Here is a 57,671-nt window from a genome sequence, read left to right as displayed (position 1 = left end):
CCGAGCCTGCGCCGCCACACCGACGCGGCGTCGACGGTCTCCCGGTCGCCCGCGAGGACGGCGCCACGGACGCCTTCGAGACCCTTGTAGAGCGACACGTAGACGGTGTCGAACAGACCGGCGATCTCGACGAACGGCCGTTCGTAGTAGGTCTGCGCCTCCCACAGGCGGGCGCCGTCCATGTGCGTGGCGGCGCCGCGCCCGCGGGCCCACCCGGTCTGCGCGACCAGGTCGTCCCACTCGGGCAGCAGGCCGCCGATCTCGCGTTGCGGCAGTTCCAGCAGCAGCGCGGCGATCGGCTCGCGGACCTCGGCGAGGTGGTCGAGGATGATCAGGCCGTGGTGGTCGCCTACGGTCTTGTGCCGCAGGCCGTGCACCGCGTTGTAGCCGCCGTCCTCCCACAGCGCGAGGTGGCACTGGGCGTGCGCGGCGAACGTGCGGCGGCCGGTGCGTTCGGCGTGCACGCGCAGCGCGGCCTGCTGCGCCATCGTGCCGGAGGGGAAGAACAGGGCGGCCGGTTTGCCGAGCAGGTCGGCGATCCGCTGTTCGAGTTCCTTCGTCGGGTCGTCCAGGAGGGCGCCCGGCCGGACGCGGTCGAGCATGCGGCGCAGCACCGCGTGCGGGTCGCGGCGCAGCCGGGAGTGCTGGACCAGGGAACGGCGGGTCTCGGAGGCCATCGCCGGAGTCTGGCGTCGCCGCCGGACGGTGTGCAACGGTGTTCCGCCAGTCATGCGACGGATTCCCGGTCCGGCCGCCGCGCCTAGCGTCGGAGTCATGGATCTGACCCGTGCTGATGCCGAACTCGTGCTCGTCGACCACGGCCGCGTGCCGTTCGAACCACGCCCCGCCGGTCTGCTGGACGTGCGGTGGCTGGAGCCGTTGGACGGGGGTGACGCGGTCACGTACTCGCAGTGGTCCGGCCCCGCGGAGGGTGTCGCCGCAACGGGCGGGGCGGTGGCCTACCGCCGCCACCGGTCCGGCGGCCTGACCTCACCGGACCGGCCGGTGGGGTGCGTGGTCCTGGTGTCGGTGGAGTTCGACCGGACCGGTGTCGCCGAGGAGTGGATCGACCTGGTGTTCTCCGCGCTGGCGGCCGAGGACGAGCCGGCGCCGGGCGGCATTTCCGGGCACTTCCACGTGAGCGCGGACGGGTTGCGGGTGCTGAACTACGCGGAGTGGACGTCGGCCCAGGCCCACCGGGACGCGATGGCCCGCGGCGACGGCGCGGTCGGGGTGGGCGACCTGTGGCGACGTGTGCGGTCGTTCACCGGTCTCAAGGGCAGTGACGTTCGGCGTTACAGGGTCGTCGGCGGCTGATCCGGCGTTGATACTGCGTCCATGGGGAAGACCTACGAACGGATCGACGGGCGTCTGCGCGAGTTCATCGAGGCGCAGCCGGTGTTCTTCACTGCCTCCGCGCCGCTGTCGGCCGACGGGCACCTGAACCTGTCGCCGAAGGGCCGCAAGGGCACCTGGCGGGTGCTGGACGACCGGCGGGTGGCGTACCTGGACTTCGGCGGCAGCCACGCGGAGACCATCGCCCACCTGCGGGAGAACGGCCGCATCACGCTGATGTGGTGCGCGTTCGACGGCCCGCCGAACATCGTCCGGGTGCACGGCACGGGCGAGCCCGTGTTCCGGGACGACCCGAGGTTCGCCGAGTTGGCGGCCGGGTTCGGCGACGCGGACGGGCCGGCGTTGCGGGCGATCGTGGTGGTCACCGCGAAGCTGATCAGCGACACGTGCGGGTTCGCCGTGCCGTTCATGGACTACCGGGGCGAGCGGACGCTGCACGAGGACTACTTCGCGCGCAGGTCCGACGACGAGTTCGCCGCGTACTGCGACAACAAGGAGCACGTCGCGGTGAGCCTGGACGGGTTGCCCGCGCTCCCGCTGCCCCTGCCGCCGCGCTGAGGCCCGCCCGGCACCGAAATCCCGTCGGTGGGGCACGCGCCGTGTGACATCGTCTGCGCCGTGGCGAAATATGTGTTCTTCTGGGGGAACGAGGCGAGGCCGGGCGCGCCCGTCGGCAAGCAGTGCCTGAGCCAGTGGTGGGAGTCGCCGTTCACGGTGGACGGGCGGACGTTCCGGACGGCCGAGCACTTCATGATGTGGGGCAAGGCGCAGATGTTCGGCGACGAGCACACCTCCGCCCGGGTCCTCGCGGCCCGCACGCCCCGTGAGGCGAAGTCCCTCGGCCGCCAGGTCCGGGGGTTCGACGACGACGCGTGGGTGGCCGGGCGGCTGGACGTCGTGGTGCGGGGGAACCTGGCGAAGTTCCGCGCGCACGACGACCTGCGCGAGTACCTGCTGGGCACCGGTGACCAGGTGCTGGTCGAGGCGAGCCCGGTGGACCGGATCTGGGGCATCGGGCTGGCTGCGGACGACGAGCGCGCGGCCGATCCGGCCACGTGGCGCGGCCTGAACCTGCTGGGTGAGGCGCTGATGGAGGTGCGCGGCCTGCTCCGGCAGGGCTGAGCGTCGACCGACCGGGGTCGGCGCCGGCAGTGCGCCCGGGCGTGCCGCGCCGGTTGAGGTCAATCGCGTTCCGATCGGCGTACTTCGATCTACGCTAACGGAGTGGCGAGTGGCGCCGATCACCTCGGGAAGGGGGCGGTCGTGCTGGTCGAGGCTCAGCGGAACCGCGGTCCCGTGCGACGGGTGACCGGCCTGGCCCGCAGCACGCCGGGTCGGCTGAGCCTGCTCGCCCTGCTGCTGATCGCGGTGAGCCTGCTGGCCGGTGCGGCGACCGCGGTGTCGGTGCAGCGCCGGTCGGACGCGTTGGAGGCGTTGGCCGACCGCAACGAGCCGCTCGCGTTCGCCGCCCAGGAGGTCTACCGGGCGATGGCCGACGCGGACGCCGCGGCGGCGAGCGCGTTCCTGTCCGGCGGGGTGGAGTCGACGGCGTTGCGGCGGCGGTACGAGGCGGACGTGGCGAAGGCCGCCGCCGCGTTGTCCGCCGCGACCAGCGGGATCACCCGCTCCCCCGAGCTGGTCGAGGCGCTGGCCACGCTGTCCGGTCAGCTGCCGGTGTACACGGGCCTGGTCGAGACCGCCCGCGCGCACAACCGGCAGGGCAACCCCGTGGGCGCCGCGTACCTGCGTGAGGCGTCCACGTTGATGCGGACCCAGCTGCTGCCCGCCGCGCGGGAGCTGTACGAGGTCGAGACGCGGAACGTGGTGCGCGACCTGGAGGACGCCGGGTCGCTGCCGTGGCTGGAGCTGCTGCTGGGCGCGCTGGTGCTGTTCGTGCTGGTGCTGACCCAGCGGTACCTGACCCGCCGGACGAACCGGGTGTTCAACCTCGGCCTGGTGGTGGCGACCGCGTTGACGGTGATCTCGTTGCTGTGGGTGCTGGCGGCGAGCCTGCTGGTCGTCCACCAGGCGTCGCAGAGCAAGAACGAGGCGACGTTGGTGGACCTGCTGGCGCGGGCGCGGATCGCGACGCTCACCGCGCGGGGCGACGAGACGTTGACGCTGGTCGCGCGGGGCAGCGGCGCGGAGTACGAGCAGAACTACGTGGACGCGGACCGGAACCTGGCGGACCTGCTGGGGCGGGCGCGGGCGTTGAACGGGACGCCGCCGGTGGTGGGGGCGATGGACCACCACCGGCGGTGGCAGGAGGCGCACCGCCGCATCCGGGCGGCCGACGACGAGGGCGACTTCACCGCGGCGGTGGACCTGGCGCTGGGGCCCGCCGGTGCGGGCGCGACCACGGCGTTCGACGCGTTGGACTCGGACCTGGTGGACGCCATCGGCGCGGCGCGGGCGGAGCTGACCGAGGCGATCGGACGGGCGCGGGCCGCGCTGGGTGGCACGGTGCCCTTGGTGGTGGTGCTGGCGTTGCTGGCGCCGGCGGCCGGGGCGTACGGGCTGTGGCAGCGGCTCAAGGAGTACTGGTGAAGGCCGGGGTGGTGGCGTTGCTCGCCGCAGTGCTCGCGGCGTGCGCTCCGGTGCCCAGTGCCGCGCCACCGATCGGTGGCGGCTCGGCGGTGCTGCCGCGACCGGCGGACGTGGTGGAGCTGACCACCCCGTTCAGCCCGCCGGCGGTGGCGCCCGCGTCGTGCGACCCGAGGGCGAGCCTGCGTCCGACGGGGCCGCTGCCCGCGCCGGGCATGATGCCGGCGGGGTCGACGATGGCGCGGATCCAGCAGCGGGGGCGGCTGATCGCGGGCGTCGACCAGAACTCGTTCCAGATGGGGTTCCGCAACCCGTTCTCCGGTGAGCTGGAGGGCTTCGACGTCGACATGGTGCGGGAGGTCGCGCGGGCGGTGTTCGGCGATCCGAACGCGATCCAGTACAAGGTGCTGACCTCCGAGCAGCGCATCCCGGCGCTGGAGGACCGGGAGGTCGACATCGTGGTGCGGACCATGACCGTGACCTGCGAACGGTGGCAGCGGGTCAACTTCTCCACCATCTACTACCAGGCCGGGCAGCGGGTGCTGGTGCGATCGAACTCGGACGTGACGGGCATCGAGTCGCTGGGCGGCAAGCGGGTGTGCGCGACGAAGGGGTCCAGTTCGCTGGCCAACGTCGCCGCCGCGCCGGTGCGGCCGGTGGCGGTGTCCGTGTCGCACTGGACGGACTGCCTGGTGCTGCTCCAGCAGGGCCAGGTCGACGCGATCTCCACCGACGACACGATCCTGGCCGGGTTCGCGGCGCAGGACCCGTACACGAAGATCGTCGGCCCGAAGTTCACCGACGAGCCGTACGGGATGGCGATCCCGAAGGCGGACGAGGACTTCGTGCGGTTCGTCAACGCGCTGCTGGAGCGGTTGCGCGCGGACGGCACGTGGACGCGGCTCCACCAGCGGTGGCTCGGCCCTCCTCCCGTGCCGCCCGTCGCGGTGTACCGGGACTGACATGGGACTGACATGGGAGGACTCCACGAGGACGAGGACGGAGGCCCGGAGATGAGCTCCACGAGCCCGATGCGGACGTGTCCACGAGCCGGGTGCGGCGGGCTGGTCGGCGCCGACGGGCTCTGCGAGGTGTGCGGACTCGAGGCGCCGGTCCTCGCCGCCACCGCCCCGACTCCCGCTCCCGGTGCCACCCGCGCTCCCGGGCCTGCTCCCGGTGCCAGGCCTGGCACCGGTCCGGTTACCGGCGCCGACGATCTTTCGGAGGCCGGGCGGGACAGCGGCCCCGCCACCAGCGCCTACAGCAGCCCCGCGACCAGGCCCGCGACCGGCCCGGACACCGGCCCTGACACTGGGCCTGCGACCGACTCCGCAACCAGCCCGACGGCGGGTCCAGCAACCGAGTCTGCAACTGGCCCCGCGACCGGTCCTGCGACTGGGCCGGGCACGGCACCGTGGCCCGCTGCGGCTGCGGCGGCTTCGGGCAGTCCGCGCGGGTCGGGGGGTTCGGGCGGGTCCGGTGGGTCGGGGGGCTCGACCGGGTCGGGTGGTCGGGCGCGGCGGTCGTCGGGGGCGACTCGGTCGTCGGCGCGCGGTCGGCTGGGGGCGGGGTTGGTGGAGGTGCCGCCGGTTCCGTACCGGGACCCCAAGACGGCCGTGCTGACCGACCCGGAGGTACCCGAGGCGAAGCGGTTCTGCTCCAGCTGCGGCAAGGCCGTCGGCCGTGGCCGGGAGGGCAGGCCCGGCCGGGTGGAGGGGTTCTGCGCGCACTGCGGCCACCACTACTCGTTCACGCCGAAGCTGGTGCCCGGCGAGGTGCTGCACGAGCAGTACGAAGTGCTCGGCTGCCTGGCGCACGGCGGCCTCGGCTGGATCTACCTGGCCCTCGACCACGCCGTCAGCGACCGGTGGGTGGTGCTGAAGGGCCTGCTGGACTCCGGTGACGCGGACGCGATGGCCGCGGCGATGGCGGAGCGGCGGTTCCTGGCCGAGGTGGAGCACCCTAATATCGTCAAGATCCACAACTTCGTGCGGCACGAGGACCGGTCCAGCGGCGAGCTGGTCGACTACATCGTGATGGAGTACGTCGGCGGCACCTCGGTCAAGGACATGATCAAGCAGTTGCGGGCGGACGGCACGGGTGCCGGGTCGTTGCCGCTGGCACAGGCGATCGCCTACGCGCTGGAGGTGCTGCCCGCGTTGGGCTACCTGCACGGCGTGGGCCTGCTGTACTGCGATTTCAAGCCGGACAACGTGATCCAGACCGAGGAGCAGTTGAAGTTGATCGACCTGGGGGCGGTGCGGCGCATCGACGACCGGCACTCCCCCATCTACGGAACCGTCGGCTACCAGGCGCCGGAGATCGGCCGGGTCGGGCCGTCGGTGGCGTCCGACCTGTACACGGTGGGCCGGGCGTTGGCGGTGATGAGCTTCGAGTTCGACTTCCGCGGCAAGTGCAAGGAGTCGCTGCCAGGCCCGGACGAGCAGCCCTTGTTGCGCCGGCACGACTCGTTCCGCCGGTTCCTGCGGCGCGCGACGCACCCCGATCCGGAGCAGCGGTTCGCCGCGGCCGACGAGATGGCCGAGCAGCTGACGGGTGTGCTGCGGGAGGTGCTGGCGCAGCAGGACGGCGTGCCACGGCCGGGCGTGTCACGGCAGTTCACGCCGGAGCGGCGGGCGTTCGGCACGGAGGGCGGGCTGGACGCGCGGGCCGTGGCGATGGGCCTGCCCGTGCCGCACGTGGACGCGTCCGACGCGGCGGCCGGTTTCCTGGCCACCGCGGCGACCACGGGTGACCCGGACCAGGTGGTGGCGGCGTTGCGGGCGGCACCGGTGCAGACGGTCGAGGTGCGGTTGCAGGTGGTGCGGGCGGTGATCGAGGCGGGTCGGGTGGACGAGGCGGTCGCCGAGCTGGCAAACCTGACGTCACCGCGGGACGCGGACGACCCGGACGATCCGCTGACGCCCGCGCCGGACGACTGGCGGCCCGGCTGGTACGGGGGCGTGGCGGCGCTGGTGGCCGGCCGGGCGGACGACGCGCGGGCCGCGTTCGAGCAGGTGTGCGACGCGCTGCCCGGTGAGGCGGCGCCGAAGCTGGCGGCGGCGGTGTGCGCGGAGGAGCAGGGCGACCGGGACGCGGCGGCCGGCTACTACGAGGTGGTGTGGCGGACGGACCACGCGTACGTGTCGGCGGCGTGCGGGCTGGCCAGGGTGTTGTCGGCGAGGGGTGACCGGGAGGCGGCGGTGGACGTGCTGCACTCGGTGCCGGACACGTCGATCCACCACGTGGCCGCGCAGGTCGCCGCAGTGCGGACGCAGATGGCCAGTGGGGTGTTGTCGGATGTGATGGCGGCCGGTGCGCGGCTGTCGGGGTTGGAGTTGGACGTGGCGAGGCGGGCCGGGTTGACGGCGGAGTTGCTCCGCGTGGCGTTGGAGTCGTTGCCGGGCAACGGGTCGCCGCCGGCGGGGAGGTTGGTGGGCTGCGAGTGGGACGAGCCGGGTCTGAGGTCGGGCCTGGAACGCTGCTATCGGCAGTTGGCACGGTTGGCGGACACCCCGGAGGAGCGCTTCGCGCTCGTCGACCGCGCGAACGCGGTCCGGCCCAGGACGTTGGTGTGACGATGGAGTCTTGTCCCGAGTGCGCGTCACCGGTGACGTCGCAGGACCGCTTCTGCGAGGCGTGCGGGCGGAACCTGCGCGTGCAGCGGACGCCGGTCGACGGTCCCGGCGCACAGTGGCCGCCGATGTGCCCGTGCGGCGGTGAGGAGTTCGACGCGGAGGGGTTCTGCGAGGCGTGCGGTCGGGCGCGGCCGTCGGCGCGGGACCGGGTGGAGTTCGTGCTGCCCGGTGTGGCCGGGGTGAGCGACCGGGGCAAGCGGCGGCGGCGCAACGAGGACTCGATGGCGTTCGGGCGGGTCCGGGGGCGGGGTGTCGCGGTGGTGGTGTGCGACGGGGTGGCGTCGTCGGAGCGGGCCGAGCGGGCGTCGCAGACGGCGGTGGACACGGCGGCGGACGTGCTGCTGACCGGGTTGCAGTCCGGCACGGACGCCGAGAAGTCCACAGGTGACGCGGTGGTCGCCGCGAACGACGCGGTGAGCCGGTTGGCGCGGCCGGAGGCGGCCGAGGTCGCGCCGTCCTGCACGTTCGTGTCGGCGGTGGTGACGGACGAGTCGGCGACGGTGGGCTGGGTCGGCGACAGCCGTGCCTACCTGGTGGCCGGTGGTGGTGCGGCGCGGTTGACCACGGACGACACGTGGGCGGCGCAGCTCGTGGCGGAGGGCGTGCTGACCGAGGAGGAGGCGCTGACCGACCGGCGGGCGCACGTGCTGTCGCGGTGGCTGGGCGCGGACTCGGGGATCGAGGCGCCGCAGACGGTGACGTTCCGGGTGGAGACGCCGGGGCTGCTGGTGCTGTGCAGCGACGGGCTGTGGAACTACATGCCCGAGCCGGAGGACCTGCTGGCCGTCCTGCCGCGTGGTGTGCCGCCGGTGGAGGTGGCGCGGGAGCTGGTGGACGTGGCGTTGAAGGCGGGCGGGCACGACAACATCACGGTGGTCGTCGTCCAGCTGCGGGGCGGGCACGGCGCTTGAGCCCGCGGTCGGGGTGCTCGCAACGGCCACCAGTGCGGGGGCAACGCGCTGCTGCCGAGCGCATCGGCGTCACCGACTCCGACGATCCACCCGCCTGACATGCCGCTCAGGCGCCGTGTACCTCCGGTTCCTCGTGGAATTCCGCAGCTCGTGCCGGGCACGACAGTTACTCGGCAGCCCCGACAGCAGGGTGGCGGCCACGGCCGTCGCCATGATCAGCGCCACCGCGACGGTCGGAATCCGGGAGAACAGGTCGGGCCGCGTGACGGCGGTGACACCGAGGACGGAGGTCACGGTCGGTGCGATCATCAGCACGAGGCGGCGGGGGTCATGCGTGGCCGCGGCGGTTTCGTGTGGATGTGGACGTCGGCAAGTTCGCCCTGGATGGCGAGGTTCGGCTCGCCGTCGACCAGCACGGTGTAGCGCAGTTCGTGGCTGCGGGTCAGCAGCGCCGGACCGATGGTCAGGGCGGTCGCGGTCACCGTGACCGACGGTTTGCAGACCGCCGCGCGTCCGGGGTCGGACCACTGCTCCAGCAGGCCGATCACAGGCACTCCGAAGTCGAGGGTGAGCGGGGTGCCGTCGAACGCCGCGCGGGGGATGTCCCGGGCGCTACGGCTGACCAGGCTCACCGTGATCACGTGCGGGTTGGACAGCACCTTGCCCCGACGGTGCACTTCGACGTCGTCACCCAGCCCCAGGCCCGAGGGCAGCAGCGATACCAAGGAGTCCTCGGTGATGTGCAGGTGGCGGCGGGGATTGGCCGAGCGGAACGCCGACCACGTGCCCACGGCGATGGCGATTACCGCCACGGCTACCGCGGCGATCGCCCAGAAGGTACCCGACGCGTACCAGTCCACAGGCGGGGCCTGCGACAGCGGCGTTCGTACGGCGGCGCGGGTCGCCGCTGTCGCGGCCACCTGATCGGAGGGTGAACTGCGGTTGATCACCAATTGATACACGTGGTCGGTAGTGCGGGCTGAATCTAGGGTAGGCACTGGTGCGGGTCCTTGGTCTGGATGGTCTCAACCGGGCGTCCAAGCGGACTCGCACACGACGGGCGGTCAGGTTGCACCCTGGCCGCCCGTCCCGCTCTCCGGATCAAGTCCGGATGGTCAGGCGTGGCGTTGGCCGCTACATCAAATAGAACCACGACCAGCGACACACCGAGTAATCGGATCGCCCGCTTTTATAGGTTTTCGGGTTAACCTCTACGAACCCCAAAGCGTGATGGAGCACTTCTTATGCACGCAGCGTGGGGTTTTGGTCTCCCGCACTCTCCCTGCGTCACCCGCGTAGCGCATCCTGGCCTGCTATACGCAGAGTAACGGCCGAGGAGAGAGCGGATATCGGTTCGTGCCGGGTTTTGCCTGGCCGTGAAGTGTCAGGAGACGGACACGGATGTCACCGGACGGTGCCCCCTCGGGATCTCTCCCCAGGTCCGTACCCACGTTCGACGCCGAGGAGGGATCAGAGGAGAGAACGCCCGACTGTCCTGAGCGCGCTGACCAGCTACGAGGAGCGATCATGCAGCGTGATCACCGACACAGTGTCACAGCGGTCGGGCTGCCCTTCCAGCGTCGAAGGCGCCGAGGCGGTGCTGTTGTGGACACCTTCAGGACGACCGAGGGCATGACGCACGCGGCACGACTCAACCGCGCCGAGACCGCGTTGTCGATGCTGTTGATGACCGCTGCGGTGGACGACTACGGCCAGTTGAGCACCGTTGCGGACGCCATCCTGGCCCGTTGGGGAAAGAAGGCGGGGCACTGGGCGGTGGGGCGCAAGAGATCGGCCATCCAGAGCTGCCTCGGCAAGTTCGTGGGCAAGGGTGCCGAACCCGGGAAACTACGGTGGGAGAGAGTGCGCGATCTGCTCGTCGCCGCGGACGCCGAACGTCTGATCTCCGAGGCCGCGTACCTGTTCTGCGAGGCCACCGGAGTCAGGATCCCCGAGGAGAGTTGGTCGGGAGAGAAGCGCAGACCGACGTGGTTCGACGAGGACACCACCGTGTTCACCTCGATCACGGTCGGCGGACGGGAGTGGGCACTGCGCTTCTGGGACCAGGCGCAGGTCGACGAGATGGACCCGGCACCGGGCACTCCGGTCACGCGACTCGACGCCCACGCTGCCGCTGAGCTCATCCGACTGCGCACCGAGGTCGCCGAGCTGCGCGAACGAACCAACGCACTCCAAGACGACGTACGGGACCGTGAACACATCGCCATCGGTATCGCGCTGGAGTTCAACAAGAGCATCGAGTCCAACTACGAGTTGACGGAACAGCTTCGCATCGCCGTACACGCGGCGATCACCAGAGAAGCCGACTTGGCACGCCGGGAACAAGCAGTACGCGATGGCGAGGCTGCCGTGGAGCGCGCCCGAAAGGGGCAGGAAGAGTTCCGGCGAAGCATCGAGCGGCAGGCCGAAGAACGGGTCCTCCGGGTAGAGGGGGACGCCCAGAGCCAGGTGTGGGCCAGCCGGAGGGACCGCCAGTCGGTGATCAGGGAACGCAACGCCCTGCTCGACGAGAACCTCATCCTGCGGCGGAGCGTCTGGGCACTGCGCGACGACGTGCTGATGTCGCTCAAGCGCCGCAACCCGCAGGCCAGCAGGGAGACTCTCCACATGCTGTTGGACGACGTCCTGCCCTCCGGTATCTCGACCAAGGACCTCGAACGCCCCTCCGACGTGCCCGCGAGCGAAGTCCTCCAACTGCCCTCGATCATCGATCAGCAGGACATCGACGAGACCGCCGCCGGACTGAACGACACCTCGTGAGCTTCGAGGAGACCAAGACGCCGTGGAAACCAGCCATGGCGCCGACGTGCGCTTGAGCTTCCGAGGGAGGGCGGAGAGGCCCCACCGGGCCGCTGTTCCGCTCCGGCGTCAACGGCCGCGGCGGTCTTTGCGCTGGCCGTGCTCGCCGGCGCTGACGTATCCACGGCACTGTCCGAAGCCATCCCGCCCAGACGATCCCCGCTCAAGGCGCCACGACGTGGCGGCCTTTCTCCAAATCCGCTCCCGGTGGGAGAAAGGCCGCCGAGTCATGACTGGGGGAATGGTCACACCCATGGTCGTCACGCCGACCCCGGCTGCCGGCTGCACTGCGTCACCCATCTCCCGGAACTGGCTTCTCATCCGTGTGGCTACCGCCACTACGGGACGTGACCGGGTGCACGACCGGCGGGTGGTGCGGATAAGGCTGACCGACCGGGACCGACGGCTCGTGGACGGCATGCCAGCCGAGTACGTGGAACTGCACGCGCAGCTGCTGGAGCCCTCGGAGGACCACACGAAGACCGTCGTCGCCGACGCGCTGCGGCTCCTGCTGGACAAGTCCGAGCAGTCCCGGCGCCACCCACCCGATCGGATCCGGCGGTTCTCAGCGGGGGACGGCGTCGAGGGCTTTGAAGATCCGCTTGTCGGAGACGGTGTAGCGGGTGCCGATGGTCTGGGCGAAGTAGCTCAGGCGTAGTTCCTCGATCATCCACCGCACCTCGTCCAGCTCGTCGTGCGGTTCGTCGGCGGGCAGGGCGGCGCGCAGGTCGCGGTACTCGGCGTGCACGGCGTGGACGCGGTCCATCCACTCCTGGTCGCGCTTCACGTTCTCGGTCAGCTTCTCCAGCCTCCGCGAGATCCCCTGCAGGTAGCGGTGCACGTCGGCGAGCCGGTCGGCGCCCGCCGACGTGGCGAAACCCTTGTGCACCAGCCCGGCGAGCTGGGCGCGGACGTCGGCCAGCGATTCCTCGAACACCGGGCCGCGCACGCCGTTGACGCGCAGTTCGACGTCCTGCGCGGCTTCGAGCACCTTGCGGACCTTGTGCACCACGTCGAACGTGGCCTCGCCCAGGCCCCGCCGCACGGTGTCGGTGAGCTTGGTGAACGCCGACTCGTCCCACACCGGTCCGCCGGCGTCACGCAGGAGCTTGTCGACGGCGGCGGAGATGCAGTCGGCGAGCAGCGGTGCGACGCCGCCGTGCGGGTTGCGGGTCAGGGCGAGCTTCTCGGCGTTGTTCAGGCCGCGTTGCAGGGTCTTGACCGGTGACGGCACGTTGAGCAGCAGCAGCCGGCGGGTGCCCCGCCACATGGCCTGCCGCTGCCGTCCCGGCGTGTCGAGGATTTCCACTGCGACCGTGTCGCCCTTGTCGACGAGCGCGGGGTACGCGGTGACGACGATGCCGGACTGGCGGCGCTGCACGGTGCGCGGCAGGTCGCCGATGGTCCACGTGGTGAGGCCGGTGCGGGCGAGGTTGCTCGCGGCGGCGGCCAGTGTTTCCCGCAGCTGCCCCTGGAGCTTGGCCTTCAACGCGGCGAGGTCCTTGCCGCGGGCCAGTTCGCGGTCGTCCTCGCCGACGATCCGGAACGTCAGCTTGAGGTGCTCGGGGACCTGGTCGAGCTGCCACTCTTCGCGGGGCACGACGACACCGGTCAGCCGGCGCAGTTCGCGTTCCAGCGCGGGCAGCAGGGGTTCGTCGGGGTCGATGCCGGTGAGGGCGGCGGCGGCGACGTCGGGCACGGGCACGAAGTTGCGGCGGACCGGTTTGGGCAGCGACCGGATGAGCGCGACGACGAGTTCCGTGCGCAGACCCGGCACCTGCCACGACAGCGAGTCGCCGGGCAGGGTGGTGAGCGCGGGCAGCGGCAGGTCGACGGTCACGCCGTCGACGGCCGTGCCGGGTTCGAACCGGTAGGTCAGCGGCAGGGTGAGGCCGCCGCGGCGCAGTTCGTCGGGGTAGGCGTCGGGGGTGACCGCGGCCCGGTCGTTGACCAGCATCGCCTTGTCGAACGTCAGCAGCTCCGGCTCGGTGTGGCGGGTCTTCTTCCACCACGTGTCGAAGTGCCGGACGGACACGACGTCGGCGGGCACGCGCTGGTCGTAGAAGTCGTAGACGGTCTCCTCGTCCACCACGATGTCGCGGCGGCGGGCCCGGTTCTCCAGCTCCTCGACCTCGGCGAGCAGTTCCCGGTTGCGGTGGAAGAATTTGTGGTGGGTGGTCCACTCCCCCTGCACCAGGGCGTGCCGGATGAACAGCTCGCGGGACAGCTCGGGGTCGATGCGCCCGTAGTTGACCTTGCGGGCGGCCACGATCGGCACCCCGTACAGCGTGACCTTCTCCATCGCGACGACGGAGCCGCGCTTGGCTTCCCAGTGGGGTTCGCTGTAGGTGCGCTTGACGAGGTGCCCGGCGAGGTTCTCGGCCCACTCGGGTTCGATCCGGGCGACGGTGCGGCCCCACAGCCGCGAGGTCTCCACGAGTTCGGCGGCCATGACCCACTGGGGTGGTTTGCGGAACAGCGCGGAGCCGGGGAAGATCGCGAACTTCGCGCTGCGGGCGCCCAGGTACTCGGTCGAGACCCGCTTGCCCGGATCGCGCTTCTTCGGCACGTCCTTGACACCGATGTGGGACAGCAGCCCGGACAGCAGCGAGATGTGCACGTTGCGCGGGTCGGCGGGCTCGTCGTTGACGTGCACGCCGAGGGTCTTCGCGACCTGCCGCAGCTGCTGGTAGATGTCCTGCCACTCGCGCACCCGCAGGTAGTTCAGGAACTCGGTGCGACACAGCCGGCGGAACTGGTTGGACGACAGCGCCTTCTGCTGCTCCCGCACGTGCTGCCACAGGTTGAGGAACGCGGTGAAGTCCGAGTCGGGGTCCTTGAACCGGCCGTGGAACTCGTCGGCGGCCTGCTGCTTGTCCGACGGGCGTTCGCGCGGGTCCTGGATGGACAGCGCGGCGGCGATGACCATGACCTCGCGGACGCAGCCGTTGCGGTCGGCCTCGATGACCATGCGCGCCAGGCGCGGGTCGACGGGCAGCTGGGCGAGCTTGCGGCCCAACGGCGTCAGCTGCTTCTCGGCGGGCAGCAACGCGCCCAGCTCCTGGAGCAGCTGCACGCCGTCGTTGATGTTGCGCGCCTCGGGCGGGTCGATGAACGGGAACGCGGCGATGTCGCCCAGCCCGATGGACGTCATCTGGAGGATCACGGAGGCGAGGTTGGTGCGCAGGATCTCCGGGTCGGTGAACTCGGGGCGAGCGTCGAAGTCGTCCTCGGCGTACAGGCGGATGCAGATGCCCTCGGACACCCGGCCGCAGCGGCCCTTGCGCTGGTTGGCCGACGCCTGCGAGACCGGTTCGATGGGCAGCCGCTGCACCTTGAGGCGGTGGCTGTAGCGGGAGATCCGGGCGGTGCCGGGGTCGACCACGTACTTGATGCCGGGCACGGTCAGCGACGTCTCGGCGACGTTCGTGGCGAGCACGACGCGGCGGGCGGTGTGCGGCTGGAACACGCGGTGCTGCTCGCCGAACGACAGCCGCGCGTACAGCGGCAGGATCTCGGTGTTGCGCAGGTCCAGGGCGGCGAGGGCGTCGGCGGTGTCGCGGATCTCCCGTTCGCCGGACAGGAACACCAGCACGTCGCCGGGCCCTTCGGCCTGCAGTTCGCGCACGGCGTCGCAGACGGCCTGGGTCTGGTCGCGGTCCGGGTCGGCGTCCGGGTCGTCGGGGTCGACGACGGGCCGGTAGCGGACCTCGACGGGGTAGGTGCGGCCGGAGACCTCGATGATCGGGGCGTCGCCGAAGTGGCGGGAGAACCGCTGCGGGTCGATGGTCGCCGAGGTGATGACGACCTTGAGGTCGGGCCGCTTCGGCAGGAGCTGCTTGAGGTAGCCGAGCAGGAAGTCGACGTTGAGGCTGCGCTCGTGCGCCTCGTCGATGATGATCGTGTCGTAGCGGGACAGCAGCCGGTCGGTCTGCAGCTCGGCCAGCAGGATGCCGTCGGTCATGAGCTTGACCAGGGTCTCGTCGCCGGACTGGTCGGAGAACCGGACCTTGTAGCCGATGGCGCTGCCCAGCTCGGTGCCCAGTTCGTGCGCGACGCGCTCGGCGACGGTGCGGGCGGCGAGGCGCCGGGGCTGGGTGTGGCCGATCTGGCCGAGCACGCCGCGACCGAGTTCGAGGCAGATCTTGGGCAGCTGGGTGGTCTTGCCGGAGCCGGTCTCGCCGGCCACGATCACGACCTGGTGGTCGCGGATGAGCGCGGCGATGTCGTCCTTGCGGGCGCTGACGGGCAGCTCGGCCGGATAGGTGATCTTCGGCACGGCCTCGCGGCGCAGCGCGACCCGCAGGCCGGCGGCCTCGACCTCGTCCTCGATCTCGGCGAGGACGGCCGCGCGGGCCTTGTCGTCGCGGACCTTGCGGGCACCGTCGAGCCGACGACTGAGCCTCCGCTGGTCCCGCGGCATCAGTTCGGACAGGCGTTCGCGCAGGTCAGCGTGCGACATCGGGTTCATTTGGGGTAAAGGATATCCGGGCGGGACGGGTGGGGCCGCCGATTATCCGGCGGGCAGGAGGGCGAGCTGGCGTGACTGGGCGACGAGCTGCCCGGTCGCGTCCCACAGTTCGACGTCCTCCTCGTGGTGGCCGCCCACGAGGTAGCGGGTCGTGACGCGGGCCGCCAGCCAGCCCGGAGCGGGCCGGGCGCGCACGTGGACGGTCAGCTCGACGGTGGTGGAGTCGGTCTCGCCGAGTTCGAGGACGGCGGGCGCGGCGGAGTCCACGAGCGACGCGAGGCTCGCGGTGTCGGCGGGGCGGCCGTCGGCGAACCGGATCCAGAACTCGGTGTGCGGGGTGCCCGTCGGGCGGCCCTGCGCCCAGCCGTGCGGCTTGGGCGCCCGCAGGTCGACGCGGTCGGCAACGGTGATGTCGGACCGGCTCAGGCCGCCGTGGACGTCGACGCACTCGTCGGGCGGCGGCAGGTCGGGCGCCTCGCCGAGCACGAGGGTGCGGCCGGTCGCGGCGCCGAGGTCGGCGTAGGACGCGACGACGCGCAGCACCTCGCGGTCGCCGCAGCTCAGGCGCGCTTCGCCGGTGGACAGCCTGCGGCCGGTGCGCACCACCTCGGTGTCGACGCGGACGGGGCCGACGACACCGGGCCGCAGGTAGTGCGCGCTGACCACGAGCGGGTCGGGGTGCGGCAGCACCTCGCCGAGCGCCCGCAGGCAGAACGCGACGAGGTAGCCGCCGTTGGGACGTCCGCCGGGGCCGCTCCACCGGTCGGTGAGGTGGGCGGCGAACCGCCCGTCCCCGGTCGGGTCGACCCGCGTGTCGAGGTCCCACTCATGCATGGGCATCACCCTAATGGGCGTTACCCGCCAGTAGCTCACGTGCCCCGTGCGGAGACTCACGTGCCCGTGCGGAGATCCGTCACCACCGTCTTCAGCTCGGCCATCAGCTGCCGGTGCAGACGCGGCCCGAAGCTGACCCGCGCCACACCCAGCTCGGCCGCGGTCGGCGGACCGGGGTCGTGGCCCACGTTCACCGGCCTGCCGCCGACGGCGCGCACGAACCGCGCGACGTCGGCGGCGGGCAGGGCGATCGGGAACACGCAGTCCGCACCGGCCTCGAAGTAGGCCAGCGCGCGCCGCACGCACTCGTCGAACGACTTGTCGCCGTGGATGTGCACGTCGACCCGGGCGTTGATCACCAGGTCCCGGTCGGCGGCGCGCACCGCGGCCAGGAAGTCGACCTGCTCCGCGACCTCGACCATGGCACCGGTGACGGGATCGGAGTCCTCCAGGTTGCAGCCGACCGCGCCCGCCTCGGCCAACCGCTCCACGATCCGCGCGGGCGGCAGGCCGTACCCCCGTTCGATGTCGGCGGTCACCGGCACGTCCACCGCCGACGCCACCCGGCGGACGGCGGCGAACGCCTCGTCGACCGGCATGCCGTGCCCGTCCGGGTAGCCGAGGGCGGCGGACACCGCGGCGCTGGCCGTGGCCACCACCGGGTGACCGGCGTCGGCGACGACCCGCGCGGACGCGGCGTCCCACACGTTCGGCAGCACCAGCGGATTCCCCGGCACGTGCAGCGCCCGCAGTGCCCTCGCCGCGGTCGCGTCGGATCTGCTCACATCGACTCCAGTCCCCCGTTGATCAACGCCGCCAGCCTACGGCTCGAGGTCCAGGGCCGCCCCGAAGTTCCCGTCCATGTAGAACGGCGTGGACGTGTGCTCGTGCGCGATGCGCCACACGCCGTCCACGTGCCGCAGGCACACCGTGGAGCGGAACCACAGGGTGAACGCCTCGGTGGCGCCCTGCGGGACGGCCGACATGCGGTTGAGGCTGTGGCAGAACGCGAGACCACCGTCCACCACGACCTCCAGGTCGCGCATCTCGTACTCCAGGCCGCCAGCGAACGACGCGAACCACGCGCGCATCGCCTCCGGGTCGGTCACCTCGGGCGCGGTGTGCTTGAGCGGCGGGGCCAGCGTGAACGTGACGGCGTCGGGCAGGTAGTCGGCGACGATGCGGTCGGCGTCACCCGTGCGCATCGCGGCGGCGCGCTCTTCGAGCAGGTCACGAACCCGGACGTGCTGGCTCATGGCGGTGTTCCTTCCCGGTGGGGCACCCCCGTCGGGTGCCTTCCACTGGTGACGTAGAAGCTGGCTGGGCATTCTCGACATCCCCGGGCCGGAGTTTTTTCGGAGGTTTCTGGTGAAGTACCTGGTCCTGATCTACAGCAACCCGGAGTCCCGCGCGATCTGGGACCGGATGGCGCAGCAGGACCGGGCGACCGGCCTGGAGGCCTACGCCGCGCTGAACGAGGAACTGGCCGCGTCGGGCGAACTGGTCGTCACCGAGGCGCTGGCGGACCCGTCCCGGACCACGCGGGTCACGGTGCGCGACGGACAGGCCCTGACCACCGACGGACCGTTCGCCGAGGCCAAGGAGCTGCTGGCCGGGTTCTACCTGGTCGAGTGCGAGACCCGGGAACGCGCCGTGGAGATCGCCGCCCGCGTCCCCGAAGCGCAGCTGGGCCTGGTGGAAGTGCGGCCCGTGCTGTCGTCGCTCGACGACTTCCTGCTGTGACCGGCACCGACACCGCGATCGGCCCGCTGCTGAGGGAACTCGCGCCGCAGGTCCTCGGCGCCCTCGTGCGCCACCACGGCGGGTTCGACGCCTGCGAGGACGCCGTGCAGGAGGCACTGCTCGCCGCAGCCACCCGCTGGCCCGCCGACGGCCTGCCGGACAACCCGAAAGGATGGCTCGTCACGGTCGCGTCGCGGCGGCGCATCGAGATGTGGCGCGCCGACACGGCACGCCGCCGCCGCGAGGAGACCTCCTTCGCCCTGACCGCCCCCGACCCGGAACCCGCGCCGGGCGTCGACGACACCCTGACCCTGCTCCTGCTGTGCTGCCACCCGTCGCTGACACCACCGTCGCGGGTGGCGCTGACCCTCCGCGCGGTCGGCGGCCTCACCACCGCGGAGATCGCCCGCGCGTTCCTGGTGCCCGAGGCGACGATCGCCCAGCGCATCAGCCGCGCCAAGCAGCGCGTCAAAGCCTCCGGCGCCCGGTTCCACCTCCCACCCGACGACGAACGCGCCGAACGCCTCGACGCCGTCCGCCACGTCCTCTACCTCGTCTTCACCGAGGGCCACACCGCCAGCTCCGGCGACCACCTGCACCGGGTCGACCTCTCCGGCGAGGCGATCCGACTCGCCCGCGAACTCCACACCCGCCTGCCCCACGACGGCGAAGCGGCCGGACTGCTCGCGCTGATGCTCCTCACCGACGCCCGCAGACCCGCACGCACCCGCCCCGACGGCGCACTCGTGCCACTCGCCGAGCAGGACCGCACCCGCTGGGACGCCGACATGATCGCCGAAGGCACCCGGCTCGTGCGCCACGCGCTGACCGCCACCGCGATCGGCCCCTACCAGCTCCAAGCGGCCATCGCCGCCGTGCACGCCGAGGCCCGCGACGCCGCCGACACCGACTGGCGGCAGATCCTCGCCCTCTACGACCTCCTGCACACCGCCGCGCCCGGCCCCATGGTCGCCCTCAACCGGATCATCGCCGCCGCGATGGTGCACGGCCCCGCCGTCGGCCTGGCCCGACTGGACGACGCGGCGACCGACCCAGCCCTCGCCGGGCACCACCGGGTCGACGCCGTGCGCGCACACCTGCTCGACCTCGCCGGCGACCACGAGACGGCCCGCGAGCACTACGCCCGCGCCGCCCGCACCACCCTCAGCCTCCCCGAACGCCACTACCTCGAAGCCCGCGCACGAGCGGACCGACCCGGCTAGGGGTCGTGCTGTTGCGCCGCACAAGCCGCCGTTCGGCGGCTGGCGAATCGGCACCGAGCCCGATGAGCTTGACCACGCGATGAGTCGGGGGACCCATCGAGGGGGAGTTGGCTTGTTCCGACCTGTGCCGGTGCCCGCGCTGCCGCCCAGCACCGCACTGGCCGACCTGGCGACCGCGGGCGACCACCACGCGTGGCTCGCGGGCACCACCGGCGTGTTCACCAGCCGTCCCTCCGCACCCCTGGTGCTGAGCTGGACCGGCGAGACCTGGCGCGAGGAGCGGCTGCCCGACCTGCCGGCCGCGGCGAGCCTGTCCGGCGTGGCCGCCACCGCACCCGACGACGTGTGGGCCGTCGGCAACAGCGCCGGCCGACCGCTCGTGCTGCACTTCGACGGCACGGCCTGGCACACCGTCGACACTCCGCCCATCAGGTGGGCCAAAGCGGTCGCCGCCGTCACCACGAACGACGTCCACGTGGTCGGCACCGGCCGCGACGCCCTGCACTTCGACGGCACCGCCTGGCACCTGCGCACCGCGCTGTCCTCGGCCCGCGAAGGACTGCAGACCATCACCGCCACCGCACCCGACGACGTGTGGGCCGGCGGCGGCGGACTCGCCGGAGCCGGCGCGGCCACCTACGAGTACCCCGTCCTCACCCGCTGGGACGGCGACACCTGGACCGACGTCACCGGACCGAGGCTCGAACGCGGCCACATCGCCCGACTCGCCGCCGCCGCACCACACGACCTGTGGCTCGGCCACGTCCGCGACACCGAAGGACTCCGCGTGCACCACTGGGACGGCGACACCTGGACCGCCGTGCCACCACCCGACGACACCGGCCGCCTCAGCCTCCACGGCGTCGCCGCCGGCTGGACCTGGGGCGTGCGCGCCACCCGCAACTCCTTCGAGGCCAGACCCGCGTTCCACCGCCGGACCGGCGACACCTGGACCGCCGTGCAACTGCCCGACGACCTCGCCCGCACCTCCGCCTCCCACGTCGGCCTCGCCACCACCGGGTCCACGACCTGGGCCTACCTCAAAACCGCCGCCGGCGTCCACGTCCTGCGCCACACTGAAGCGTGACCTTCCGCCTCACCGTCCTGGGCACCGCCACGCCCTACCCTCGCCCCGGCAACCCCTGCTCCGGGTACCTGCTGCGCACCGAGCACACCGCCGTGTGGGTCGACGCCGGCCCCGGCACGCTCGCCGAACTGCAACGCCACCACCGGCCCGACCTGCTCGACGCCGTCTGGATCTCCCACACCCACGCCGACCACGCCGCAGACCTCCTGCCCTACTACTACGCACTGCTGTTCGCCGGACAACAGCCCCACAGACCCATCCCGCTCTACGGCCCACCCGGCCTCGCCGACCGACTGGAGACGTTCCTCGCCGGCGCCGACCACAACCCGGCCGCCGCCGCCTTCGACGTCCACGAACTCCACGACGGCCACCACGCCGAGATCGGCGACCTCACCCTCGCCAGCCACGCCGTCGACCACGGCCTGCCCGCGTTCGGCCTGCGCGCCACCCACGCCGACCGGGTCATCGCCTACTCCGGAGACACCGGACCCTGCGCCGCCCTCGACGCCCTCGCCGACGACGCGGACCTCCTGCTGTGCGAAGCCGACGGCACCGGACCGCACCACTGCACCCCCGAAGACGCCGCCGCCGCGGGCCGCCGCGCCAAACGACTCCTGCTGACCCACGTCGGCCACACCCTCACCAACGCCGAAGCCGCCGAACGCGCCCGCGCCCCCATCGCACGACCGGGTGAAACCGTGGTGATCAAGTAGAGCGCGTCACCCCCGCGCCCACGACCGACAGGTGCCGCGCCAACGCCACCACCATGCCCGCCACGACCACCATAGGCCCCACCACCTGCGCCACCGTCGCCACGACGATCGGCGAACCCGGCAACGCCACCACCGCCAGCAACACCACCGTCCCCGCCACCCACGACACCGTGATCGCCTTGCGCGCGCCCAGCGCGATCAACGCCGGCTGCACCGCCTGCGCCGTCATCAGGAGGATCGTCCCCACCCCCAACGCACCCAGCAGCCATGACGACAACTCCGCCTCCGCGCCGAAGAACACCCGCACCGCCCACGGACCCGCCAGCGCCGACCCCACCGCACCCACCACGCCCACCACCAGCACCGCCACGGTGATCCGGCGCAACACCGACCGCACCGCGCCGAGATCACCGCGCGTCGCCGCCTCCGTCAACCCCGGCAGCAGCAACGCCTGCACCGGCGAGAACACGAACAACGGCACCCGCACCAGGATGAACGCCGACGAGAACGCCAACGCCAACGCCGCGTCCCCCGGCAACCGCGCCGTCACCACGATCGGCGCCACATTCGCCACCGCCTGCACCAGCAAACCCGCCATCACCAGCAGCGCCAGGCTGTCCACCCGCTCCGGCCCCGCCACCGCGACCGGTCCACCACCCGCCACCGCGACCGGCCGCGCCCGCAACCACACCAACCCCGCCAGGACACCGACGACCGTCCCCAACGCGAACGTCATCCCGAACAACCCCGCGCCCGCCACACCCGCCACTGCCACCGCGACCGCACCCACCAACCGCGCCGCACCCTCACCGGCCAACGTCGCCGCATATCCGGTGAACCGCCGCATCCCGCCCAGCACGCCACGCGCCAGGTACACGGCCGTCGACGTCACCACACCGACCACCACGGCCGCGAACAACGACCACGACCCCTTCAACGACCGCTCCACCAACACCGGCGACACCAACGCCAACGCGCCCACCACCACGGCAGACAGCACCAGGGCCTCGCGCACCACCCGGCGCAGCGCACCGCCCGCCCGCTCACCCCGCGCCAACGCCCGCGACGTCGCATGGCTCGCGTGCTGCTCCACCGCCGTCAACGTCCCCGGCCCCACGATGTTCGCCAACAGGTAGAACGACGCCACCGCCGCCGCCTCCGCCGCGGGCAGCGAATGACCCGCCACGGCAACGAACGCGTACCCCGACGCACCCAGGACCAACGTGCCCAACCCCATGACCAGGGCAGGACTCACCCGACGCGGGGGCATGATGTCTGCGCTCACCGCGCACACAGTAGGCTCCCCCGTCGCCACCTCCTGACAGCTGTGTCCCGGCGCTCGGGTGGATCGACGAGGAGCAGCGCGCAAGGCGAAAGGCAGTGGCCAACGGATGGACGTCCCACCGCACAGCACCAGCACTGGTCGTACCGGCTGACATGGACGGCATCGACATCATGCTCCCCCACTACGGGGACAGCGCGTACCTCAAGACCGCGGTGAACAGCGTCATCGCCCAAGACGACGACGACTGGCACCTCACCGTCGTGGACGACACCGACACCGACGACGACACCCTCCGCGACTGGTTCCGCTCCCTGCACGACCACCGCGTCCACTACCAGCGCAACGACCACAACCTCGGCATCAACGGCAACTTCCAGAAGTGCCTCGCCCTCGCCGAGCGCGACTGGCTCGTGATCATGGGTTCGGACGACGCGCTGCTGCCCGGCTACATCAGCACCATCCGCCGCACCGCCCGGCACTTCCCGCACGCCGACGTCATCCAACCCGGCGTCGAAGTCATCGACAGCGCCGACCGCGTCGTCCGCCCCCTGACCGACCGCGTCAAACGCAGCCTCTACGCGCCCAGCGCCACCCCCGCCCGGACGATGTCCGGCGAAGACCTCGTCGTCAGCCTCCTGCGCGGCAACTGGACCTACTTCCCGTCCCTGTGCTGGCGCCGCACGTCCCTCAAGGGCCTCGGCTTCCGCCCCGGTCTCGCCGTCGTCCTCGACCTCGCCCTCATGCTCGACCTCCTCGAACGCGGCGGACAGCTCGCCGTCGTCCCCGACGTCTGCTTCCGCTACCGCCGCCACGACGCCAGCGTCTCGTCCTCCCTGGCCTCCCACGGCCGCCGGTTCACCGAGGAACGCGACTTCTTCCTCGGCGTCGCCGACCACATGACCGCCATCGGGTGGCACCGGGCCGCCCAAGCCGCCCGCCGGCACCTCTCCTCCCGGCTCCACGCCCTCCTGCTGCTGCCCGGAACCATCACCTCCGGACACCGCGCCAGCGCCAAAGCCCTCGCCCGCCACGCATTCGGTACCACCAAACCCGTGAGGAAGTGATCGACGGTGCTGTCGACCGCGCCAGAACAACCGCCGCGGACCAGCCCCGAGCACCCGTCCCCGCCGCCCACCACACCACGACGCCGAGGCGTGCTCTTCGCCGCCGAAGCCGCCGTGTCCCTGGCCGCCGCGGGACTCATGGTGCTCCTCGCCCGCGGCGTCGACGTCAACCCGCTCGACCGGATCGGCCAGATCAGCGGCCTCGCCGCCCTCCAACTCCGGTACGCGCTCATCGCCGCGATCCTGCTCGTCCTCGCCGTGGTCACCGCCCGCATCCGCTGGGCCGCGCACGCGCCCCTCGTGCGCAGGCTCGCCGCCGCAGCCGCCGCGGGACTGTTCAGCGGCCTCGTCGCGGGCGCCGTCGTCATCGCCCTGCGCGGCACCTCATGGGGGCTCAACGCCGTCTACGGCGACTCGGGCAACCTCATCCGCTGGACGCACGGCCTGATCCAGACCGGCTCCTTCACCGCCGACTACCCACCCGGGTGGCTCCACGCCCTGGCCTGGTACTCCCAGCTCACCGACACCCCGCCCGAGTACAGCCTCCGGATTCTCCAGATCGTCGGCACCGCACTGTTCGGGCCCATCGCCTACCTCAGCTGGCGACTCATGCTGACCCCGCTGTGGGCGCTCGTCCTCGGCGTCATCCCCGCCGTGGCGCTGGTCGACCCCTACAAGCCCTACACCAACATCATGCTGGTGGCGCTCATCCCGCTCCTGCTCACCCTGCTCCGCAGGCTGCGCCGCGCCGCCGACACCCCCTGGCGCACCATCGTCCTGCACGGCGTCGGCATCGGCGCCGCCCTCGGCGTCGTGTTCCTGATCTACTCCGGCTGGTTCGTCTGGTCCGCACCCGGCGTGTTCCTCGCCGCCATCGTCCTGTTCCCGTGGCGCACCGGCTGGCGCAAGGGCCTCGCCCTCGTCGCGATCACCGCCGCCGTCTTCGTCGCCATCGCCCACCGCCACCTCTTCGGGATGCTGCGCGCCTCCGGCTCGGTCAAGGACCGCTTCTTCTACTGGGACACCTGGGTCGAGCCCACCTACATCGCCATGTGGCGCGGCGACCTGCCCGGCGCGAACCCTGGACCGTGGCCGCCACCCGGCGAACTCGGCGGCGTCGGGCTGTTCACCGTCCTCGCCCTCGTCGGCCTGGCCGCCGCCATCGCCGTCGCCCGCACCAGCACCGTCGTCATCACCCTGACCGCGGTCTTCGGCGGCGCCTGGCTCCTGCGCTTCTACTTCGGCGCCCAGATGTACGCCGCCGACGCCGTCCAGCTCTACCCCCGCAGCACCGTCGAACTCTTCTACTGCCTGCTGCTGCTGACCGGGTTCGCCGGCTACTTCGGCTTGCGCCGCGTCCAAGGCATCACCCGCGTCCGCACCGCCCTCGCCTCACCTTCGCTCGCCCTCGGCGTGCTCACCGCGCTGTTCCTGTTCCTCGCCTCGTCCGGCTCGTCCATCGGCGACCGGTTCATGCCCCGCACCGACAACTCCCCCGGCAGCCTCTCGCTCCACGCCCAGCTGATCGAACTGCTCGACGGCAGCTGCCCCGCGTACGCCGCGACCCTCGGCGGCTGCTTCGACCACGACGACCCGCGCCTGCACGAGCTCGTGAACGAACTGCGCGACCGGGGACCGAAACCCGGCGAACTGCCACACCCGCCCACCGGGCACTGACAACACCCACGAAACACCCGCGTACTGCTCGGGGCTGTCGGCACGTGCCGACAGCCCCGAGCAGTACGCGCCAAATACGAAGATCACACGACGGAGTGAATTCGAGCTGCTCCGCCGGCCGCTCCACGACAACCAACCCGGCTGAGCCACCACCACCCCGCCGGCCACCCGTTCTGCCTCTGAACCCACACCCGAAACCGCAGTTACCACGGACCGCACCCATGCACAAGACATCCCCACCAGGCCCGCACCGACCACCGCGCCGCACCCGATAGGCTTCGGCGCCGCCACCACCGAAGCAGTCTCAGCACCGCCACGGGTGGCCGATCCAGGGGTCAGCTGTCCATCGCCGGGCGAAGGTGTGTCGACAACGTGTGCACTGAAAACCAAACCGAGCACGACAACGCACGACCGGCCGGACCGGTGAACACCACCGCGGAGTGGTCGCCATGCAGCTGACCCCCGCGGACCCGCACACCACCACCCCCGGCCCCACCGGCCCGCAGCACACACCGGCTCAGACCGGCACCGACCAGAGCCCGACCACCCTGAGCACAGCCGACCAGGTCACCGTCCCCGACCTCGCACCCGTGCGCCGCGGCCCACGACGCCGCGCGCTGCTCATCGCCGCCGAGGTCGTCGCCTCCACCGGCGCCGCCGGCCTCATGGTGCTGCACGCCCACGGCGTCGACGTCGACCCGCTCGACCGCATCGGCCAGATCAGCGGCCTCGCCGCGCTCCAATCCCGCTTCGCGCTCATCGCCGTCATCGCGACGGTCCTCGTCATCCTCACCGCCCGCGTCCGCTGGCGCGCCTACGCACCCGTCGTGGAACGCATCGCCGCCGCCACCGCCGCCGGCCTCTTCAGCGGACTCGTCGCCGGTGCCGTCGTGGTCGCCCTCGACGGCACCTCCTACGGCCTGCACGCCACCTTCGGCGACTCCGGCGCCCTCACCGCCATCGCCCACTACATCGAGCAGCACGGCACCATGGAAGCCAACTACCCGCCCGGCTTCCCCCACATCCTCGCCTGGACCTCCCAGCTCACCGGCCAACCACCCGAGTACGCGCTCAAGGCCCTGCACATCGGCATCACCGCCCTGTTCGGGCCGATCGCCTACCTCACCTGGCGACGCCTGCTCTCCCCGCTGTGGGCACTCGGCCTGGGCATCGTCCCCGCCCTGCCGCTGATCGACCCCTACAAGCCCTACACCAACCTGATGCTGGTCGTGCTGATCCCGGTGTTGCTGCTCCTGCTGCGCCGACTGCGCGGGATCACCACCCGCACCACCCGCCAAGTCCTGCTCTCCGGAGTCGCGTTCGGCGCGACGCTCGGCGTGGTGTTCCTGATCTACTCCGGCTGGTTCGTCTGGTCCGCACCCGGCTTCATCGTCGCCGCCCTGGTCCTCTGCCCCTGGCGCACCGGGTGGCGGAAGGCGCTGCTGCTCGTCGGCGTCACGTCCGCCGTGTTCGTCGTCGTCACCGCACGACACCTCTACGGCCTGCTGCTGGCGTCCAGCTCCATCAAGGACACCTACTTCTACTGGGACACCTGGGTCGAGCCCGCCTACATCGCCATGTGGCGCGGCGACCTGCCCGGCATGGACCCCGGCCCCTGGCCGCCGCCCGGCGAACTCGGCGGCGTCGGCCTGTTCACGCTCCTCGCCGTCGTCGGCCTGGGCTTCGCGATCGCGGTGGCCCGGCAGCGCAGCGCGGTGATCATGCTGGTGTCGGTGTTCGTCGGCGCGTGGATGCTGCGGTTCCACTTCGGCTCCAAGATGTACGCCGAGCAGGCCGTCCAGCTCTACCCGCGCAGCACCGCCGAACTGCTCTACTGCCTGCTGCTGCTGACCGGGTTCGCCGTGCACTACGAAGTCCGCCGCCGCATGGCGGCCGGCCCGTCACCGCGCGCCGGTGGCCAGATCACGGGGACGCGGATCGTCGGGTCCCGGTCGGCGGCCATCGGCGCGCTCACCGCGCTGCTCGTCGTGCTGGCATCCGCCGGATCGGCGATCGGCGACCGGTACATGCCGCGCACGGACAACTCGCCGGGACTCCTGGCGATGAACGCCCAGATGACGCAACTGCTCGACGGCAGCTGCTCCCGGTACGCGATCGAGTTCGGCCGGGGCTGCTACGCCGAGGGCGACCAGGCGTACTTCCACCTGCTGCGCGAACTCCAGCAGGCCGGGCCGAAGGTCGGCGAGCTGCACCGCCGGTGACGTGTCGTCATGCGGGCGGCGGGTCCGACCCGATCGCCCGCATGACGGAGTCCAGCACGCCCGGGAACCGCCGCTCCATCTCCTCGCGCCGCAGTTCGTGCGTGCGGTAGCTGCCCTGCGGCGTCACACGGAGCACGCCGGCCTCGCGGAGGACCTTCAGGTGGTGCGAGAGCGTCGACATGCCGACCGGCACGTCGAACTGCCCACAGACGATCCCGCCGGACCGCGCGAGTTCGGCGACGATCTTCAGTCGGACGGGGTCCGCGAGCGCGCTGAGCACCGTCGCGAGGTCGATGTCCTCCGCAGCGGGGTGTTGTAGAGCGCGCACGACTTCGCATAGTAGCCGCCACGGATTAGTGGCTCTTTAGTCAACACTGAAGCTATATAACCACTCGAAAGTGTTAGGGTGATCTCGTGACCCTGCCCGAGCCGGTGCGTGCCGAACTCGACCGCGTCACGCACACGGTCCTCGTCGACCACGCCGCACTGGAGCAGGTCCGCCGCCGGTTCGACGACGAGCAGGCCGCCTCGCTCTCCGGGTACCTGCGGGCCGCCCAGTCCCCGAACACCCTGCGCGCCTACCGCTCCGACTGGGTCGGCTGGGCGGCGTGGTGCGAGGCCGAGGGACGCGTGGCGCTGCCCGCCGACCCGGTCGACGTCGCGGTCTACCTGGCGGTGGCGGCGGACGCGGTGAAAGCCGACGGCTCCCCCGCGTTCGGTCCGTCCACCTTGGAGCGCAAGGCCGCCGCGATCGCCGCGGTGCACGCCGCCGGCGGCCTACCCTCCCCCACCCGCTCGGACGTCGTCCGGCTGACGCTGCGCGGCATCCGCCGCACCCGGCAGGCGCAGCCCAGGCGCAAGCGGCCGGTGCTGCTGGGGACGCTGGAGGCGTTGCTGGCGGAACGCCCCCCACCGGGGTGGCCGACGGGCGTGGCGCGCCGCCGGGACGCACTGCTGCTGCTGGTCGGGTTCGCGGGCGCGTTGCGGCGCAGCGAACTGGCCGCCGTGGCGCTGGAGGACGTCACCGTGGACGTGGACCCGCGCACGCACGAGCCGCTGCTGCTGGTCGAGTTGGGCGTCACGAAGACCGACCAGACCGGCGCGCACCGGCAGCGGGTGGTGCTCCCCCGCGGCGCCCGGCGGCCCACGTGCCCGGTGTGCTCGTTCGCCGACTGGGTGGACGTGCTGACCGCGCCGGACCGGCGGGCGTTCCTGGAGGACGAGGGCGACCCGCAGCCGACGCACCGCTGCCACGACTACCGGCCGGGTCCGTTGCGCGGCCCGTTGTTCCCGTCGGTGACGCGGCACGGCGGCATCGGCGCGCGGTCGATGTCGGACCGGGCCGTGTCGGACGTGGTGAAGCGGTACGCGCTGCGCGCGGGCCTGGACCCGGCGATGTTCGGCGGGCACTCGCTGCGGGCCGGGTTCGCGACGCAGGCGGCGCTGGGCGGTGCGAGCGACCGGGAGATCATGCGGCAGGGCCGCTGGACGAACCCGCGGACCGTGCACCGGTACATCAGGACGGCGAACCCGTTGGAGGACAACGCCGTCACCCGCCTCGGACTGTGATCAAGGGCGCACAGCGCGTCGTTAACTTCTAACACGCGCGGTCCTTCCGGGCGGAACCGAACGGTCTAGCCGGTTAGGGCACCCGATCGCTTGCCACGGTTGTTTCCGCGGCGTTTCCACATGCTCTGAGCTGCGGTTTCAAGCGCTTTCCGGTGCCAGGGCGGCAATCTGACCTGCACCCGCCCGAGTGGCGGCTCCGGGTGCCCACCCCTCGGGAGGGCATTTACCTGCGCGTTAACGCCAATACGATCGTCCCACGAGGCCGCCCGCCCCGGCCGAACGCACCGTGGCCCCCGGACTACCCTGCACTGTCCGGGGGCCACGCGATGCTCCAGTTCCCTGCTCCCGGCCCGGTGTTCCCGGCCCGGGTGCTCTCAGGCTCCGGTGGTGCCGCCCACGACGGCGTCGGAGGACAGCGGCTCGGCCGCTTTGTCCTCCGCGGGCGCGGGCACGAGCGCGGACAGGTCCCCGCCGTTGTCGTTGACGCGCAGCACGAACGGCCGCGTCTCCGTGTACTGCACGACCGACACGGACGCCGGGTCGACCACGATGCGCTGGAACCCGTCGAGGTGGACGCCGAGCGCGTCCGCGAGCACCGCCTTGATCACGTCGCCGTGGCTGCACGCCAGCCACACGGCGCGAGGACCGTGCTCGGCGGTGATCCGGGCGTCGTGCGCCCTGATGGCGGCCACAGCACGCGCTTGGAGGGCGGCGAGGCCTTCTCCCTCGGGGAACACCGCCGCGGACGGGTGCTGCTGCACGACCGTCCACAGCGGTTCGCCGACGAGGTCCTTGATCGCGCGCCCGGTCCACTGGCCGTAGTCGACCTCGACGATGTCCGGTTCGACGGTCGCTTCGAGGCCGCGTTCGGCCAGCAGCGGCGCCAAGGTCTGCGCGCAGCGTTCCAGCGGAGACGTCACCACGGCCTGGAGGGGAACTCCGGCGAGCCGTCGGACCAGGTCCGCGGCCTGGTCCTCGCCACGCTCGGACAGCCGAACGCCGGTTTGCCGGCCCGCGAGGACGCCCGATCCGTTGGCGGTGGACCGGGCGTGTCGCAACAGGATCACGGTAGCCACGGGACCAACCCTATGTGGGGTTGAGCAGACCCATCGACAGCAGCCCCATCAGCGTGATGCCGAGCAGCAGCCGGTACCACACGAACGCCGAGTAGCTGTGCTTCGAGACGTACCGCAGCAGCCAGGCGATCGTGGCGTAGCCGACCCCGAACGCGACGATCGTGGCGACGATCATCTGCGGCACGGACGCGGCGTTGGAGCCGGACCGGTCGAGCACGTCGGGGATGCTGAAGATCCCGGCACCGAACACCGCCGGCAGCGCCAGCAGGAACGAGTAGCGCGCGGCGGCGGCGCGGTCCAGGCCGAGGAACAGGCCCGCGGTGAGCGTGCCGCCGGAGCGGGACACGCCGGGGATCAGCGCCAGGGCCTGGGCGAGGCCCATGCCGACGGCGTCGGTGAGCTTCAGCTTGGACCGCAGGTGCTGGGCGAAGTGGTCGGCGACGCCGAGCAGGATGCCGAACACCACCAGCACCGTCGCGGTGATCCACAGGTTCCGGAACGAGGACCGGATCTCGTCCTTGAACAGGTAGCCCAGCACGCTGATCGGGATGGACCCGATGATGACGTACCAGGCCATCCGGTAGTCCTCGGTCTTGCGCGCGGCCTTGCTGAACAGGCCGACGAACCACGCTTTGATGAAGTTGCCGATGTCCTTGGCGAAGTAGATCAGCACCGCGACTTCGGTGCCCAGCTGGATGACCGCGGTGAACGACGCGCCCGCGTCGTTGCCGAAGAACAGTGTGCTGACGATCCTGACGTGCGCCGACGAGGAAATGGGCAGGAATTCCGTGAGTCCCTGGACTAGTCCTAGGACAAGGGCCTGCAACCAGCTCAACTACCCACTCCTGCCAGATCCAGAGCTTCGGTCGCCGTGCGGAGCGCGGCGATCCCCTGCTCAAGATCTTGCAGCATGGGTGAAAGCGTCAGTGTGGTGACCCCTGCTTCGGCGTAGGCGCGCATGCCCTCGGCGATGCGCTCCTTCGGGCCGAGCAGCGAAGTGGCGTCGAGGAATTCGAGCGGTAGGGCCGCCATCGCGCCCGCGTAGTCCTTGGCGAGGTACTTGTCCTGCACCTCGGCGGCTTCGGCGGCGAAGCCCATGCGGACGGCGTTGTCGTTGTAGAAGTTCTTCTGCCGGCTGCCCATGCCGCCGACGTACAGGGCCGCGTACGGCCGGGCGTGGTCGGCGCAGGCGCGCCAGTCGTCGCCGACGAACATCGGCACGGTGGCGGCGATGTCGAACCCGTCGAGGGTCTTGCCCGCCTTCTCGCGGCCAGCCTTGAGGGACGCGAGGGCGTCGCCGGAGTGCTCGGGCGACAGGAACAGCGCGAGCCAGCCGTCGCCGATCTCGCCCGCGAGCTCGACGTTCTTCGGGCCGACGGCGGCGAGGTAGACGGGGATGTGCTCGCGCACCGGGTGCACGGTGAGGGTGAGGGCCTTGCCGGGGCCGTCGGGCAGCGGCAGCGTGTAGTGCTCGCCCTCGTAGCGCAGCCGGTCGCGGCGCAGGGCGGCGCGCACGATGTCGACGTACTCGCGGGTGCGGCCCAGCGGCTTGTCGAACCGCACGCCGTGCCAGCCCTCCGACACCTGCGGCCCGGACACGCCGAGGCCGAGGCGGAACCGGCCGCCGGACAGCGAGTCGAGGGTGGCTGCGGTCATCGCGGTCATCGCCGGTGTCCGCGCCGGGATCTGGAGGATCGCGCTGCCGACGTCGACGCGTTCGGTCTGCGCGGCCACCCAGGCCAGGACCGTGGGTGCGTCGGAGCCGTAGGCCTCGGCGGCCCACACCACCGAAAAGCCCAGTCGGTCGGCTTCCCTGGCCAGTTCGAGGTTCGCGGCGTCGTTGCCCGCGCCCCAGTACCCGAGGTTCAGTCCCAGTCGCACGAACCGGGACCCTACCGCTCGGTAACCTGGTTGGCCAGGGCGACCCGCAAGCCCCGCACCCCGGCACCGGGGAGATTCGCCCTTGACAAATGCGCGTCACGACCCGCCGGAATTTCGATCACCCCTTAGGCTCCCCGGCGTGGAACAGCGATACCTCGGCCGCAGCGGACTGCGGGTCTCCCGGATGGCCCTGGGCACGATGACGTGGGGCAGGGACACCGACGCGGACGAGGCGGCCACCCAGCTGCTCGCGTTCACGGAGGCGGGCGGCACGCTGGTGGACACCGCCGACGTGTACGTGGAGGGCGAGAGCGAGCGCATCCTGGGCGGCCTGCTGGGCGAGGTGGTGCCGCGCGAGGACGTCGTGATCGCGACGAAGGCGGTGGCGCGGCGCAACGACGGACCGTTCGGCGGCGGCGCATCGCGGGGCGCGCTGCTGCACGCGCTGGACGGCTCGCTGCGACGCCTGGGCGTGGAGCACGTGGACCTGTGGCAGCTGCACGCGTGGGACGTGAACGTGCCGCTGGAGGAGACGCTGTCGGCGTTGGACACGGCGGTGGCGTCGGGCCGGGTCCGGTACGCGGGGGTGTCGAACTACTCGGGCTGGCAGCTGGGCACGGCGGCGGCGCTGCCGGGGCACACGCCGCTGGTGTCGACGCAGGTGGAGTACTCGCTGCTGGAACGCGGCGTGGAGCGCGAGGTGGTGCCCGCGGCGGAACACCACGGGGTCGGGCTGCTGCCGTGGGCGCCGTTGGGGCGGGGCGTGCTGACCGGGAAGTACCGCAACGGCACGCCGTCGGACTCCAGGGGCGCGTCGGCGCACTTCGCCGGGTACGTGGAGCAGCACCGCACGGAGCGGGCGGCGCGGATCGTGCAGGCGGTGGCGACGGCGGCGGACGGGTTGGGCACGAACGCGCTGTGCGTGGCGCTGGCGTGGGTGCGGGACAGGCCGGGCGTGGTGGCGCCGGTGGTGGGTGCGCGGGACACCGTGCAGCTGCTGGGGTCGCTGGCGGCGGAGGAATTGACGCTGCCGCCCGCCATTCGCGCAGCGTTGGACGACGTGAGCGCGGTGGAATTCGGTTACCCCGAACGGCCGCTCGGCTGATTCGGGTCGACCGGTGCGACGGTTTCTATTTTGTCCGAATGAATCCCCCTTGGGCGAATCGTCACTATCTGTGATTGCCCGTGTGATTTGCGTGACGCCACATCACCCGTAAGGCCGATCCGGGTCTACTTTCTGTCGGTGCGTGAATTAGGAGACGAGCCGACCGCGGTGACGCGGCGTCGGCTGTTCGGCATCACGGCAGGGACCGCGGCGGGGACGTTCATCGCCGCCGGAGCACCCACCCCGGCGTCCGCCCAGAGCCCGACCAGGCGCAGTCCGGTCGGGCCTCGCGAGGCCACGTCCCTCGACGCGGAAGGCGCGTGGCGCAAGCTCGCCGAGGGCAACCACCGGTTCGTCACCGGGCACCAGACCCACCCGCACGAGTCGCTGCGGTGGCGGGACTCGCTGGTCGAGGGCCAGCACCCGTTCGCGGTGATCCTGGGGTGCGCGGACTCGCGGGTGCCGCCGGAGCTCGTGTTCGACCACGGGCTGGGCGACCTGTTCACCATCCGCACGGCGGGCGAGGTGCTGGACAACAGCGTGCTGGGCAGCATCGAGTACGGGGTCGAGCACCTGGGCATCCCGCTGGTGGTGGTGCTGGGGCACGCGAAGTGCGGCGCCGTGTCGGCGACGGTCGACGTGGTGCGCGGCCGGGCGCAGGTGTCCGGTGACGTGAGCGTGCTGGTGCGCTCGATCGAGCCCGCGGTGCTGTCCACGCCGCCGGACGCGGACGAGGCCCGCTTCCTCGCCGCTGCGGTGGACAACCAGGCGCGGCGGGTGGCGTCGTTGATGCAGGAGCGGTCGGTGACGCTGCGGACCGCGGTGGCGCACCACGGCCTGAAGATCGTCGCCGCCAGCTACCAGCTCGACACGGGCGCGGTGACCCGCCTGACGTGACCTGACCGCGTGGTCAGCCGGTCGTCTCGTCGACCAGCCGGAACCAGTGGCGCACCCCGCCGAGCTGGTCCTCCAGCCAGGTGGCGATGTCGGCGGCGAGGTCCATCGCGCGATGGGTGCGGACGTGGCCGGCGAGGTGGTCGGCCACGTCCTGGACGCGACGCACCGGGGGCGGGTGGTTGCCCGCGAACGGGACGGTGAGGCCGAGTTCGTCGGCGAGCCGATCGGTGACCTCGTGCAGGAACAGCACCAGCAGCACCGCGCCGACCAGGCACGGCTCGTGCGCGTCGAGGTCACGCGGACCGAGGTCGTCCAGGGTGTGCAGCATGATCACGGCGGCGATGCGGTCGGCCTCGTGCTCACGGGGCCAGCCGACGGACCGGGCGTCGAGCGCGCCGACGGGTGTGTCGGGGTCGGTGCGGCGCCGGGCGTGGACGAGGTGCCCGGCGAGCAGGTGCGCGAGTTCGTGGGCGAGCACGAACTGGGTGGCGCGGCGGGCCAGCAGGCCGGCCAGGGCGAGGCGTTGGCCGGACAGCTCGGGCAGCCGCCGCGCCTGGACCGCGCCGTTGCCGTAGAAGTGGGCGTTGAACGCCTCGGCCAGCGCGTAGGACGCCTGGTCCGAGGTCAGCAGGGGCGGTGTGCCGTAGGTCGGCGACGTCCCGGTCATGATCTTCAGCACGGTGTCGAGCAGGTCCAGCAGGGACGCGTCGACCAGGACGAGGATGCCGCTGCCGGGCACGGGGACGGTGAGCCCGTCGAGGGTGCCGGTGGGGAACACGCCCGCGAAGACCGGTGTGTCGACGGGCAGCCCGGCGGCCCGGGTCAGGTGCAGCACCTCGGGTTGCAGGGCGTCCAGCGTGCGCTGCCGGTCGTGCAGGTGCGCGGCCCGGTAGGCGGCGGGCCGGACGCGGACCTCGGCCAGGCGGGCGAGCCGGGAGGGCAGCGGTTCGGCGGCCACCCTGGTCCACGTGTGGTAGCGCGGTGCGGTGTCGGCCGGGTGCGCCCGCGGGTCGAGGTGGTCGACCACCCGCCGGTCCCGCAGCAGCCGGACGTGCCTGCTCCGCAAGTCCTCGATCGTCATCGCGCCGCCTTCCCTCACCGGGGATGGTGGCCGCAACGGGGCGGTCCGGGTGGGCGGAGCGCGACTACCACCCTCCCAGACCAACGACAACACCCGCCCCCCTGCGTGACGATGGTGGTTCGGTGATGGATGCTGGGAGGGCAGTGAGCGAACGGGTTAACGGGGAGGTCCGACGTTGCGCCGACTCGCGGTGGTAGTGCTCACCGGAGCCGTGCTGGTCTCCGGTTGTGCGGCCGAGGAGAACCCGGCCGACCCGTTGCAGCTGGCCGCGACGTTGGAGCCGGCCCGGCCGGAGGTGTCGCCGGAGCAGTCCGCGACGCCGGAGGGCCGGGTGCTGCCGCTGGGGCGGGCGACGTCGGTCGCGGTGGCCGGCGGGCGCGTCGCGGTGGCGTTGACCGATCCCCCGTCGGTGGCCCTGTACCCCGTGGACCTGTCCGGTGAGCCGGTCGTGGTGCCGCTTCCCGGCCCGGCGGAACGCCTCGTGGCCGTGGGTGACGCGGTGGAGGCGGTGGTGCCGTCCGGTGTCGTCGTGACGATCAGGCCGGACGGGTCGACGTCGCAGCGCGCGGTCGAGGGCGGCCCGGTGGACGTGGCCCGGGTCGACGGCGCGACGCTGGTGGCGCAGCGGGACCTGAAGCAGGTGGCGGTCGACGGGCGCGTCGTGAGCGGCATCTCCAGCCCGGACCGGCTGGTCGCGGTGGGCGACGCGGCGGTGGTGCTGGACCGGCCGCGCAGCGCGGTGTTCGACCTCGACCCGGCGGCGGAGAGCCCCGGTGCGGGGCTGCGCGCGGGCGAGGGCGCGACGAACGCGGTCGCCGACCGGTTCGGCCGGGTGTTCGTGGTGGACACGCGCGGCGGCGAGCTGATGGCGTTCTCCACCGCACCCCTGATCATGAGGTTGCGCTACCCGTTGCCGGGAGCGCCGTACGGGATGGCCTACGACGAGGCGCGGGACCTGGTGTGGATCACCCTCACCGGGCGCAACGAGGTCGTGGGGTTCGACGTCGCCGGTGGCGAGCCGGTGGAGGAGCACCGGTTCGCCACGGTCCGCCAGCCGGACTCGGTGGCGGTCGATCCAGGCAGCGGGCGCGTGTTCGTCGCGTCCGGGGACGGCCGAGGGATGCAGGTGATCGGATGATGGGCGATGGGCCGGGTGACGGGGTGGCGGTCGACGGGGACTGGGAGTACCGGCCGCTGCGGCTGCCGGCCGGTGTCTCCCGTCGCACGGCGACGACGCAGCTGACGATCCACGCCGAGTTCGCCGGGTGGGAGCTGTCGCGGACGTTGCTGTTCGGGGACGGTTCGCGCAAGGTCTGGCTGCGCCGCAAGCGGACGGCCGCCGTGATGCCGGGCGTGATCACCTAGACGCGGGTTCCGCGCCGGTCCGTCACCGCCGCGCCGCCCAAGCCCCGAACCGACCACCACAGGTGTGGTACCACACCTGTGGTGAAGCGGGCTCGAACTGCACTTTTGCCCGAAGTTCGTCCACTGTGGACGCTTCCCCGGTGTCGTTCTCGGGTGTCAGTCGATGTCGGCGAAGGCCGCGGTCGGGTCGCGGTGCGGGGTGCCGGTGGGCCACCACGTCCCGTCGGTGGCGCGGTACGGGTACCAGCGGCCGTCGGGGCCGTAGCGCAGTTGTCGGTTGTGGACGGTCCAGCGGTTGCGGTGCACGGTGGGTTCGGGGAGTTCCCCGCTGGCCCAGGCGGCACGGGCGCGGGCGGTGTCCGTCGTGGACGGTGTCCACGGTTGTTCGAGGACGTCCAGGGCGGTCGCGCCACCCTGCTGCCAGGCGCGGACGGCGCGGGGTTCGACGTCGAGGCGGTCGCGCAACCCGGGCTGGGTGGCGGCCATGCGGATGTGGTCGCGGCGGTCGTCGGTCGCGGGCCACCGGCCGGTGGCGAGCACGTCGCGTGCTTTCACCGCGGCGTCGGCCACGAGCAGCCGCAGCACGTCCACGTCGAGGCCGGGCGCCGGTTCGAACTCGGGCAGCGGGCCGAGCTCACCGGGCGGCGGGTCGTCGGGCAGGTCCCGGACCGGCTGCGCGTAGGCGGCGGTGGCGAGGACGCCGGTGGTCGGGCGAGCGCCCGCCACGACCTCGTCCTGGTCACGTCCGCGCAGGAGCAGCAGCACCCACGGGTCGGCGTCGAGCAGCCACGACGCCTGGTGGCACAGCGCGGCGGCGTGCTTGCACGGCAGTTCCCAGCCCGGACACGTGCACTCGGGGTCGAGGTCGCCGATGCCGGGCAGCAGCGGCACGTCCGCGTCGGCCGCGGCGTCGGCGAGTTCGCGCGGCATCTCCCGGTCGAGCAGCGCGGCGAGGTGCCCGGCCTTGGCCGCGATCTGGGCCAGGAACCGGTTCCACTCGCCGTCGGTGAGCGGGGTCAGGTGCACGGACGTCTGGTAGGTGTCCTCGACGTCGTACACCGTGGCGGCGATCCGGCCGGGGCTGACGGTGATCGTGCCGACGAGCCCGGCGTGCGCGTACTTGCGGCCCTGCCGCAGCGGCGCCTGGTCCAGCGACGTGTCCTCCAACGCCTGGAGCCACGCCTTGCCCCACCACGACCGCGCCCGCCGGACGCCCTTGCCGAACGCGGGGAAGCCCTTGACGCGGTCGCTCACGTTCCGCTCCTGAGTTCGACCAGGTTGGCCAGTTCGTCGTCGCCGAGTTCGGTGAACGCCGCGTCGCCGCGGGCCAGCACGGCGTCGGCGAGGTCGCGCTTGGCGCGCAGCATCGCCGCGATGCGGTCCTCGATGGTGCCCTCCGCGATGAGCCGGTGCACCTGCACGGGCCGGGTCTGGCCGATGCGGTACGCGCGGTCGGTGGCCTGGTCCTCCACGGCCGGGTTCCACCACCGGTCGTAGTGCACGACGTGGTCGGCGCGGGTGAGGTTGAGGCCGGTGCCGGCCGCTTTGAGCGACAGCAGGAACACGGGGCACTCGCCGTCCTGGAAGCGCCGCACCATGTCCTCCCGCTTGGCGACGGGTGTGCCGCCGTGCAGGAGCTGGGTCGGGATGCCGCGGCCGGCCAGGTGCTGCTCCATGAGCCGGGCCATGGCGACGTACTGGGTGAACACGAGCACCGCGCCGTCCTCGGCGAGGATCGTGTCGAGCAGTTCGTCGAGCAGTTCCAGCTTCCCCGAGCGGCCCGCGAGCTTCGGCGACGGTTCCTTGAGGTACTGGGCCGGGTGGTTGCAGACCTGCTTGAGCCCGGTGAGGAGCTTGACGATCCGGCCGCGCCGCGCGATGCCGTCGGCTTCGCGGACCTCCGCCATGAGCTCCCGCACGACCGCCTCGTACAGGGCGGCCTGTTCCCGGGTGAGCGCGACGGGCTGGTCGGTCTCGGTCTTCGGCGGCAGTTCGGGGGCGATGCCCGGGTCGGTCTTGCGGCGGCGCAGCAGGAACGGCCGGACCAGGCGGGCGAACCGCTGTGCCGCCTCGCGGTCCTGGTCGGCCTCGATGGGCCCGGACCAGCGGGCCTTGAACTGGGCCTGCGTGCCGAGCAGGCCGGGGGTGGTCCAGTCGAGGATCGCCCACAGCTCGGACAGCGCGTTCTCGACCGGCGTGCCGGTGAGCGCCACGCGGGCGCGGGCGGGGATGCGCCGCAACGCCTTCGCTGTGTCGGAGGCCGGGTTCTTCACGTGCTGCGCCTCGTCGGCGACGACCAGGCCCCAGTCGACGTCGGCGAGCCGGTCGGCGTCCAGGCGCATCGTGCCGTAGGTGGTGAGGACGAAACCGTCGTGCGCGATGTCGCGGCGCGGGCCGTGGAAGCGGCGGACCGGGACGCCGGGCGCGAAGCGCTCGATCTCGCGCTGCCAGTTGCCCATCAGCGACGCCGGGCAGACGACGAGCGTCGGGCCGTCGTCACGGTGCAGGTGCAGGGCGATGAGGGTGATCGTCTTGCCCAGGCCCATGTCGTCGGCCAGGCACGCGCCGAGGCCGAGCGACGTCATCCGGTCCAGCCAGCGCAGACCGTGCAGCTGGTAGTCGCGCAGCGTCGCCCGCAACGCGTCGGGTTGGGCGACGGGCGCGCCGTCGAGGTCCGCGAGGCGCGACTTCAGCTCGTCCAGCCAGCCCGTGGCGGCGACTTCGACCTCGACGCCGTCGATCTCGGTGGTGCCGGTGAGGGCCGCGCCGATCGCGTCGATCGCGGTGACGGGCTTGACCGCGCGTTCACGGGCGCGACGGGCGAGCTCGGGGTCGACCAGCGTCCAGCGGTCGCGCAACCGGACGACGGGACGCGTCGCCTCGGCGAGCACGTCCAGCTCGTCGGGGGTCAGCGGGTCGTCGCCCAACGCCAGCTGCCAGTCGACGGACGTGACCTGGTCGGGACCGAAGAACGCGGGCCGGTCGCCCGGCCGCTCCCCCATGACGACCTTCGCCGACAGGTCACGCACCAGGTCCTTCGGCCAGTGCACGTCGACGCCCGCGCCGGCCAGGCGGACCGCGCCGGTGCTGAGCAGGTGCTCCACGTCGGAGTCCAGCAGCGCGACCTCGTCCGGGACGGGCTGGTCGAGCAGCCGTTCCAGCGGCGGCCAGGCCCGGGCGGCGCGGCGCAGGGCGACGGTGGCGTCCGCGCGCGACCGCTGGTTGGCGGCGGCCCACAGCTCGGCGGCGTCCACCACGCGGGCCGGGTCGGCGAGGCTGTGCACCTGCACCACGGCGCGGAACGGGCCGAAGCCCTCGATCCGCAGGGAGATCCGGACGCCCTGGTCGGCCCAGTCGCGCAGGTGCGGCACTTGCTGCGGCGCGGTCGAGGCGAACGCCGGGGCTCCCGCCGCGTGCACGGCCGCCGCACCGCGCGGCATCGTGTCGGCGACGGCGTCCAGGAAGGACCGCAGGAGGGGTTCGGCGTCGGGCAGTTCGAGCGGGTCACGGCCCGCCAACGGCACCGCGCGGGCGTGCGGCGGCATCGCTTCGGCGAGGTCCCGGACGCGGGCGTGGTCGGCGGCGTCGAGCGGACCGAGGAGCCAGGCGTCGAAGTCCCCGTCCGTGACGGCGGGCCGCACCCGGCCACGGGAGACGAGTTGCAGCGCCACGACCACGGCCGCGCCCCAGAACGCGGCGGCCGGGTGGGCGTCCGGGCTGCGGCGGGCGCGGCTGAGCAGCGGGACGGCCTCGGCGACGGGCAGCCGGAGGGCCGGGACGTCGCAGCGAGTGCCCTCGGGGGTGGCGATCGTGAGCCGGTCCTCGCCGAAGCGCTCGTCAGCGCCGACGTCGGCCGCGGAGCGACGGTCCGGGCGCCTACCCGAACCCCCTGCGCGGACGGAATCCGGGCGCTGGTCGGAGCCGCTGTCCCCCGGCCGGTCGTCCTGCCTGGCGGCTCCGGGCGCGCTCTGATCGGCCGCGCCGCGGTCGGGGTAGAAGGCGATCGTGGACGTGCGTGGCGGATCGGCGGCCTCGAAGACGGCCGCGTACCGCTCCAACCCTGTGTTCAGCACTCCCCCTCGCTATTCAAGTTTGAGTATAACCCAGCTGCCGGCCTCCCCCGGCGAGCCGGGCTCCCCCGCCATCCGGTACGCGCCGCCCTCCAACCGTCCGAGCAGCCCCCGCGTCCACTCCGCCCCACCGGCCGCCGCGTGCTCCCACAGCCCGAACAGCTCTTTCACGTGCGCAGGCTCCCGCCACTCCTCCACCTGCCTGCGCGCCGCGTCACGACGGCTCTCCAACGCCGCCAACCGCTCGGTCAGCAGACCCACCGCCTCCGCCCGCCGCAACGACGGCAGCAGCGCCAGCCCCGCGGCGAGCAGGTCCGGCCGGGTCTCGGGCCGGCGCAGCGCGTCACCGAGGAGCCGCCGGTACTCCGCCTCCCCCGCGGGGGTGATCTCGTAATCCGTCCGAGCGGGCGGCACGGCGTGGTCGACGAGGCAGCCGTCCTTCGTCAACTGCTTCAGGGCGTGGTAGATCGAGCCCCACTTGACGTTGGCCCAGTCCCCCGCACCCCACGACATCAGGTCGTTGCCGATCAGGTAGCCATGTGCGCGCCCGTACCCGCGCACCACCCCGAGCACCAACAGCCGTGTAGCAGACATCTCATCCTTGTCCGGCGGCATTCCGGTTTCGCATCTCCGGTTCCGCGGATCAGGGTAGATCGCCGACCATGGACCGGTGACGCTCGCCGAGATCGACGACGCCCAGCGGCGGGCCCGCCTCGGCGTCCGGCACCTGCTGGCCACCCCCGCGGCCTCCGTCGAGGAGGTGGCCGACGCGGTGGTGGGTCTGCACGCCACCGACCCGGCCACCGTGGTCCTGTCCGCCTGCGCCCGGATGCGACAGCCCTCGGTCGCCGACGTCGAAGCCGCCTTCTACGAACGGCGGACGTTGGTGCGGCTGCTCTGCATGCGCCGCACGATGTTCGCCGTCACCACCGCCACCGCCCCGGTCGTGCAGGCCGCCGCCGGCGCCGCGATCGCCGCGAAGGAACGGCAACGGCTGCTCCAGTACCTCGCCGACGGCGTCGGTTGGGACGCCGACCGGCTGGCCGAGGTGGAACAGGCCACGCTGGAGGCGCTGCGGCTGCGCGGCGAGGCGACCGCGGTCGAGCTGACCCGGGACGTTCCCGCGCTGCTGGAACAGGTCGTCGTCGCGGCCGGCACGCCCCGCGAGATCCGGCAGAACGTGTCCAGCCGCATCATCCGGGTCCTCGCCGCCGACGGCCTGCTGCGCCGCAGCCGCCCCCTCGGCACGTGGCTGAGCAGCCAGTTCCGCTGGACACCTGCCGCACCGTGGCCCGGGATCGACCCCGACGAAGCCCGCGCCGAACTCGTCCGCCGCTGGCTCGCCTCCTACGGCCCCGGCACCGAGGCGGACGTCAAGTGGTGGACCGGCTGGACCCTCGGCGCGGTCCGCAAGGCCCTCACCGCCGTCGGCGCCGTCCGGGTGCGACTGTCCACCGGCGACGGCTACGCACTGCCCGACGACGTCGACCCGATCGGCGAGCCGGAGCCGTGGGCCGCCCTGCTCCCGGGACTGGATTCGACACCGATGGGGTGGCAGGCTCGCGGCTGGTACCTCCCCGACCACCACCGGTCACGCCTCTTCGACACCTCCGGCAACGTCGGCCCGACGGTGTGGTGGAACGGCGCGGTGGTCGGCGGTTGGGCGCAACGCGCCGACGGCGAACTCGTTTGGGAACTCATGGAGGACATCGGCACTGACGGAGCCGCCGCGATCGCCCGGGAGGCCGACCGGATGGCGGCCCGGCTGGACGGGGTGCGCGTGATCCCCCGCTTCCGGACACCGTTGGAGAAGGAGTTGGCGAAATGATCCTCTTGCGGCGGTTGGACGACGAAGGAGTCGAGCGCCTGCTCGGCCTCGCGGTCGCGGACACCGACCCCGACGACGTGATGCCACCCGGCTGGACCGTCGACCGGCCCGACGAGTTCCGCGAGTTCTACCGGGCCATGCGCGACGACGCCTACGAGATCGTCGAGGACGACCGCACCGTCGGCATGGCCCGGCTCACCGCCAAGGGCGAGACCGGCATGTGGATCGCCCGCTGCGCACGCGGAGCCGGCGTCGGCCTCGCCGCACTGCGCCGGGTGGTCGAGGAAGCGCCCCGACGCGGCGTCGACTCCATCGTCGCCGACACCACCACCGACAACCTCGCCGCCGTCACCGTCCTCCGCAAGGCCGGCGCCATCCTCGACATCGACGGCCGACGCGTCCTGGCACGCCTGCCCGTGCCCGTCGAACCCACCCCGGACATCGCCGACACCGCCGAACTGCTCCTCGCCTACCTCGACTTCTACCGCGAAGCCGTGCTCCGCAAGATCGACGGCATGACCGAGGACGAACTGCGCACCAGCCGCCTGCCCTCCGGCTGGACACCGCTCGGCCTGGTCAAGCACCTCGCCTACGTGGAAATGCGCTGGCTGCGCTGGTGCTTCCGCGGCGAGGAGATCACCCACCCCTACGGCAACCCCGACGTCGACGACGCCGAGTGGCTGATCGAAGGCGACGACACCACCGACCGCGTCCGCGCCACCTACCGCGAACAGTGCGCCCGGTCCCGCGACATCGTCGCCGAATCCGCGTTGACCGACAGAGCCGCCCACTGGGGCCAACCCGACGTACCGCGCCCGACCCTCGCCTGGATCCTGTTCCACCTGCTCCAGGAGTACGCGCGGCACGCCGGGCACCTCGACATCGCCCGCGAACTCAGCGACGGCGTCGTCGGCGCGTAACCAGCGCGGCACCCGGGCGGGCCGGTCGACCGAAGTCCACCAGGCCCGCCCGGGTCACAACCACAGGGTCACACCGCCGGATCGAGCCGACCCACCACGACGGTGGCCGACAGCTCCGCGTCCGACACGACCTCCGCGCGCAACCCGCCCCGCGCGAACGCCGCCACCGTCCCCGCCGCCTGCCGCGCACCCGTCTCGACCAACAACCGCCCACCCGGCGCCAACCACCGGGCCGCGTCCGCGATCACCCGCCGCTGCACGTCCAGGCCGTCCGCGCCACCGTCCAACGCCACCCGCGGCTCGTGGTCACGGGCCTCCGGCGGCATCAAACCGATCGCACCGGTCGGCACGTAAGGCGCATTCGCCACCACCACGTCCACCCGACCCGCCAACGACGCGGGCAGGGGCGCGTACAGATCACCCTCGTAGACCAGACCCCGCCCGCCATCGCGAGGCACGCGGACGTTGCGACGAGCACAGCGCACCGCCGCCGGATCGATGTCCACGGCGTGCAACTCCACCCCCGCCACCCGATCCGCCACCGCGGCGCCCACCGCACCCGAACCACAGCACAGGTCCACCACCACCGCACCCGGCCGCGCACCGGCCACCGCCACCCGCACCATCAACTCCGTGCGCCGACGCGGCACGAACACACCCGGATCCACCGCGACCCTGAGGCCGCAGAACTCCGCCCACCCCACCACGTGCTCCAACGGCAACCCGGCCACCCGCCGCGCCGTCAACACCTCGAACTCCGCGGGCGTCCGAGCGGCGGCGGCCAGCAACCGCGCCTCGTCCTCGGCGAACACACAACCCGCCGCACGCAACCGCGCGACCACATCGACATCGGGAACCAGCATGGACAGCACAACGCCTCTCGCGTGAACTACGCGGGCGTCCCTACACCGCCATGACGCGGCCGGAGACGACCCGACATGCACCAGCAGAAATGGGTCTCACCTCCAAAGTCCGCGTGAACAGCCACACCGTATCCCACACCGGGACGACCCCCGGCCGCGACGGTGCGGACCGGGTCACCCGCGGACCTGGACGTCCGCTGCGGGATGCGCGTCACCGCTGTCCGCGCCCAGACCCGCGAGAAGTCGCAGCCCGTCCTCGGCGGGACTGCCGGCAGCCGCGGACAGCACCACCAGCTCCACGCCTGGTTCGTCCGGCAGCGCGAAGTTCTCCTGGTGCAGTTCCAGCAGGCCGACCAGCGGGTGCCGGTACGCCTTGCGCCCATGGGTGCGGGCACGCACGTCCGCACGCGCCCAGAGGCGGCGGAAGCGCTCGCTGCCCATCGCCAGCTCCCCGATGAGCGACGCCAGACGGGGGTCCTCGGGAAATTTGCCGGCGGCCAGGCGCAGGTGCCCGACCACGTCGAGCGTGCACTTGTCCCAGTCCGCGTAGAGGCCGCGCTCGGCCTCCTCCAAAAAGAGGTGCCGCGCGGTGTTCAACCCCGGCATCGGCCGGCCCAGGAGGAGCCCGGCCAGGCGGTTCCCGGCCAGCACGTCCAGCCGGTGGTCCATGATCAGCGCAGGCGCGGCGACGACCAGGTCGAGGACCCGCAGCAGCTCCGACCGGACCCGCCCGCCCGGCACCTTCGCCCGGCGACGGCGCTGCCGCGCGAGCCGGCACAGGTGCCCGCGTTCGGTCTCGTCGAGACCCAGGACGCGCGCGAGCGCGTCGAGGACCTGCTCGGACGGCTGGGTCGCGCGACCCTGCTCCAGGCGCACGTAGTAGTCGACGCTCACGCCGGACAGGTGGGCGACTTCCTCACGGCGCAGCCCTTCGACCCGGCGACGGCCGCCGGTGGGGAGGTCGACCGTCGCCGGGTCGACCCGGGCACGCCGGGTCCGCAGGAAGCCCGCGAGATCGTCCACCCACCCAGTATGGCCTCGGCGAAGCCCGCGAAGGTGGCCCTGCCGATACCAGGAAGTCCGGTCCGACGGACGAGACGCCCCTGAACGACAGGTGCCGCGGCACCCAGGATCGAAGGCATCCGATCCGAAGGAGCCCTCCCGTGAAGACGCTGATCGTCTACGCCCACCCGGAGCCGAAGTCCCTCAACAGCTCGCTGAAGGACCTCGCCGTGTCCACCCTGGAGAACGCCGGGCACGAAGTACGGGTGAGCGACCTGTACGCGTTGAGCTGGAAAGCCGTCGTGGACGCCGCGGACTACGGCCCCGACGCCTCGACTCCGCTGAAAGTCGCCCTGGACTCGGGCCGGGCCTTCGACGCCGGGACGCTCACCCAGGACGTCCTAGCCGAGCAGGAGAAGCTGCTGTGGGCCGACACGATCATCTTCCAGTTCCCGCTGTGGTGGTACACCATGCCCGCGATCCTCAAGGGCTGGGTCGACCGGGTGTTCACCTACCACTTCGCGTACGGCGTCGGCGAGCACAGCGACACCCGGTACGGCGACCGCTTCGGCGAAGGCACCCTCGCCGGCAGGAAGGCCCTGCTGTCGGTGACCACCGGCGGCCCGGAGTCGCATTACACCGCGCGCGGGATCAACGGCCCCATCGACGACCTGCTGTTCCCGATCCACCACGGCATCCTCTACTACCCCGGCATCGAGGTGCTGCCGCCGTTCGTGCTGTACGGCACCGACCGGATGACCGACGACGACTACCCGGACGTCGCCAAGGCCTGGGAGCAGCGCCTGCTCACCCTGGAGTCGACCGAGCCGATCGCGTTCCGGCGGCAGAACTCCGGCGACTACGAGATCCCCTCGCTGCAGCTGAAGGAAGGACTGGAGCCCGCGGGCCGCAGCGGGTTCGGGCTGCACGTGCGCGGCTGACCACGGTCAGGCCGACTCCCCGGTGGACGCACCGCAGGACTCGGCCTGCCCACCGGCCGGAAACCGAATCCCGGCCTGGCACGAACGGCCGCGCCGCCACCACCCGAACAGCACCCCTCAGCCGTCACCCGCGCGAGCCCGCGCCACCGCCGCCTCGACACCGTCCAGCAGCACGTCCAACCCCACCGCGAAGTTGCGCACTGCGTCCCGCTCCAGGTACGGCACGCACTCGTCACCCTCCACCGGCGGAGGCTCCTCCGACCCGATCCACGCCGACAACGGGAACCGCACCGCGAAATCCGGCGCCACCTCCTCGAACACCGACGACCGCGAGTACCACCACTCCTCGTCCGTCATCCCCGTCTCCCGCGCCGCGCGCCGCGCCTCCGCGATCACCCCCGCCGCGCCGCGCACGAACTGCATCACCACACCCACCACACCCCGCAACACCGACGCGTCCAACCCCGTCGCGCGCAGGACCCGCAACAACGTCTCCACCATCGCGAACTCGTTCGGCCCCAGCACCGGCCGCGCCTGCGACACCTGCAACACCCACGGGTGCGCCAGGAAGAACGCCCGCACGTCCTCCGCCCACGCCCGCAACGCCACCCGCCACCCGCCGTCCATCGGGTACTCCACGGGCAACTCGGCCAACACCCTGTCGTACATCAGGTCCACCAACTCGGCCTTGCTCGGCACGTACGTGTACAACGCCATCGCCGAACGCCCCAACCGCTCCCCCACCGCCCGCATCGACAACGCCGCCATGCCGTCCCGGTCCGCCACCTCGATCGCCGCGTCCAGGATCACGTCCACGCTCAGCCCGGGTCCGGATCCCCCGTCGGACCCCCGCCACAGCAACCGCATCGACCGACCCGCGTCACCCTGCCCGGCGAAGACGGCCACTTGCCACCCCTTTACACCCTAAAGTATCGTGCGCGGACTCACTTTACGACATAAACAAAGCAGGGGGAAGCAAGGCGATGTCCGCACCAGCCGACAGCCACGACGTCATCCAGGTACGCGGGGCCAGGGAGAACAACCTCGCCGACGTCTCCGTCGACATCCCCAAACGACGGCTCACCGTCTTCACCGGCGTCTCCGGCTCAGGCAAGTCCTCCCTCGTCTTCGGCACCATCGCCGCCGAGTCCCAACGACTCATCAACGAGACCTACACCGCGTTCATCCAGTCCTTCATGCCCAGCCTCGGCCGCCCCGACGTCGACGGCCTGCGCAACCTGAGCGCCGCCATCATCGTCGACCAGGAACGCATGGGCGCGAACTCGCGCTCTACCGTCGGCACCGCCACCGATGCCCACACCATGCTCCGCATCCTCTTCAGCCGCCTCGGCACACCCCACATCGGCACCTCCGGCGCCTTCAGCTTCAACCTCCCCGAAGGCATGTGCCCGCACTGCGAAGGCCTCGGCCGCGTCTCCACCGTCGACGTGGACCAGCTCGTCGACCGCACCAAATCGCTCGCCGAAGGCGCCATCACCGTCCCCGGCTTCACCGTCGACAACTGGTACGTCCAGACCTACCTGAACTCCGGCTTCTACGACGCCGACAAGAAACTCCAGGACTTCACCGAAGAGGAATGGGACGCCTTCCTCAACCTCGAATCCACCAAGGTCAAGATCGGCAAGACCAACGTCACCTACGAAGGCCTCCTGGTCAAGGTCCAACGCCTTTACCTCGGCAAGGACCGGGAGAACATGCAGCCGCACGTCCGCGCCTTCGTGGACCGCGCGGTCACCTTCGCCGAGTGCCCGAGCTGCCACGGCGCACGCCTCAACGCCGCAGCCCTCGAGTCCAAGATCGACGGCGTGAACATCGCCGACTGCTCCACCATGCAGATCAGCGACCTCGCCGACTGGGTCGCCAAGATCACCGACCGCTCCGTCGGCCCCATGCTCACCACCCTCAAGGAACTCCTCGACTCCCTGGTCGAGATCGGCCTCGGCTACCTCAGCCTCGACCGACCCGCCGCCACCCTCTCCGGCGGCGAGGCCCAACGCGTCAAGATGGTCCGCCACCTCGGCTCCGCCCTCACCGACGTCACCTACGTCTTCGACGAACCCACCATCGGCCTGCACCCCCACGACATCCAGCGCATGAACGACCTCCTGCTCCGCCTGCGCGACAAGGGCAACACCGTCCTCGTGGTCGAGCACAAGCCCGAGACCATCCGCATCGCCGACCACGTCGTCGACCTCGGACCCGGCGCGGGCACCAACGGCGGCCACATCACCTTCACCGGCACCGTCGCCGAACTCCGCGCCTCCGACACCCTCACCGGCCGCCACCTCGACCACCGGGCCCGACTCCGCGACGACCCCCGCGTGCCCACCGGCCGACTCCCGATCACCGGTGCCGCCCTGCACAACCTGAAGAACGTCGACGTCGACATCCCCCTCGGCGTGCTCACCGTCGTCACCGGCGTCGCCGGGTCCGGCAAGAGCTCCCTCATCCACGGGTCGCTGGCCCGCCGCCCGGACGTCGTCACCGTCGACCAGGCGCCCATCCGCGGCTCACGACGGTCCAACCCGGCCACCTACACCGGCCTCCTCGACCCGATCCGCACCGCCTTCGCCAAGGCCAACGGCGTCAAAGCCGCACTGTTCAGCGCCAACTCCGAAGGCGCCTGCCCGAAGTGCAAGGGCATCGGCCTCGTCTACACGGACCTCGCGATGATGGCCGGCGTCGCCTCCGTGTGCGAGGAATGCGAGGGCAAGCGGTTCACTCCCGACGTGCTCACGCACAAGCTGCGCGGCAAGGACATCAGCGAAGTCCTAGGCATGTCCATCACCGACGCCCGCGGGTTCTTCACCGAGAAGCAGGCCAAGGCGATCCTCGACCGGCTCGTGGACGTCGGTCTCGGCTACCTCTCCCTGGGCCAGCCCCTGACCACGCTGTCCGGTGGCGAGCGGCAGCGGCTCAAGCTGGCGATCCACATGGCGGAGAAGGCGTCCACCTACATCCTGGACGAGCCGACCACCGGCCTGCACCTCGCTGACGTGGACCAACTGCTGGGGCTGCTCGACCGCCTGGTCGACGACGGCAACACGGTCATCGTGATCGAGCACCACCAAGCCGTCATGGCCCACGCCGACTGGATCATCGACCTCGGCCCCGGCGCCGGACACGACGGCGGCCAGATCGTCTTCACCGGCACGCCCGCCGCCCTGGTCGACAACGCCTCCACGCTCACCGCCCAGCACCTCCGGTCCTACATCGGGCGCTGACCGCCCGGGCGTGTTCTCGAACGAGTCTTCTCCGGTGCAGGTCTCCACCGGGGAAGACTCGTTTCGTTCGACACTGAAATTATTGAGTCAGTTGACGATTCACTGGACCATCGGCCACATGGCGAATCGTTCCCACGGCCGGCCGATTGTCCGACCCCGGCCCGTCCTCTAACGTTCCCGATCACGTCCGCGCGAACGTGATCGCAGAACCTCCACTCCCCGGCGGGACCGAGCCACATCCGGGTCCGCCGGAACCCCTGCACGAGGGAGAACCCTGCAATGGGAGACGTTCGCGGATCAAGACGAACCCTGACCGCATTAGCCGGCGCGGCGGTGACGGCCTTGGCGCTGGCCACCGGCGCGACGCCCGCCGCCGCCGCCGAAGGCGACATCCTGGGCACCGACAGCCCGACCGCCATCAACGACAGCTACATCGTCGTCTACGACGACGTGACCACCCAGAGCGTCGACGCGCTCACCTCCGACCTCAGCGCCAAGTACGACGCCAAGGTCGACTTCACCTACCGCCACGCGCTGAAGGGCTTCGCGGGCACGCTGTCCGAACGCGCCGCGCGCCGCCTGGCCGCCGAACCCGGCGTCGCCTACGTCATCCGGACCACGCACAGCGACTTCGGCGGCCGTGCCACCTGGGGCACCAACACCGTCGACACCAACAACACCGACTGCAACGGCCACGGCACGCACGTCGCCGGCACCGTCGGCGGCACCGCGCACGGCGTCGCCAAGGGCGTCCGCCTGATCGCCGTCAAGGTGCTCAACTGCCAGGGCTCCGGCTCGTTCGCCGGCGTCGCGGCGGGCATCGACTGGGTCACCGGCCACCACACCTCCGGCCCGGCCGTGGCGAACATGAGCCTCGGGGGCCAGGGCAGCGACACCACCGGCGAGAACGCGGTCCGCAACTCGATCGCCGACGGCGTCACCTACGCGATCGCGTCCGGCAACTCCAACGCCGACGCGTGCAACTTCACCCCGGCGCGGGTCGCCGAGGCGATCACCGTGAACGCGTCGACCAACACCGACGCGCGTGCCTCGTTCTCCAACTGGGGCACGTGCACGGACATCTTCGCGCCGGGTCAGAACATCACCTCGGCGTGGATGACCAACGACACCGCGACCAACACCATCAGCGGCACGTCGATGGCCGCACCGCACGTCGCGGGCGGCGCGGCGGTCCTGCTCGGTGCCACCCCGTCGTTGACGCCCGCGCAGGTCGCCAACGCGATGGTCGCCAACTCCACCCCGGACAAGATCACCAGTCCGGGCACCGGCTCGCCGAACCGGCTGCTGTACGTCAACACCGGCGACCCCGGCCCCGGCAACCCGTCGGTCACCCCGCCGGGCAACCAGACCGGCAACGTCGGCACGGCCACCAGCCTCCAGCTGAAGGCGTCGGGCGGTGCGCCGCCGTACACGTGGTCGGCCACCGGCCTGCCGCCCGGACTGGCGATCGCGGCGTCGACCGGCCTGATCTCGGGCACGCCCACCACGGCCGGCTCCTACACCGTGACCGCCACGGCGACCGACAGCGCGGGCAAGTCCGCGGGCACCACGTTCACCTGGACCGTCACCCCGCCGGGAGGCTCGTGCTCCGCGCCCGGTGAGAAGCTGGTCAACGGCGGGTTCGAGAACGGGACCACCGGCTGGTCCAACGCCACCTGGACGATCGGCGCGTGGACCGGCGAAGGCTCCCCGCGCTCGGGCACCCGCTCCTCCTGGATCGGCGGCTACGGCTACACCTACACCGAGACGCTGACCCAGACCGTCACCGTCCCGGCGGGCTGCGCCAACACCACCCTGTCGCTGTGGCTGAAGATCAGCACGGAGGAGTACGAGCCGGCCGTGTTCGACACCTTCACCGTCAAGGCGGGCTCGACCACCCTGGCGACCTACACCAACCTCAACCCGTCCGGCTACGCCGTGCGCACCTTCAACCTGGGCGCGTACGCGGGCCAGAGCGTCACGCTGAGCTTCACCGGCGCGGAGGACTGGTCCTACCAGACCTCGTTCGTGCTGGACGACGTCTCCGTGACGGCGTCCTGATCCTGGAACACCGGAAGGGGGAGGGTCGGCGTCCGCCGGCCCTCCCCCTTCCACGGAATGGCCTACCTCAGCAGCCGATCGGCGAGGAGCCGACCGCGACGTCGTCGTACCACAGGGTGTTGGCGCCGTCGCCGTAGCTCTCCCAGCCCAGCCGCAGGTCGGTGACGGCGGGCCGCCAGTTGGTCTTGCGCAGCCACTGCCCGTCGACGTCCGGCGTCGACACGCCGTCCGCCTGCAAGCCCTCGACCGGCTCGCCGTTCAGCGAGGTCGCGATCTTGCCGGCCGGGTCGACGGTGAACTGCACGCAGTTCCACTGGCCCGTGGGCAGCGGCTTGCTCTTCGACACGCCGACCGGGCTCTGCTCCGGCAGGGTGGCGTCGTCGGACTCGCGGTTCCACTGGAGCGCCGAGTTCTGGCCGCCCATCCGCAGGTCCTTGCCGCCGTCCACGGAGTCCTTCATGGCCATGAACGTCACGTGCGCCATCGGCAGGGCCGTCGTGTGGCGGACGTAGAACCGGCCGTACAACGGGCCGGACCCGGACACCGGGGTGCCGAAGAAGATGTGGTTGCAGTAGCCGGACGCGCCGTTCACCCGCACCGACTTCGAGCCGCTGTGCGCGACCGAGCTGTCGATGCCGACCACGCCCTGACCCGTGCAGTTGGCCGCGCCGACGGTCCAGCGGCCGGACGGGGCGGTCCCGGTCTGCGACTCGAAGTCGTCGCACAACGCCGCCGTGCCGCAGCCGGTCGGGTTGCTCGTCGTCGTGGTGGTCGTGGTGGTGGTCGTCGACGTCGTGGTGGACGTGGACGTGCTCGTGGACGTGCTCGTGGTGGTGGACGTGGGCGTGGTGGTCGTGGTCTGGTCACCGCTGCACGAGACACCGTTGAACGCGAAGTCGGTCGGTGTCGCGTTCGTGCCGCTGTACGTGGCCTGGAAGCCGAACTGGGCGCTCGCGCCCGTCGCCAGGGAACCGTTCCACGGCATGTTGGACGCACTCACCCGGGTGCCGGACTGCGTCACGTTCGCGCTCCACCCGGAGCTGATCGCCTGATTGCCGGCGAACGTCCAGGTGAGGTTCCACGAGGTGACCGGAGCGGACTGGTTGGTCACGGTCACGTTGGCGGTGAACCCGTTGGACCACTGGTTGAGCTTGTAGTCCACGGCGCAGACGGGAGCCGCACCCGCAGGGCTGGTCCCGCCGATCACCACCAACCCGGCTACTGACACCACAGCGGCTACCGCCGCCAGCAGATTTCGCACAACAACCCCTTCGTTGTCGTTTCTGGGAGCGTTCCCAGAAACAGACTGTAACGATTCCGTCACCCCAATGGAATACTCCGCCCGCCGCAACGGTCGCTGGGTCGAACGCGCTTACCGCCCGGTTACCGGTCCAGCACGTTCACGGTGCCGCGCCCGCCGTCCACCCGGACGCGGTCGCCGGTCCTGATCCGGGTGGTCGCGTTCCCGCAGCCGACGACGGCCGGGATGCCGAGTTCACGGGCCACGATCGCGGCGTGCGACAAGGGCGCCCCGACGTCCGTGACCACGGCGGCGGCGCGGGGGAACAGCGGGGTCCAGCCGATGTTGGTCACCGTGGTCACCAGGACCTCGCCCTGCCGGAGCGCCGCGCCGTCCTCGACGTCGTGGATCACCCGCGCCACGCCCTCCACCACCCCCGCGGCGCCGGGGAAGCCGGACACCGCGTCGCCCAGTGGCTCGGCCGAGGAGTCGTGCACGTCCGCCCTGTGGTTCGGGTCGGCGGCCCAGGCCTCCGGGTCGAAGTGGCCCCGGATCACCGTCGGGTACGGCGGCAGCGCGCGGTAGTGGTCGTAGGCGGCCCTGCGTGCCGGGACCGCTGCCAGCGGGCTCTCGTCGCCTTCCAGGACGCGCAGGGTTTCCCCGATCGGCAGGAAGAACACGTCGTCGCCGTGCCCGGTCACCTCACCCACCCGCACCAGGAACGCCCGCAGGACGCCGAACGCGCGGGCGAACTCCGACCTCGCGCGTTCCCGCTCGCGGGCCAGCTCGGCGAGCTCGTCCACCTGTCGGCGCAGGCGTTCCACCTTGCCGGGGTGGGCGGCGCGCAGCCGTTCCCACGCCGCGTCGCGCACGGCTGCCTGCCGGACCAGCAACTCCTCTGGATCCACCCCGAAGTCCGGCCGTCCGGGCCACTCCGGGTCCTCGGCCGGGCGCGGCGCGGACACCTCGAACTCGTCGGCGAACCGGTGGCCGTACTGCCGGACGTACGCCTCGCGGGTGATCTCGCCCCGGTTCAGGCGGGCCAAGCCCAGCAGCGGGCCCAAACTCTCCAACTCGCCGGCCGCGCCGTGCGCTCCGGTCAGCAACGCGGTGGCGTCGTCCTCCCCCACCAGCCCCACCAACCGGCGGCGGACCTTGTGCGACGACATCGAGCCGTTGCGCGCGCCCGCGTCGAACACCCTGGCGTCCACGTGCAGCACTTCGTCCACATCGGACTTCCACAGGGCGAGCAGGTCGGCCGGTGTGGACGCGGCGAGGAAGGCGGCGTGCAGCCGTTCGGCGCGGTCCGGCGCGGAGACCAGCAGGCCGTCGATCTTCGCCCGGTACTCCCGGCCCTGCCGGAGGAACGGCCCCGCCGCGCCGACCGCGGCACGCAGCACGGCCAGGCGGGACATCGGCAGCCCCGGCAGCTCCACGCCAGGCGGGATGCGGCCGAAGTACTGCTCGGTCGTCCGGAGCATGAACCCGCCGAGCCCCAGTCCGAGCGCCGATCCGACGGCCAGCGCGACGCTGAGGTTCAGGTAGAACCGGCCGCCGATGTTGCCGGTCATCGGGTGACCGGCGATGGGCGGCTGGGCGAGCACCTTCGCGAAGGACCAGGTGGCGGGCGTCATCACGCTCGGCACGGCTTCACGCAGGTTCGCGCACGTCCACAGGTAGTCGCCGCGCAGGCTGTCGTTCCAGACCTCGGCGTTCCCGGCTCCCGCGTTTCCGACTCCGGCGATCCCGTCCTCCGCAGGCGCGTCCGGCAGCGCGGTGATCGGCCTGGCCTGCAACACCGAGATCCGCCCGTCGGCCACGGCCCACTCGACGTCCACCGGCATGCCGAACAGGTCCTGGATCCGCTCCCCCAGCCCGGCCAGCTCGAGCACTTCGGCGTCGGACAGCAGGTCGCCCGACCGCCGCACCGCGCCGGAGGTCACCCCGTACTCATCGGGGGTGACGGCACCGCCGACCAAAGCCTCACCGAGGCCGGGCGCGGCGTTGACCACCGATTCGGTCCGCGCGCCGGTGACGGGGTTCGCGGTGAACAGCACACCGGCCGCGTCCGCCGGCACCATCTCCTGCACCACTACGGCCAGCGCGACGTCGGTGATGCCGTTCTGGGCGCGGTAGGCGATGGCGCGTTCCGTCCACAGCGACGCCCAGCACCGCTTGACCGCGTCGAGCACGTCGTCGCCGGTGACGTCGAGGAACGTGTCGTGCTGGCCCGCGAACGACAGGTCCGGCAAGTCCTCCGCGGTCGCCGACGAGCGCACCGCGACCGGTCCCGGCGGCAGGGCGGCGCGGATCGCGGCGGCGATGTCCGGCGGCACGTCCTTGCCCGCGAACTCGGCGGCGATCACGGCCGCCGCGTCGTCACCGCGCAGCGCCTCCCCGATCCGCGCCTCGCTGTCTCCGACGAACCGGCGGTAGGCGTGCGTGGTCAGGTGGAAGCCGTCCGGCACGGGCAGGCCGGCGGCGGCGAGCCGGGCCAGCGAGGCGCCTTTCCCACCCACCGAGTCCAGGTCGGCGGCGGGATCGGCGAGCGGCAGAACCAGCGCGGTGGTCCCCATGGGCCGATCTTCGCAGAGCCTTCCTGAGGGAAGGTCCCTGGCGCGCGGGAAGCCCACCCGCGCGCCAGGGGTCGGGGTCAGGAGCCGTTGGTGAACAGCAGCCGGTTGACCGTGCCGCCGGTGGTGCCGCCGCTGACGACGTTCGGCGTGGCACTGGCGTTCAGCCAGTTGTGCACGGTGGCCGACGACTGGTCGCCGTACCTCTGCTTGTAGAGCGCGGCCACGCCCGCCACGTGCGGGGTCGCCATCGACGTGCCGCTCATCGTGCCCGAACCGCCGGTGCGGACGGTCGAGACGATGGAGCTGCCGGGGGCGTACAGGTCCACGCAGGCACCGGTGCTGGAGAACGAGGACCGGGCGTCGGTGTTGGTGGAAGAGGCGACCACGCTGGCCGTCTCGACCTTGCGCGGCAGGCGGTCGCACGAGTTGCCGCCGGTGTTGCCCGCCGAGGTGGCCAGGAAGACACCCGTCGAGATCATGTTGCGGATCGCGGTCTCCAGGCTCGCCGACGCGGTGAAGTTCCAGGACGTGTTGGCGACGGCCGGCTTGGTGTGGTTGGCGGTGACCCAGTTGATCGCGTTGATCGCGGACGTGGTGGTCGCTCCGCCGGAGCAGCTCATCATCTTGACGCCGTGCAGGCGCACGCCCTTGGCGATGCCGTAGGTGTTGGAGCCGATGGTGCCGGCGACGTGCGTGCCGTGGCCGTGGCAGTCGGTGTTGTTGGTGTCGTACGCGTTGTAGTCGAACGTGGCCCGGCCGCCGTAGTCGACGTGGCCCGGCGTGATGCCGGTGTCGATGATGTACGCGTGCACGCCGGCACCGGTGTACGTGTAGTTGAAGGTGCTGGACAGGGGCAGGTTGCGCTGGTCGACCCGGTCGATGCCCCACGACGGCGGGTTGACCTGGGTGGCGTCGAGCGCGTCGGTGACGAGCACGTCCTGCTCGATCGCGGTGACCGCCGGGTCGCGGCTGAGCTTGCGCAGCTGCGCCGGGGTGAGCTTGGCGGCGAACCCGTGGAACGCCGCGTTCCAGACGTGGGTCGGCGTGACGCCCGTCGTGGCAGCCACCTCGGCGCCGCTGCGGGCGGTGGTGCCCAGCGTGACGATGTAGGAGTCCTTGATCGGGTGGACGGTCGCGGACGCCGTCGCGAGGACGACGTCGGCCTGGTGCAGGGGTTCGGCGCCCGCGGTCGCGGTGGTGGCTCCGGTCGCGGCGGACAGGGCGGCGAGGATGGCGAGGGCTCTGCTGAAAGGACGCACGGAACGGCTCCTTCGGACGACCCCCGGCGAGCGCGCCCCGACGCAGGGTTGACGGGGCGAACGGTCACTCGTCCGTGGGTACACCAGCAGCCTGACCAGCAGTTATGCCAAGGTCAACGGAGGTCGGCCGAACGGCCGCGAACAGGCCCGACCGGCGTCACGCTCGGTGGACATAACGGATAACTGGTAATGCCCGGTTCGCTCGGGCGGGCGCTTGGTGAGGGCCGACCGGGTCGAGGGGTACGCCCACCGACGTCGGGCCGGAGTCCACGCGGGAGCCCACGCCTGGCGCAGGACTGGCCAGGCACTCCCGGCGGCGTTATCTTACTTTAAGAACCGATAGTAATTATGCCAACCCGGTGCGCGTGCGACAGCCCGGGAGAACGGGAGCGTGATGCTCATGAACGGCCCCGTGCTCGTCTACACGATCCGCATCGACGCCACGCCGGAAGAGGTCTGGCGCGGGCTGACCGAGCCGGACCTCACCCGCCGCTACTGGTTCGGCATGGCCTTCGAGTCGGACTGGCGCGTCGGCTCACCGGTGCTGTGGCAGTACGAACCGGGCGGCGCGGCCGAGGACATCGGCCAGGTGGTGCTGGAGTCCGAGCCCCACCGCAGACTCGCCTACACGTGGCACCGCTTCCAGCGGTCGCACGCGATGCTCTTCGGCTGGTCCGACGAGGAGTTGGCCAGGCGGGCACGGGAGCGGCCGTCCAAGGTCGCCTTCGACATCGTGCCGGAGGACGACGGGCGGGCGGTGCGGCTCACCATCACCCACGACGACTTCGAGCCGGACAGCCTGATGTACCAGGCCATCAGCGGGCAGCTCGAGGGCAGCGGTGGGTGGCCCGGCCTGATGACCGGCATGAAGACCCTGCTGGAAACCGGCCGGACCGCCCCCGTCGCCCCCTGACCATCGCGAGAACCGCTGACCGCGAAGGCTGATCACCGCAAGAGCCGACTACCGCACGAGCTGACTACCGCGAGGGCGCCGCCGCTGCCCGCCTCGCCTCGACCGCGCGGCGGGTGTCCTCGGCGAGCAGGTCGTCGATGATCGTCACGGCGGCCTGTGCACCCGCCGCCGCAGCGCCGAGGAGCAGCGCG

48 protein-coding genes (2 of these 48 running past the window's edge) are annotated in these 57,671 nt (G+C 71.8%); 26 read left to right on the top strand and 22 right to left on the bottom strand.

The genetic code is table 11. The annotated features are described in order from the left end of the window. A protein-coding gene (locus OQ02_RS19465) for a threonine aldolase family protein (protein WP_033439884.1) crosses the window boundary here: on the bottom strand, positions 1–677 show its 5' portion. 367 nt of this gene lie to the left of the window's left edge; 677 of the gene's 1,044 nt are visible here — the first part of the coding sequence; it begins with the start codon at positions 675–677; the stop codon falls past the left edge of the window. Positions 678–774: 97 nt separating this feature from the next. On the opposite strand from OQ02_RS19465, the gene OQ02_RS19460 reads away from it, so the two are divergent. The 7 genes from OQ02_RS19460 to OQ02_RS19430 all read left to right on the top strand — a co-directional run bounded on the left by OQ02_RS19460 (position 775) and on the right by OQ02_RS19430 (position 8,449). Beyond that, positions 775–1,317, top strand: a complete 543-nt coding sequence (locus tag OQ02_RS19460; protein ID WP_197043399.1) for an antibiotic biosynthesis monooxygenase — start codon at positions 775–777, stop codon at positions 1,315–1,317. Between the two features lie 21 nt (positions 1,318–1,338). Continuing rightward, positions 1,339–1,914 (top strand): pyridoxamine 5'-phosphate oxidase family protein, encoded by a 576-nt coding sequence (locus OQ02_RS19455; RefSeq protein ID WP_033439883.1) that lies wholly within the window; start codon positions 1,339–1,341, stop codon positions 1,912–1,914. A gap of 60 nt (positions 1,915–1,974) precedes the next feature. After that, positions 1,975–2,478 carry an NADAR family protein gene (locus OQ02_RS19450; protein ID WP_231500115.1) on the top strand — a complete coding sequence of 168 codons (504 nt, stop codon included), beginning with the start codon at positions 1,975–1,977 and terminating at the stop codon, positions 2,476–2,478. Between the two features lie 141 nt (positions 2,479–2,619). Then, positions 2,620–3,903, top strand: coding sequence for a hypothetical protein (locus OQ02_RS19445; protein ID WP_063747106.1), 1,284 nt, complete (start codon positions 2,620–2,622; stop codon positions 3,901–3,903). Further along, the gene (locus tag OQ02_RS19440; protein ID WP_033439882.1) at positions 3,900–4,862 is read left to right on the top strand and encodes a glutamate ABC transporter substrate-binding protein; all 963 of its coding nucleotides are present in this window, start codon (positions 3,900–3,902) and stop codon (positions 4,860–4,862) included. The genes OQ02_RS19445 and OQ02_RS19440 overlap by 4 nt, the downstream gene beginning before the upstream one ends. Positions 4,863–5,480: 618 nt before the next feature. Beyond that, on the top strand, positions 5,481–7,478 hold the full coding sequence (locus tag OQ02_RS19435; RefSeq protein ID WP_442973652.1) for a tetratricopeptide repeat protein: 1,998 nt from the start codon (positions 5,481–5,483) through the stop codon (positions 7,476–7,478). Positions 7,479–7,480: 2 nt separating this feature from the next. After that, a complete protein-coding gene (locus OQ02_RS19430) occupies positions 7,481–8,449 on the top strand; it encodes a PP2C family serine/threonine-protein phosphatase (protein WP_081915757.1) in 969 nt (322 codons plus the stop codon). Positions 8,450–8,757: 308 nt separating this feature from the next. Here the strand turns inward: OQ02_RS19430 and OQ02_RS19420 are convergent, their stop codons facing one another. Then, positions 8,758–9,369 (bottom strand): hypothetical protein, encoded by a 612-nt coding sequence (locus OQ02_RS19420; protein WP_156077145.1) that lies wholly within the window; start codon positions 9,367–9,369, stop codon positions 8,758–8,760. A 685-nt stretch (positions 9,370–10,054) separates the two neighbouring features. On the opposite strand from OQ02_RS19420, the gene OQ02_RS19415 reads away from it, so the two are divergent. Beyond that, positions 10,055–11,230: a hypothetical protein gene (locus OQ02_RS19415; protein WP_033439878.1), complete on the top strand. Its 1,176-nt coding sequence runs from the start codon at positions 10,055–10,057 to the stop codon at positions 11,228–11,230. Between the two features lie 604 nt (positions 11,231–11,834). On the opposite strand, the gene hrpA is transcribed toward OQ02_RS19415, so the two are convergent. From hrpA to OQ02_RS19395, 4 genes are read right to left on the bottom strand one after another with little or no spacing between them, the layout of a single operon-like run. Beyond that, complete coding sequence (gene hrpA, locus OQ02_RS19410) at positions 11,835–15,740, bottom strand: ATP-dependent RNA helicase HrpA (protein WP_033439877.1); 3,906 nt, start codon at positions 15,738–15,740, stop codon at positions 11,835–11,837. Between the two features lie 42 nt (positions 15,741–15,782). Beyond that, a complete protein-coding gene (locus OQ02_RS19405; protein ID WP_197043398.1) occupies positions 15,783–16,574 on the bottom strand; it encodes a thioesterase family protein in 792 nt (263 codons plus the stop codon). A gap of 56 nt (positions 16,575–16,630) precedes the next feature. Further along, positions 16,631–17,359, bottom strand: a complete 729-nt coding sequence (locus tag OQ02_RS19400) for an isocitrate lyase/PEP mutase family protein (protein WP_033439875.1) — start codon at positions 17,357–17,359, stop codon at positions 16,631–16,633. A 36-nt stretch (positions 17,360–17,395) separates the two neighbouring features. Beyond that, on the bottom strand, positions 17,396–17,830 hold the full coding sequence (locus OQ02_RS19395) for a YybH family protein (protein ID WP_033439874.1): 435 nt from the start codon (positions 17,828–17,830) through the stop codon (positions 17,396–17,398). A gap of 112 nt (positions 17,831–17,942) precedes the next feature. Here OQ02_RS19395 and OQ02_RS19390 point away from each other — a divergent pair, with 112 nt between their 5' ends. The 4 genes from OQ02_RS19390 (at position 17,943) to OQ02_RS19375 (ending at position 21,340) form a co-directional block, all read left to right on the top strand. Continuing rightward, the gene (locus OQ02_RS19390) at positions 17,943–18,317 is read left to right on the top strand and encodes a YciI family protein (RefSeq protein WP_033439873.1); all 375 of its coding nucleotides are present in this window, start codon (positions 17,943–17,945) and stop codon (positions 18,315–18,317) included. Beyond that, entirely contained in the window at positions 18,314–19,540 is a 1,227-nt protein-coding gene (locus OQ02_RS19385) for an RNA polymerase sigma factor (RefSeq protein ID WP_033439872.1), read from the top strand. Before OQ02_RS19390 ends, OQ02_RS19385 begins: the two co-directional genes overlap by 4 nt. Positions 19,541–19,652: 112 nt before the next feature. Continuing rightward, a complete protein-coding gene (locus OQ02_RS19380; protein ID WP_156077144.1) occupies positions 19,653–20,627 on the top strand; it encodes a hypothetical protein in 975 nt (324 codons plus the stop codon). Then, positions 20,624–21,340 carry an MBL fold metallo-hydrolase gene (locus OQ02_RS19375; RefSeq protein WP_033439870.1) on the top strand — a complete coding sequence of 239 codons (717 nt, stop codon included), beginning with the start codon at positions 20,624–20,626 and terminating at the stop codon, positions 21,338–21,340. Before OQ02_RS19380 ends, OQ02_RS19375 begins: the two co-directional genes overlap by 4 nt. On the opposite strand, the gene OQ02_RS41090 is transcribed toward OQ02_RS19375, so the two are convergent. Further along, on the bottom strand, positions 21,333–22,625 hold the full coding sequence (locus tag OQ02_RS41090) for a hypothetical protein (RefSeq protein WP_156077143.1): 1,293 nt from the start codon (positions 22,623–22,625) through the stop codon (positions 21,333–21,335). The two genes, OQ02_RS19375 and OQ02_RS41090, sit on opposite strands and share 8 nt — an antisense overlap. Positions 22,626–22,777: 152 nt before the next feature. On the opposite strand from OQ02_RS41090, the gene OQ02_RS19365 reads away from it, so the two are divergent. The 3 genes from OQ02_RS19365 (at position 22,778) to OQ02_RS19355 (ending at position 27,588) form a co-directional block, all read left to right on the top strand. Further along, the gene (locus tag OQ02_RS19365; protein ID WP_033439869.1) at positions 22,778–23,689 is read left to right on the top strand and encodes a glycosyltransferase family 2 protein; all 912 of its coding nucleotides are present in this window, start codon (positions 22,778–22,780) and stop codon (positions 23,687–23,689) included. Between the two features lie 90 nt (positions 23,690–23,779). Continuing rightward, entirely contained in the window at positions 23,780–25,366 is a 1,587-nt protein-coding gene (locus OQ02_RS19360; RefSeq protein ID WP_033439868.1) for a hypothetical protein, read from the top strand. 449 nt (positions 25,367–25,815) lie between these two features. Further along, entirely contained in the window at positions 25,816–27,588 is a 1,773-nt protein-coding gene (locus OQ02_RS19355; RefSeq protein WP_156077142.1) for a hypothetical protein, read from the top strand. A 7-nt stretch (positions 27,589–27,595) separates the two neighbouring features. On the opposite strand, the gene OQ02_RS19350 is transcribed toward OQ02_RS19355, so the two are convergent. Continuing rightward, positions 27,596–27,916: an ArsR/SmtB family transcription factor gene (locus tag OQ02_RS19350; RefSeq protein ID WP_033439866.1), complete on the bottom strand. Its 321-nt coding sequence runs from the start codon at positions 27,914–27,916 to the stop codon at positions 27,596–27,598. An 86-nt stretch (positions 27,917–28,002) separates the two neighbouring features. Here OQ02_RS19350 and OQ02_RS19345 point away from each other — a divergent pair, with 86 nt between their 5' ends. Continuing rightward, complete coding sequence (locus tag OQ02_RS19345; RefSeq protein ID WP_033439865.1) at positions 28,003–29,157, top strand: site-specific integrase; 1,155 nt, start codon at positions 28,003–28,005, stop codon at positions 29,155–29,157. Positions 29,158–29,531: 374 nt separating this feature from the next. Here OQ02_RS19345 and OQ02_RS19340 read toward each other — a convergent pair whose 3' ends face one another. The 3 genes from OQ02_RS19340 to OQ02_RS19330 are packed head-to-tail and all read right to left on the bottom strand — an operon-like array spanning position 29,532 to position 32,114. Continuing rightward, positions 29,532–30,233, bottom strand: coding sequence for a histidine phosphatase family protein (locus OQ02_RS19340; protein WP_033439864.1), 702 nt, complete (start codon positions 30,231–30,233; stop codon positions 29,532–29,534). A gap of 10 nt (positions 30,234–30,243) precedes the next feature. Then, positions 30,244–31,068 carry an undecaprenyl-diphosphate phosphatase gene (locus OQ02_RS19335; protein WP_033439863.1) on the bottom strand — a complete coding sequence of 275 codons (825 nt, stop codon included), beginning with the start codon at positions 31,066–31,068 and terminating at the stop codon, positions 30,244–30,246. Then, complete coding sequence (locus OQ02_RS19330; RefSeq protein ID WP_033439862.1) at positions 31,065–32,114, bottom strand: LLM class F420-dependent oxidoreductase; 1,050 nt, start codon at positions 32,112–32,114, stop codon at positions 31,065–31,067. Before OQ02_RS19330 ends, OQ02_RS19335 begins: the two co-directional genes overlap by 4 nt. A gap of 139 nt (positions 32,115–32,253) precedes the next feature. On the opposite strand from OQ02_RS19330, the gene OQ02_RS19325 reads away from it, so the two are divergent. Both OQ02_RS19325 and OQ02_RS19320 read left to right on the top strand, forming a co-directional pair. Beyond that, positions 32,254–33,219 carry an aldo/keto reductase gene (locus tag OQ02_RS19325; RefSeq protein ID WP_033439861.1) on the top strand — a complete coding sequence of 322 codons (966 nt, stop codon included), beginning with the start codon at positions 32,254–32,256 and terminating at the stop codon, positions 33,217–33,219. Positions 33,220–33,357: 138 nt separating this feature from the next. Then, positions 33,358–34,116, top strand: coding sequence for a carbonic anhydrase (locus OQ02_RS19320; protein ID WP_033439860.1), 759 nt, complete (start codon positions 33,358–33,360; stop codon positions 34,114–34,116). 13 nt (positions 34,117–34,129) lie between these two features. Here the strand turns inward: OQ02_RS19320 and OQ02_RS19315 are convergent, their stop codons facing one another. After that, positions 34,130–35,197, bottom strand: a complete 1,068-nt coding sequence (locus OQ02_RS19315) for a hypothetical protein (protein ID WP_156077141.1) — start codon at positions 35,195–35,197, stop codon at positions 34,130–34,132. Between the two features lie 175 nt (positions 35,198–35,372). On the opposite strand from OQ02_RS19315, the gene OQ02_RS19310 reads away from it, so the two are divergent. Together OQ02_RS19310 and OQ02_RS19305 are read left to right on the top strand one after the other, a co-directional pair. Then, on the top strand, positions 35,373–36,335 hold the full coding sequence (locus OQ02_RS19310; protein WP_033439858.1) for a YncE family protein: 963 nt from the start codon (positions 35,373–35,375) through the stop codon (positions 36,333–36,335). Continuing rightward, a complete protein-coding gene (locus OQ02_RS19305; protein WP_156077160.1) occupies positions 36,335–36,562 on the top strand; it encodes a DUF5703 family protein in 228 nt (75 codons plus the stop codon). Before OQ02_RS19310 ends, OQ02_RS19305 begins: the two co-directional genes overlap by 1 nt. Positions 36,563–36,718: 156 nt before the next feature. On the opposite strand, the gene OQ02_RS19300 is transcribed toward OQ02_RS19305, so the two are convergent. From OQ02_RS19300 to OQ02_RS19290, 3 genes are all read right to left on the bottom strand, one after another. Continuing rightward, entirely contained in the window at positions 36,719–37,816 is a 1,098-nt protein-coding gene (locus tag OQ02_RS19300; RefSeq protein ID WP_033439856.1) for an SWIM zinc finger family protein, read from the bottom strand. Next, on the bottom strand, positions 37,813–40,371 hold the full coding sequence (locus OQ02_RS19295; protein ID WP_033440007.1) for a DEAD/DEAH box helicase: 2,559 nt from the start codon (positions 40,369–40,371) through the stop codon (positions 37,813–37,815). Before OQ02_RS19295 ends, OQ02_RS19300 begins: the two co-directional genes overlap by 4 nt. A 273-nt stretch (positions 40,372–40,644) precedes the next feature. Continuing rightward, a complete protein-coding gene (locus OQ02_RS19290; RefSeq protein ID WP_033440006.1) occupies positions 40,645–41,226 on the bottom strand; it encodes a PadR family transcriptional regulator in 582 nt (193 codons plus the stop codon). Positions 41,227–41,302: 76 nt separating this feature from the next. Here OQ02_RS19290 and OQ02_RS19285 point away from each other — a divergent pair, with 76 nt between their 5' ends. Both OQ02_RS19285 and OQ02_RS19280 read left to right on the top strand, forming a co-directional pair. Next, positions 41,303–42,460, top strand: coding sequence for a winged helix DNA-binding domain-containing protein (locus OQ02_RS19285; protein WP_081915756.1), 1,158 nt, complete (start codon positions 41,303–41,305; stop codon positions 42,458–42,460). Beyond that, positions 42,457–43,380: a GNAT family N-acetyltransferase gene (locus tag OQ02_RS19280; protein WP_231500114.1), complete on the top strand. Its 924-nt coding sequence runs from the start codon at positions 42,457–42,459 to the stop codon at positions 43,378–43,380. Before OQ02_RS19285 ends, OQ02_RS19280 begins: the two co-directional genes overlap by 4 nt. A gap of 68 nt (positions 43,381–43,448) precedes the next feature. On the opposite strand, the gene OQ02_RS19275 is transcribed toward OQ02_RS19280, so the two are convergent. Together OQ02_RS19275 and OQ02_RS19270 are read right to left on the bottom strand one after the other, a co-directional pair. Next, on the bottom strand, positions 43,449–44,243 hold the full coding sequence (locus OQ02_RS19275) for a putative protein N(5)-glutamine methyltransferase (RefSeq protein ID WP_033440003.1): 795 nt from the start codon (positions 44,241–44,243) through the stop codon (positions 43,449–43,451). 174 nt (positions 44,244–44,417) lie between these two features. Beyond that, positions 44,418–45,266 carry a helix-turn-helix transcriptional regulator gene (locus OQ02_RS19270; protein ID WP_033439855.1) on the bottom strand — a complete coding sequence of 283 codons (849 nt, stop codon included), beginning with the start codon at positions 45,264–45,266 and terminating at the stop codon, positions 44,418–44,420. A 140-nt stretch (positions 45,267–45,406) separates the two neighbouring features. Here OQ02_RS19270 and OQ02_RS19265 point away from each other — a divergent pair, with 140 nt between their 5' ends. After that, positions 45,407–46,186: an NAD(P)H-dependent oxidoreductase gene (locus OQ02_RS19265; protein ID WP_033439854.1), complete on the top strand. Its 780-nt coding sequence runs from the start codon at positions 45,407–45,409 to the stop codon at positions 46,184–46,186. A gap of 117 nt (positions 46,187–46,303) precedes the next feature. Here the strand turns inward: OQ02_RS19265 and OQ02_RS19260 are convergent, their stop codons facing one another. Continuing rightward, positions 46,304–47,092 (bottom strand): TetR/AcrR family transcriptional regulator, encoded by a 789-nt coding sequence (locus OQ02_RS19260; protein ID WP_033439853.1) that lies wholly within the window; start codon positions 47,090–47,092, stop codon positions 46,304–46,306. Positions 47,093–47,169: 77 nt separating this feature from the next. Between OQ02_RS19260 and OQ02_RS19255 the strand changes: the two genes are divergently transcribed. Both OQ02_RS19255 and OQ02_RS19250 read left to right on the top strand, forming a co-directional pair. After that, positions 47,170–49,431, top strand: a complete 2,262-nt coding sequence (locus OQ02_RS19255; protein WP_033439852.1) for an ATP-binding cassette domain-containing protein — start codon at positions 47,170–47,172, stop codon at positions 49,429–49,431. Between the two features lie 333 nt (positions 49,432–49,764). After that, positions 49,765–51,492 carry a S8 family peptidase gene (locus OQ02_RS19250; RefSeq protein ID WP_051772525.1) on the top strand — a complete coding sequence of 576 codons (1,728 nt, stop codon included), beginning with the start codon at positions 49,765–49,767 and terminating at the stop codon, positions 51,490–51,492. Positions 51,493–51,559: 67 nt separating this feature from the next. On the opposite strand, the gene OQ02_RS19245 is transcribed toward OQ02_RS19250, so the two are convergent. The 3 genes from OQ02_RS19245 to OQ02_RS19235 form a co-directional block, all read right to left on the bottom strand. Continuing rightward, the gene (locus tag OQ02_RS19245) at positions 51,560–52,753 is read right to left on the bottom strand and encodes a cellulose-binding domain-containing protein (protein WP_033439851.1); all 1,194 of its coding nucleotides are present in this window, start codon (positions 52,751–52,753) and stop codon (positions 51,560–51,562) included. A gap of 122 nt (positions 52,754–52,875) precedes the next feature. Beyond that, a complete protein-coding gene (locus OQ02_RS19240; protein ID WP_033439850.1) occupies positions 52,876–55,308 on the bottom strand; it encodes a PEP/pyruvate-binding domain-containing protein in 2,433 nt (810 codons plus the stop codon). Positions 55,309–55,385: 77 nt separating this feature from the next. Beyond that, entirely contained in the window at positions 55,386–56,567 is a 1,182-nt protein-coding gene (locus OQ02_RS19235; RefSeq protein ID WP_033439849.1) for a S8 family peptidase, read from the bottom strand. Positions 56,568–56,967: 400 nt separating this feature from the next. Here OQ02_RS19235 and OQ02_RS19230 point away from each other — a divergent pair, with 400 nt between their 5' ends. Beyond that, complete coding sequence (locus OQ02_RS19230) at positions 56,968–57,480, top strand: SRPBCC family protein (RefSeq protein WP_231500113.1); 513 nt, start codon at positions 56,968–56,970, stop codon at positions 57,478–57,480. A gap of 64 nt (positions 57,481–57,544) precedes the next feature. On the opposite strand, the gene OQ02_RS19225 is transcribed toward OQ02_RS19230, so the two are convergent. Further along, a protein-coding gene (locus tag OQ02_RS19225; RefSeq protein WP_033439848.1) for an NAD(P)/FAD-dependent oxidoreductase crosses the window boundary here: on the bottom strand, positions 57,545–57,671 show its final stretch. The gene runs 848 nt beyond the window's last position; only the last 127 of its 975 coding nucleotides appear in the window; its start codon lies beyond the right edge, outside the window — the gene reads right to left on this strand; the stop codon is at positions 57,545–57,547.

It is taken from the genome of Saccharothrix sp. NRRL B-16314 (assembly GCF_000716595.1).
Lineage (GTDB): Bacteria > Actinomycetota > Actinomycetes > Mycobacteriales > Pseudonocardiaceae > Actinosynnema.
This window is presented reverse-complemented; position numbering and strand designations above follow the sequence as displayed.

What these genes read in the sequence shown, in the direction of transcription:
- OQ02_RS19460 (WP_197043399.1), top strand. Translation starts at nt 775, where the DNA reads ATGGATCTGACCCGTGCTGATGCCGAACTCGTGCTCGTCGACCACGGC.
- OQ02_RS19455 (WP_033439883.1), top strand. Translation starts at nt 1,339, where the DNA reads ATGGGGAAGACCTACGAACGGATCGACGGGCGTCTGCGCGAGTTCATC.
- OQ02_RS19430 (WP_081915757.1), top strand. Translation starts at nt 7,481, where the DNA reads ATGGAGTCTTGTCCCGAGTGCGCGTCACCGGTGACGTCGCAGGACCGC.
- hrpA (WP_033439877.1), bottom strand. Translation starts at nt 15,740, where the DNA reads ATGAACCCGATGTCGCACGCTGACCTGCGCGAACGCCTGTCCGAACTG.
- OQ02_RS19405 (WP_197043398.1), bottom strand. Translation starts at nt 16,574, where the DNA reads ATGCATGAGTGGGACCTCGACACGCGGGTCGACCCGACCGGGGACGGG.
- OQ02_RS19395 (WP_033439874.1), bottom strand. Translation starts at nt 17,830, where the DNA reads ATGAGCCAGCACGTCCGGGTTCGTGACCTGCTCGAAGAGCGCGCCGCC.
- OQ02_RS19365 (WP_033439869.1), top strand. Translation starts at nt 22,778, where the DNA reads ATGGACGGCATCGACATCATGCTCCCCCACTACGGGGACAGCGCGTAC.
- OQ02_RS19355 (WP_156077142.1), top strand. Translation starts at nt 25,816, where the DNA reads ATGCAGCTGACCCCCGCGGACCCGCACACCACCACCCCCGGCCCCACC.
- OQ02_RS19315 (WP_156077141.1), bottom strand. Translation starts at nt 35,197, where the DNA reads ATGACGATCGAGGACTTGCGGAGCAGGCACGTCCGGCTGCTGCGGGAC.
- OQ02_RS19305 (WP_156077160.1), top strand. Translation starts at nt 36,335, where the DNA reads ATGGGCGATGGGCCGGGTGACGGGGTGGCGGTCGACGGGGACTGGGAG.
- OQ02_RS19290 (WP_033440006.1), bottom strand. Translation starts at nt 41,226, where the DNA reads ATGTCTGCTACACGGCTGTTGGTGCTCGGGGTGGTGCGCGGGTACGGG.
- OQ02_RS19280 (WP_231500114.1), top strand. Translation starts at nt 42,457, where the DNA reads ATGATCCTCTTGCGGCGGTTGGACGACGAAGGAGTCGAGCGCCTGCTC.
- OQ02_RS19275 (WP_033440003.1), bottom strand. Translation starts at nt 44,243, where the DNA reads ATGCTGGTTCCCGATGTCGATGTGGTCGCGCGGTTGCGTGCGGCGGGT.
- OQ02_RS19255 (WP_033439852.1), top strand. Translation starts at nt 47,170, where the DNA reads ATGTCCGCACCAGCCGACAGCCACGACGTCATCCAGGTACGCGGGGCC.
- OQ02_RS19240 (WP_033439850.1), bottom strand. Translation starts at nt 55,308, where the DNA reads ATGGGGACCACCGCGCTGGTTCTGCCGCTCGCCGATCCCGCCGCCGAC.
- OQ02_RS19230 (WP_231500113.1), top strand. Translation starts at nt 56,968, where the DNA reads ATGAACGGCCCCGTGCTCGTCTACACGATCCGCATCGACGCCACGCCG.